The organism is Phenylobacterium sp., assembly GCF_046463815.1.
In the GTDB taxonomy this organism is placed as follows: Bacteria; Pseudomonadota; Alphaproteobacteria; order Caulobacterales; family Caulobacteraceae; genus Phenylobacterium.
On the sequence record NZ_JBKBRO010000010.1, the window covers coordinates 54,515 to 107,014 of the forward strand.

General features: G+C 71.8%; 57 protein-coding genes and 1 riboswitch (1 of these 58 running past the window's edge). Of the genes, 21 read left to right on the forward strand and 36 right to left on the reverse strand.

The features are described 5' to 3' along the window. The first annotated feature begins 121 nt into the window (after window positions 1-121). Window positions 122-985: a dienelactone hydrolase family protein gene (locus ACK4TT_RS08450; RefSeq protein WP_410212817.1), complete on the forward strand. Its 864-nt coding sequence runs from the start codon at window positions 122-124 to the stop codon at window positions 983-985. A 360-nt stretch (window positions 986-1,345) separates the two neighbouring features. Here ACK4TT_RS08450 and ACK4TT_RS08455 read toward each other — a convergent pair whose 3' ends face one another. Beyond that, window positions 1,346-2,716 carry a M20/M25/M40 family metallo-hydrolase gene (locus tag ACK4TT_RS08455; RefSeq protein ID WP_409638269.1) on the reverse strand — a complete coding sequence of 457 codons (1,371 nt, stop codon included), beginning with the start codon at window positions 2,714-2,716 and terminating at the stop codon, window positions 1,346-1,348. A gap of 21 nt (window positions 2,717-2,737) precedes the next feature. After that, window positions 2,738-2,948: riboswitch (cobalamin riboswitch) on the forward strand. Between the two features lie 88 nt (window positions 2,949-3,036). Between ACK4TT_RS08455 and ACK4TT_RS08460 the strand changes: the two genes are divergently transcribed. Then, window positions 3,037-4,818: a TonB-dependent receptor plug domain-containing protein gene (locus ACK4TT_RS08460; protein ID WP_410212818.1), complete on the forward strand. Its 1,782-nt coding sequence runs from the start codon at window positions 3,037-3,039 to the stop codon at window positions 4,816-4,818. Here ACK4TT_RS08460 and ACK4TT_RS08465 read toward each other — a convergent pair. Continuing rightward, window positions 4,815-5,678: a bifunctional regulator KidO gene (locus tag ACK4TT_RS08465; protein ID WP_409638275.1), complete on the reverse strand. Its 864-nt coding sequence runs from the start codon at window positions 5,676-5,678 to the stop codon at window positions 4,815-4,817. The genes ACK4TT_RS08460 and ACK4TT_RS08465 overlap by 4 nt on opposite strands. 93 nt (window positions 5,679-5,771) lie before the next feature. Here ACK4TT_RS08465 and ACK4TT_RS08470 point away from each other — a divergent pair, with 93 nt between their 5' ends. Beyond that, the gene (locus ACK4TT_RS08470) at window positions 5,772-6,788 is read left to right on the forward strand and encodes an XdhC family protein (protein ID WP_410212819.1); all 1,017 of its coding nucleotides are present in this window, start codon (window positions 5,772-5,774) and stop codon (window positions 6,786-6,788) included. Here the strand turns inward: ACK4TT_RS08470 and glp are convergent. From glp to moaA, 6 genes are read right to left on the reverse strand one after another with little or no spacing between them, the layout of a single operon-like run. Then, window positions 6,716-7,918: a gephyrin-like molybdotransferase Glp gene (gene glp, locus ACK4TT_RS08475; protein ID WP_410212820.1), complete on the reverse strand. Its 1,203-nt coding sequence runs from the start codon at window positions 7,916-7,918 to the stop codon at window positions 6,716-6,718. The genes ACK4TT_RS08470 and glp overlap by 73 nt on opposite strands. Next, window positions 7,915-8,382 carry a cyclic pyranopterin monophosphate synthase MoaC gene (gene moaC / locus ACK4TT_RS08480; protein ID WP_409638284.1) on the reverse strand — a complete coding sequence of 156 codons (468 nt, stop codon included), beginning with the start codon at window positions 8,380-8,382 and terminating at the stop codon, window positions 7,915-7,917. The genes glp and moaC overlap by 4 nt, the downstream gene beginning before the upstream one ends. Continuing rightward, a complete protein-coding gene (gene moaB / locus ACK4TT_RS08485; RefSeq protein ID WP_409638287.1) occupies window positions 8,379-8,930 on the reverse strand; it encodes a molybdenum cofactor biosynthesis protein B in 552 nt (183 codons plus the stop codon). The genes moaC and moaB overlap by 4 nt, the downstream gene beginning before the upstream one ends. Next, window positions 8,927-9,382, reverse strand: a complete 456-nt coding sequence (locus ACK4TT_RS08490; RefSeq protein ID WP_409638289.1) for a molybdenum cofactor biosynthesis protein MoaE — start codon at window positions 9,380-9,382, stop codon at window positions 8,927-8,929. Before ACK4TT_RS08490 ends, moaB begins: the two co-directional genes overlap by 4 nt. Further along, window positions 9,379-9,618: a MoaD/ThiS family protein gene (locus ACK4TT_RS08495; RefSeq protein WP_409638292.1), complete on the reverse strand. Its 240-nt coding sequence runs from the start codon at window positions 9,616-9,618 to the stop codon at window positions 9,379-9,381. Before ACK4TT_RS08495 ends, ACK4TT_RS08490 begins: the two co-directional genes overlap by 4 nt. 2 nt (window positions 9,619-9,620) lie before the next feature. Then, complete coding sequence (moaA, locus tag ACK4TT_RS08500; RefSeq protein WP_409638295.1) at window positions 9,621-10,646, reverse strand: GTP 3',8-cyclase MoaA; 1,026 nt, start codon at window positions 10,644-10,646, stop codon at window positions 9,621-9,623. A 29-nt stretch (window positions 10,647-10,675) separates the two neighbouring features. Between moaA and ACK4TT_RS08505 the strand changes: the two genes are divergently transcribed. Then, window positions 10,676-11,251: an NTP transferase domain-containing protein gene (locus ACK4TT_RS08505; protein ID WP_409638298.1), complete on the forward strand. Its 576-nt coding sequence runs from the start codon at window positions 10,676-10,678 to the stop codon at window positions 11,249-11,251. On the opposite strand, the gene ACK4TT_RS08510 is transcribed toward ACK4TT_RS08505, so the two are convergent. From ACK4TT_RS08510 to ACK4TT_RS08530, 5 genes are all read right to left on the reverse strand, one after another. Next, entirely contained in the window at window positions 11,248-12,045 is a 798-nt protein-coding gene (locus tag ACK4TT_RS08510) for an enoyl-CoA hydratase/isomerase family protein (RefSeq protein WP_409638301.1), read from the reverse strand. The genes ACK4TT_RS08505 and ACK4TT_RS08510 overlap by 4 nt on opposite strands. Before the next feature lie 11 nt (window positions 12,046-12,056). Then, entirely contained in the window at window positions 12,057-12,848 is a 792-nt protein-coding gene (locus ACK4TT_RS08515; protein ID WP_409638304.1) for an SDR family oxidoreductase, read from the reverse strand. A 34-nt stretch (window positions 12,849-12,882) separates the two neighbouring features. Beyond that, window positions 12,883-13,656 carry an SDR family NAD(P)-dependent oxidoreductase gene (locus ACK4TT_RS08520; RefSeq protein ID WP_410212821.1) on the reverse strand — a complete coding sequence of 258 codons (774 nt, stop codon included), beginning with the start codon at window positions 13,654-13,656 and terminating at the stop codon, window positions 12,883-12,885. Between the two features lie 84 nt (window positions 13,657-13,740). Continuing rightward, on the reverse strand, window positions 13,741-15,915 hold the full coding sequence (locus ACK4TT_RS08525; protein WP_410212822.1) for a molybdopterin cofactor-binding domain-containing protein: 2,175 nt from the start codon (window positions 15,913-15,915) through the stop codon (window positions 13,741-13,743). Window positions 15,916-15,929: 14 nt separating this feature from the next. After that, entirely contained in the window at window positions 15,930-16,427 is a 498-nt protein-coding gene (locus ACK4TT_RS08530; RefSeq protein ID WP_410212823.1) for a (2Fe-2S)-binding protein, read from the reverse strand. A 127-nt stretch (window positions 16,428-16,554) separates the two neighbouring features. Between ACK4TT_RS08530 and ACK4TT_RS08535 the strand changes: the two genes are divergently transcribed. Together ACK4TT_RS08535 and ACK4TT_RS08540 are read left to right on the forward strand one after the other, a co-directional pair. Next, window positions 16,555-16,899: a c-type cytochrome gene (locus ACK4TT_RS08535; protein WP_409638316.1), complete on the forward strand. Its 345-nt coding sequence runs from the start codon at window positions 16,555-16,557 to the stop codon at window positions 16,897-16,899. Between the two features lie 11 nt (window positions 16,900-16,910). Beyond that, window positions 16,911-17,795 (forward strand): bifunctional precorrin-2 dehydrogenase/sirohydrochlorin ferrochelatase, encoded by an 885-nt coding sequence (locus tag ACK4TT_RS08540; RefSeq protein WP_409638320.1) that lies wholly within the window; start codon window positions 16,911-16,913, stop codon window positions 17,793-17,795. A gap of 127 nt (window positions 17,796-17,922) precedes the next feature. On the opposite strand, the gene ACK4TT_RS08545 is transcribed toward ACK4TT_RS08540, so the two are convergent. The 6 genes from ACK4TT_RS08545 to ACK4TT_RS08570 form a co-directional block, all read right to left on the reverse strand. Next, entirely contained in the window at window positions 17,923-19,599 is a 1,677-nt protein-coding gene (locus ACK4TT_RS08545; protein WP_409638323.1) for an MFS transporter, read from the reverse strand. An 84-nt stretch (window positions 19,600-19,683) separates the two neighbouring features. After that, window positions 19,684-22,044, reverse strand: coding sequence for a PAS domain-containing protein (locus ACK4TT_RS08550; protein WP_409638326.1), 2,361 nt, complete (start codon window positions 22,042-22,044; stop codon window positions 19,684-19,686). An 81-nt stretch (window positions 22,045-22,125) separates the two neighbouring features. Next, on the reverse strand, window positions 22,126-23,313 hold the full coding sequence (locus tag ACK4TT_RS08555; protein WP_409638329.1) for an acyl-CoA dehydrogenase: 1,188 nt from the start codon (window positions 23,311-23,313) through the stop codon (window positions 22,126-22,128). A gap of 64 nt (window positions 23,314-23,377) precedes the next feature. Beyond that, complete coding sequence (locus ACK4TT_RS08560) at window positions 23,378-24,061, reverse strand: Fe2+-dependent dioxygenase (RefSeq protein WP_410212824.1); 684 nt, start codon at window positions 24,059-24,061, stop codon at window positions 23,378-23,380. Window positions 24,062-24,066: 5 nt separating this feature from the next. Next, window positions 24,067-26,340 (reverse strand): TonB-dependent receptor, encoded by a 2,274-nt coding sequence (locus tag ACK4TT_RS08565; protein ID WP_410212825.1) that lies wholly within the window; start codon window positions 26,338-26,340, stop codon window positions 24,067-24,069. A 91-nt stretch (window positions 26,341-26,431) separates the two neighbouring features. Further along, window positions 26,432-27,613, reverse strand: coding sequence for a PepSY-associated TM helix domain-containing protein (locus tag ACK4TT_RS08570; protein ID WP_410212826.1), 1,182 nt, complete (start codon window positions 27,611-27,613; stop codon window positions 26,432-26,434). A gap of 112 nt (window positions 27,614-27,725) precedes the next feature. Between ACK4TT_RS08570 and ACK4TT_RS08575 the strand changes: the two genes are divergently transcribed. Beyond that, window positions 27,726-27,911 (forward strand): hypothetical protein, encoded by a 186-nt coding sequence (locus tag ACK4TT_RS08575; RefSeq protein WP_409638341.1) that lies wholly within the window; start codon window positions 27,726-27,728, stop codon window positions 27,909-27,911. 7 nt (window positions 27,912-27,918) lie between these two features. Here ACK4TT_RS08575 and cysQ read toward each other — a convergent pair whose 3' ends face one another. Together cysQ and ACK4TT_RS08585 are read right to left on the reverse strand one after the other, a co-directional pair. Continuing rightward, window positions 27,919-28,689, reverse strand: coding sequence for a 3'(2'),5'-bisphosphate nucleotidase CysQ (cysQ, locus tag ACK4TT_RS08580; protein ID WP_409638344.1), 771 nt, complete (start codon window positions 28,687-28,689; stop codon window positions 27,919-27,921). Between the two features lie 7 nt (window positions 28,690-28,696). Beyond that, window positions 28,697-28,894: a DUF3553 domain-containing protein gene (locus ACK4TT_RS08585; protein ID WP_409638347.1), complete on the reverse strand. Its 198-nt coding sequence runs from the start codon at window positions 28,892-28,894 to the stop codon at window positions 28,697-28,699. Between the two features lie 64 nt (window positions 28,895-28,958). Here ACK4TT_RS08585 and chpT point away from each other — a divergent pair, with 64 nt between their 5' ends. The 3 genes from chpT (at window position 28,959) to ACK4TT_RS08600 (ending at window position 30,923) form a co-directional block, all read left to right on the forward strand. Further along, on the forward strand, window positions 28,959-29,618 hold the full coding sequence (gene chpT / locus ACK4TT_RS08590) for a histidine phosphotransferase ChpT (RefSeq protein ID WP_409638350.1): 660 nt from the start codon (window positions 28,959-28,961) through the stop codon (window positions 29,616-29,618). An 88-nt stretch (window positions 29,619-29,706) separates the two neighbouring features. Then, the gene (locus tag ACK4TT_RS08595) at window positions 29,707-30,093 is read left to right on the forward strand and encodes a PleD family two-component system response regulator (RefSeq protein WP_410212827.1); all 387 of its coding nucleotides are present in this window, start codon (window positions 29,707-29,709) and stop codon (window positions 30,091-30,093) included. Then, the gene (locus ACK4TT_RS08600) at window positions 30,090-30,923 is read left to right on the forward strand and encodes a CheR family methyltransferase (protein WP_410212828.1); all 834 of its coding nucleotides are present in this window, start codon (window positions 30,090-30,092) and stop codon (window positions 30,921-30,923) included. The genes ACK4TT_RS08595 and ACK4TT_RS08600 overlap by 4 nt, the downstream gene beginning before the upstream one ends. Window positions 30,924-30,986: 63 nt before the next feature. Here the strand turns inward: ACK4TT_RS08600 and ACK4TT_RS08605 are convergent, their stop codons facing one another. The 4 genes from ACK4TT_RS08605 to ACK4TT_RS08620 form a co-directional block, all read right to left on the reverse strand. Continuing rightward, complete coding sequence (locus ACK4TT_RS08605) at window positions 30,987-31,124, reverse strand: entericidin A/B family lipoprotein (protein ID WP_409638358.1); 138 nt, start codon at window positions 31,122-31,124, stop codon at window positions 30,987-30,989. Between the two features lie 44 nt (window positions 31,125-31,168). After that, window positions 31,169-32,833, reverse strand: a complete 1,665-nt coding sequence (locus tag ACK4TT_RS08610) for a sensor histidine kinase (RefSeq protein ID WP_409638479.1) — start codon at window positions 32,831-32,833, stop codon at window positions 31,169-31,171. A 103-nt stretch (window positions 32,834-32,936) separates the two neighbouring features. Continuing rightward, a complete protein-coding gene (locus tag ACK4TT_RS08615; protein WP_409638361.1) occupies window positions 32,937-33,530 on the reverse strand; it encodes a sigma-70 family RNA polymerase sigma factor in 594 nt (197 codons plus the stop codon). Further along, window positions 33,530-33,718: a NepR family anti-sigma factor gene (locus tag ACK4TT_RS08620; protein ID WP_409638364.1), complete on the reverse strand. Its 189-nt coding sequence runs from the start codon at window positions 33,716-33,718 to the stop codon at window positions 33,530-33,532. The genes ACK4TT_RS08615 and ACK4TT_RS08620 overlap by 1 nt, the downstream gene beginning before the upstream one ends. Window positions 33,719-33,953: 235 nt before the next feature. On the opposite strand from ACK4TT_RS08620, the gene ACK4TT_RS08625 reads away from it, so the two are divergent. After that, complete coding sequence (locus tag ACK4TT_RS08625; RefSeq protein WP_409638367.1) at window positions 33,954-34,754, forward strand: response regulator; 801 nt, start codon at window positions 33,954-33,956, stop codon at window positions 34,752-34,754. Between the two features lie 95 nt (window positions 34,755-34,849). On the opposite strand, the gene ACK4TT_RS08630 is transcribed toward ACK4TT_RS08625, so the two are convergent. The 3 genes from ACK4TT_RS08630 to ACK4TT_RS08640 form a co-directional block, all read right to left on the reverse strand. Continuing rightward, entirely contained in the window at window positions 34,850-35,176 is a 327-nt protein-coding gene (locus ACK4TT_RS08630) for a hypothetical protein (RefSeq protein ID WP_409638370.1), read from the reverse strand. 10 nt (window positions 35,177-35,186) lie between these two features. Continuing rightward, window positions 35,187-35,393, reverse strand: coding sequence for a hypothetical protein (locus ACK4TT_RS08635; RefSeq protein WP_409638372.1), 207 nt, complete (start codon window positions 35,391-35,393; stop codon window positions 35,187-35,189). A gap of 444 nt (window positions 35,394-35,837) precedes the next feature. After that, a complete protein-coding gene (locus ACK4TT_RS08640; protein ID WP_409638375.1) occupies window positions 35,838-36,179 on the reverse strand; it encodes a YMGG-like glycine zipper-containing protein in 342 nt (113 codons plus the stop codon). 275 nt (window positions 36,180-36,454) lie between these two features. Here ACK4TT_RS08640 and ACK4TT_RS08645 point away from each other — a divergent pair, with 275 nt between their 5' ends. Beyond that, the gene (locus ACK4TT_RS08645) at window positions 36,455-37,372 is read left to right on the forward strand and encodes a diacylglycerol/lipid kinase family protein (RefSeq protein ID WP_409638482.1); all 918 of its coding nucleotides are present in this window, start codon (window positions 36,455-36,457) and stop codon (window positions 37,370-37,372) included. A gap of 2 nt (window positions 37,373-37,374) precedes the next feature. After that, window positions 37,375-38,166, forward strand: a complete 792-nt coding sequence (locus ACK4TT_RS08650; RefSeq protein ID WP_409638378.1) for a metallophosphoesterase family protein — start codon at window positions 37,375-37,377, stop codon at window positions 38,164-38,166. A 122-nt stretch (window positions 38,167-38,288) separates the two neighbouring features. Here the strand turns inward: ACK4TT_RS08650 and ACK4TT_RS08655 are convergent, their stop codons facing one another. From ACK4TT_RS08655 to ACK4TT_RS08665, 3 genes are all read right to left on the reverse strand, one after another. After that, the gene (locus ACK4TT_RS08655; RefSeq protein ID WP_409638381.1) at window positions 38,289-38,471 is read right to left on the reverse strand and encodes a DUF1328 domain-containing protein; all 183 of its coding nucleotides are present in this window, start codon (window positions 38,469-38,471) and stop codon (window positions 38,289-38,291) included. Between the two features lie 66 nt (window positions 38,472-38,537). Further along, window positions 38,538-38,927 (reverse strand): hypothetical protein, encoded by a 390-nt coding sequence (locus ACK4TT_RS08660; protein ID WP_409638384.1) that lies wholly within the window; start codon window positions 38,925-38,927, stop codon window positions 38,538-38,540. Continuing rightward, a complete protein-coding gene (locus ACK4TT_RS08665) occupies window positions 38,924-39,238 on the reverse strand; it encodes a glycine zipper domain-containing protein (protein ID WP_409638387.1) in 315 nt (104 codons plus the stop codon). The genes ACK4TT_RS08660 and ACK4TT_RS08665 overlap by 4 nt, the downstream gene beginning before the upstream one ends. 143 nt (window positions 39,239-39,381) lie before the next feature. Between ACK4TT_RS08665 and ACK4TT_RS08670 the strand changes: the two genes are divergently transcribed. Then, window positions 39,382-40,806 carry an HWE histidine kinase domain-containing protein gene (locus ACK4TT_RS08670; protein ID WP_409638390.1) on the forward strand — a complete coding sequence of 475 codons (1,425 nt, stop codon included), beginning with the start codon at window positions 39,382-39,384 and terminating at the stop codon, window positions 40,804-40,806. Between the two features lie 167 nt (window positions 40,807-40,973). On the opposite strand, the gene ACK4TT_RS08675 is transcribed toward ACK4TT_RS08670, so the two are convergent. Beyond that, the gene (locus ACK4TT_RS08675) at window positions 40,974-42,197 is read right to left on the reverse strand and encodes a CaiB/BaiF CoA transferase family protein (protein WP_409638393.1); all 1,224 of its coding nucleotides are present in this window, start codon (window positions 42,195-42,197) and stop codon (window positions 40,974-40,976) included. 89 nt (window positions 42,198-42,286) lie between these two features. Between ACK4TT_RS08675 and ACK4TT_RS08680 the strand changes: the two genes are divergently transcribed. From ACK4TT_RS08680 to ACK4TT_RS08695, 4 genes are all read left to right on the forward strand, one after another. Further along, on the forward strand, window positions 42,287-42,967 hold the full coding sequence (locus ACK4TT_RS08680) for a fumarylacetoacetate hydrolase family protein (RefSeq protein WP_409638396.1): 681 nt from the start codon (window positions 42,287-42,289) through the stop codon (window positions 42,965-42,967). Continuing rightward, window positions 42,967-43,605, forward strand: coding sequence for a maleylacetoacetate isomerase (gene maiA / locus ACK4TT_RS08685; RefSeq protein ID WP_409638399.1), 639 nt, complete (start codon window positions 42,967-42,969; stop codon window positions 43,603-43,605). Before ACK4TT_RS08680 ends, maiA begins: the two co-directional genes overlap by 1 nt. Further along, the gene (locus ACK4TT_RS08690) at window positions 43,605-44,222 is read left to right on the forward strand and encodes a carbonic anhydrase (RefSeq protein ID WP_409638402.1); all 618 of its coding nucleotides are present in this window, start codon (window positions 43,605-43,607) and stop codon (window positions 44,220-44,222) included. Before maiA ends, ACK4TT_RS08690 begins: the two co-directional genes overlap by 1 nt. 140 nt (window positions 44,223-44,362) lie before the next feature. Beyond that, window positions 44,363-46,180 (forward strand): M2 family metallopeptidase, encoded by a 1,818-nt coding sequence (locus ACK4TT_RS08695; protein ID WP_409638405.1) that lies wholly within the window; start codon window positions 44,363-44,365, stop codon window positions 46,178-46,180. A gap of 47 nt (window positions 46,181-46,227) precedes the next feature. Here ACK4TT_RS08695 and ACK4TT_RS08700 read toward each other — a convergent pair whose 3' ends face one another. Both ACK4TT_RS08700 and ACK4TT_RS08705 read right to left on the reverse strand, forming a co-directional pair. Further along, the gene (locus ACK4TT_RS08700) at window positions 46,228-47,181 is read right to left on the reverse strand and encodes an isopenicillin N synthase family dioxygenase (protein ID WP_409638408.1); all 954 of its coding nucleotides are present in this window, start codon (window positions 47,179-47,181) and stop codon (window positions 46,228-46,230) included. Between the two features lie 10 nt (window positions 47,182-47,191). Further along, complete coding sequence (locus tag ACK4TT_RS08705) at window positions 47,192-49,117, reverse strand: monovalent cation:proton antiporter-2 (CPA2) family protein (RefSeq protein ID WP_409638411.1); 1,926 nt, start codon at window positions 49,115-49,117, stop codon at window positions 47,192-47,194. A gap of 114 nt (window positions 49,118-49,231) precedes the next feature. Between ACK4TT_RS08705 and ACK4TT_RS08710 the strand changes: the two genes are divergently transcribed. From ACK4TT_RS08710 to ACK4TT_RS08720, 3 genes are read left to right on the forward strand one after another with little or no spacing between them, the layout of a single operon-like run. Continuing rightward, window positions 49,232-49,975: a CoA transferase subunit A gene (locus tag ACK4TT_RS08710; RefSeq protein ID WP_409638414.1), complete on the forward strand. Its 744-nt coding sequence runs from the start codon at window positions 49,232-49,234 to the stop codon at window positions 49,973-49,975. After that, window positions 49,975-50,643, forward strand: a complete 669-nt coding sequence (locus tag ACK4TT_RS08715; RefSeq protein WP_409638417.1) for a 3-oxoacid CoA-transferase subunit B — start codon at window positions 49,975-49,977, stop codon at window positions 50,641-50,643. Before ACK4TT_RS08710 ends, ACK4TT_RS08715 begins: the two co-directional genes overlap by 1 nt. 36 nt (window positions 50,644-50,679) lie before the next feature. Then, complete coding sequence (locus tag ACK4TT_RS08720; RefSeq protein WP_409638420.1) at window positions 50,680-51,219, forward strand: hypothetical protein; 540 nt, start codon at window positions 50,680-50,682, stop codon at window positions 51,217-51,219. A 116-nt stretch (window positions 51,220-51,335) separates the two neighbouring features. On the opposite strand, the gene ACK4TT_RS08725 is transcribed toward ACK4TT_RS08720, so the two are convergent. Beyond that, window positions 51,336-51,980 (reverse strand): NrsF family protein, encoded by a 645-nt coding sequence (locus ACK4TT_RS08725; protein WP_409638423.1) that lies wholly within the window; start codon window positions 51,978-51,980, stop codon window positions 51,336-51,338. Then, window positions 51,970-52,500, reverse strand: partial view of a sigma-70 family RNA polymerase sigma factor gene (locus tag ACK4TT_RS08730; protein WP_410212829.1) — the 3' portion only. Its footprint extends 18 nt past the window's final position; only the last 531 of its 549 coding nucleotides appear in the window; its start codon lies beyond the right edge, outside the window — the gene reads right to left on this strand; its stop codon occupies window positions 51,970-51,972. The genes ACK4TT_RS08725 and ACK4TT_RS08730 overlap by 11 nt, the downstream gene beginning before the upstream one ends.

Sequence of the window (52,500 nt, forward strand, 5' to 3'; positions counted from 1 at the left end):
CTGCGTTTTCCGTGGTTGAACCCAATCCGCTGACGCTTCGCGGCGGCTGGGCTTCCCTCCGCGGAAATACCGTCGCAACAATCCTCCCCACGCTTGAGCCCATCAGCGAGGGAGCCCCGCCATGTGCGACGACGACATCAATCCGTGGCTGCCGGCCGACCCGGCCGTTTCGCGCCGCGCCTTCGGCCTGGGCGCGGCGGCGGCCGCCGCCCTGACCGCCGCCGAGGCCCGCGCCCAGGCTCAGGTCGTGGAGAAGGACGTCACGGTGAAGACGCCCGACGGGACGGCCGAGGCGGTGCTCCTCCATCCGGCCGGCAAGGGGACCTGGCCGGCGGTGCTCATCTGGACCGACATCGGCGGCCTGCGCCCGGTGTTCCGCCAGATGGGCCGCAGGCTGGCCGCCCAGGGCTATGTCGTCCTCGTCCCCAACCCCTTCTACCGCTCGGCCGACCAGGCCCAGACCCAGGCGCTCAGCTTCGCCACGCCCTCCGGCCGCCAGACCCTGATGGCCTACCGCGCCGCCATCGCCGCCGGCGCCGGGCCGGCGGGCGACGCCCAGGCCTTCCTCGCCTTCCTGGACGCGCAAGCCCAGACGAACACGAAGAGGCCGGCCGGGGTGCAGGGCTACTGCATGGGCGGGCCGCTGGCCTTCCAGACGGCGGGCGCCCTGCCGGCCCGGATCGGGGCGGTGGCCTCCTTCCACGGCGCGGGCCTGACCACCGACGGGCCGGCCAGTCCCCACCTGCTGATCCCGAAGACCAGGGCGTCCTACTTCGTCGCCATCGCGAAGAACGACGACGCCCGCGATCCGAAATCCAAGGACATCCTGAAGGCGGCCTTCGCCGAGGCGAAGCGCCCGGCGACCGTCGAGGTCTATCAGGGCGACCACGGCTGGTGCGTCCCCGGAAGCCAGGTCTACGACCAGGCCGAAGCCGAACGCGCCTGGGCCGAACTGACCAAGCTCTACAAGGCGGCGCTGGGGTAGCTACCTCCCCCATCGCGGCAGCGATGTCGGGAGGGGGACCGCGCGCCGCGGCCTGCGGCCTCCAGCTCGTCATGGCCGGCCTTCGTGCCGGCCACCCATAGACGCAGGCCTTCGCCGGACTGGAGGGCGATCGGCGCATATGGGTCCCCGGGACAAGCCCGGCGATGACGGGGGAAGTTGTCCCGAGACGCCGCTTAGCGGCGGCTCAGCGTTGAAACCACGGATTGCACGGATGGTCCGTCGCGAAATCCGTGAAATCGGTGAAATCCGTGGTTCAAGCCTGGGTCCCCGCTTTCGCGGGGATGAGCGGTGTGGTTTCCGGCCCCCCCGCCCCTCCCGTGTTTTCCGTGGTTTATTCCCCTACTTGCCCGTCTCCGGCGGCCGGCGCTCGAAGGTCCCGGCAGCCCCCGGGAACACCACCGGGCTCTCCCAGCCGTCGGGCGAGATGGCGCTGACCCCGAAGAACCAGTCGTCGATGTTGACGCCCTTCAGCACCGTGCTCGCCGCGCCGTCGGCCAGGCGCGACTGGCGCCACTGCGGCTCGGTCGTGCCGCGCCACCACACCCGGTAGGCCGCCGCCCCTTGCGACGGCGTCCACTTCACCGTCGTGTCGGCGCTGACCGCGCCGGAAATCTCCACCCCCTCGGGCGGCTTCGGCGCGCTGGCGAGCGCGGCCATGGTCGCCACGTTCAGCCGGGTCACCTGGGCCAGGTACTCGAAGTCCACCCCGTCCACCGTGTCGCCGTACTTGATCCCGTTCTCGGTGCGCAGGTCCTGGTGCTGGCGGCGATAGTTCTCCACCGCCTCGGTGACGCGCACGGCCGGGAAGCCGGCCTTCAGCATCTCCACCTGGTCGCCGCCGCGGCCGAAGCGGTCGGTGCGATAGACCATCACCACGTCGAAGTTGGTCAGGTAGCGGTCGGCGATGACGTCCATGAACCGGGCGAGGTTGCGCGAGGGACTGTCCACCTCGCCGCCGTTGTAGCGCCGGCGGTTGGCCTCCTCGGCGCTCTCGGTGGTGCGGGTGCCCTCCGAGAAGACGCGGACGTGGGTGTTGTCGCGCACGCCGCTCAGGCCTTCCGAATTGCCGACGATGTCGTTGTTGAGGTTGGCCTCCACGCGCCAGCCCTGCTGCACGGCGTAGTCGGCCAGCACCTTGCCGCCCAGGAGGCCCTGCTCCTCGCCGGACAGGGCCGCGAACACCAGGGTGGCGGGGAACTTGTGCTTCGACAGCACGCGGGCGGCCTCGATCACGGCGGCCACGCCCGAGGCGTCGTCGTTGGCGCCCGGCGCGTCGGCCTTGAAGTTCATCACGTCGGTGACGCGCGAATCCAGGTGGCCCGAGATCACGATCACCCGGTCGGGATCGGTGGTCCCCTTCTGGATGGCCAGCACGTCCATCACCTCGGTGGGCGTCGGCACGCGGTTGTTGGTGAAGGTCTGGGACGGCGTGGCGATCGTCAGGCAGCCGCCGCAGTCCTTGGAGATCGCCGCGAACTCGGACGCCACCCAGCGGCGGGCGGCGCCGATGCCGCGCTTGTCGCTCTTGGTGTCCGACAGCGTGTGGCGGGTGCCGAAAGAGACCATCTTCTCGATGTCGGCCCGCTGGCGGGCCGGCTGCACCTGGCTGGTCAGCTCGCGGAGCAGGGGCTGTTCGCCGCCTAAGGGTTGGGCGTTGACGGCGAGCGGGGCGAGGAGGGCGGCGGCTGCCGCAAGGTGAAGCATGCGCATGGCCGGACCTTGCCCATCCGACCGAAGGGGGGCAATACCGGACCCGCGTACCGGTCAAGGGAACGGGGTGGAAAGCCCCGGCTGTGCCCGCAACTGTAGGCGGCGAGGGCCGCGTCCGATCCTCCGAAGTCCTTGGACGAAGGAGGGCGCCACTGGAGTGACATCCGGGAAGGCGGGGACGAGGTCCGGCGACCCGTGAGCCAGGAGACCTGCCGGCGCGCTTTGTCGCTCTCCGTGGCCCGGGACCAGGCCGTGGACCGGCAGGGTCCCTCAAAAGGCTCTTCCGTCGCAGCGACTCCTTCACTGGAGGTCGTTCGACCATGCGTGTTCTGCTGCTTTCCACCGCCGCCCTCGCGGCTCTTCCCTTCTGCGCCCATGCCGAGGACGCCGCCGTCGACACGGTGATCGTCACCGCCACCCGCCTGCCCGCCGCGCCCCATGAGGTGACCGGCGCGCGCGTGGTGGACGAGCCCGAGCTCCGCGCCCGGGCCATGCCCTTCGCCGCCGACGTGCTGGCCACCGTCCCGGGCGTGGCCATCGCCCGCAACGGCGCCTTCGGCGGCGTCTCGGCCATCCGCATCCGCGGCGCCTCGCCCGACAAGACCCTGGTGCTGGTGGACGGTGCGCCCGTGGGCGACGCGGCCGACCCCAACGGGGCCTTCGACCCCGCCTCCCTCCAGACCGCCGACCTTGCCCGCATCGAGGTGCTGTCGGGACCCCAGGGCTCGCTCTGGGGCTCGGAGGCCATCGGCGGCGTGGTGGCCTTCACCACCCGCGAGCTCTCTGGCTGGCGCCTGGAGGCCGAGGGCGGCTCCCTCGACACCGCCCGCCTGTTCGCCGGCGCCGGCCTCTCCCATGACGACCGGGCGCTCTCGGCCAGCGTGGCCGCCTTCCGCACGGACGGCGTGTCCAAGGCCGACACGGGGACCGAGAAGGACGGCTTCAAGACCGTGACCGCCAACCTCGCCGGCCGGGTCCAGCTCGGGGCCGTGAAGCTGGACGGCCGCGTCCGCTACACCGACAGCGACATCGACATCGACGGCTTCCCGGCCCCCGCCTACGAGCTCGGCGACACCCCCGACCGCAACACCAGCCGCGCCTGGCTGGGCCAGCTCCGCGCCCAGGCCGACGCCTTCGGCCTGAAACACGCCGTGGGCTACAGCCTCTACGACCTGCACAGGAAGAACGTCTCGGACTTCCCCGCCGCCTTCGACGCCCGCCGCCAGGTGCTGCGCTGGACCGGCGAGACCGACCGTCTCGCCGTCGGCGCCGAGCGCCAGGAGACCCGCGCCGAACTCTCCGACGGGACAGCCCTCGACCTCTCCAACACCGCCGTGTTCGGCGTCATTCGTCATCAATTTCAACGGCTTACGCTGACCGCCAGCGCCCGCCACGACGACCCAGAGGCCTTCAAGGCCAGGACCACCGGCCGCCTCGCCGCCGCCCTCGACGCCGGCCATGGCTTCACCCTGACCGCCTCGGCCGGCACGGGCTTCAAGACCCCCACCATCAGCCAGGCCGTCTGCGCCTTCTGCTTCGCCCCGCCGGTCCCGCTGGTCCCTGAGAAGGCCGAGGGCTACGACCTGCGCCTCGGCTGGCGCAACGACCGCCTCTCCGCCGCCCTCACGGCCTACCGCCTCTCGGTCCGCGACCAGATCGCCTACCAGGGCCTGCGCTACGTCAACATCGCCCGCACCCGCTCCGAGGGCCTGGAAGGCGAGCTCGACGCCCGCCTCACCGCCGCCCTGCGCCTGAAGCTGGCCGCCGCCTGGACCGACGCCGTCGACCGCACGACGGGCCAGAGCCTGCTGCGCGTCCCCGACCGCTCGGGGGCGGCGGCGCTGTTCTGGGAGGACGGCCCCTGGACGGCGGCCTTCACGGTCCGCGCCGAGTCCAGCCAGTCCGACACCGCCCGCGACGGCTTCAGCCGCATCGTGCGCAGGGGCTTCGCCACCGCGGACCTCGCGGGCTCATACGCCGTGACCGAGCAGGTGACCCTGACCGCCAGGGTCGAGAACCTCGCCGACCGCGGCTTCCAGGAAACCTTCGGCTACAACGAGCCCGGACGGGCCGTGTACATCGGGGTCAGGCTTCGGAACTAGGCGGCGGCCCAGGCGAGCGCCTCGGGATCGTCGAGGGCCATCTCGTCCCAGTCGAGGTCCGGCGGCGGGCTCATGGCGGCGGCCACGACCGCGCTCATCTCGGCGGCCGAGCTGACGCCCACCAGCACGGCGGACGCCTCGGGGCGCGACAGCGCGAAGCCGAGCGCCGCCTGCAGCGGGTCGGACCGGCCCTCGGCGATCAGCCGGCGCGCCCGGCTGATGCGGCCGGCGGCGGCCTTCAGGTGGCTCGGCGCCCGGTCGGGCGGCAGGAAGAGCACGCCGTTCAGGAAGATCGAGCGCAGGTGCACCTCGATGCCCATGCCGGCGAGCTCGGCCAGGGTGCCGTCGATCAGCAGGCGCTGGTCCAGCAGCGAGGCCGGCGCCTGCACCACGTCGGGCTTGAAGCGCTTGGCGAGGCCGATCGGATCGTCCGAGGCGTAGACCGACACGCCGATGCGGCGGCATAGCCCCTGGTCCTTCAGCGTCCGCAGGCGTTCCCACAGGTGCGGGCCTAGCGGCGAGAAGAGGTCGGTGGCGGACGGCGCCAGCACCGTGTCCACCTGGTCGACGCCCAGGCGGCGCATCTGCGCGCGCAGCTCGGCTTCCACCAGGTCCGGGCCACGGTCGGGACGGACGGTCGTGAGCGTGACGCGGAACGGGCAGGGGCGCGGCAGGGCCTGGCCCAGCATGCCGTCGCCCGTGTGGCTGTGGCGGCCCACTTCCAGCACGCCCAGGCCGGATCGCGCCGCGATCGCCAGGATGTCGCGGGCCTCGGCCTCGCGCGGCCGGCCGCGAAGCGCCGGCTGGTCGAAGCCGAATTGCCCGGACCCGAGGCCGAGCTTGCTGAGGGGAGAGTTCATGGGGTCGAAGGCTTGGTGAAGTCCTCTTGAGGTCCCATCATCACCTGGAACACCTAAGAACCGGTGACCGAGACCTTTCGTGAGTCTTAAGGCGTGACAGATCCCCTGCCCGAGCCGCCCTTGGCGGAGTGGCCGCTCTTCGGCCTTGCCGACGACGTTCGTCCCGCCCTGCGCCAGGCGCGCGACGCCGGCCAGGCCTGCGTGCTGGCCACCCTGATCGCCGTGGAGGGCGGTGGACCCCGGCCTGAGGGGACCCAGATGGTCTTCGCGCCGGGAATCGTCAGCGGCTACTTCTCGGGCGGTTGCGTGGAAGGCGACGTGGCCGGCCACGCCTGGGCTTGCCTCGCGGACGGCGAGCCGCGCACCCTGGTCTATGGCGAGGGCAGTCCCTGGCCCGACATCCGGCTGCTTTGCGGGGCTCGCATCGAGATCGTGCTGGAGCGCGTGCCGGCCGAGGACCCGGCGCTCTCTGAACTGCTGGCGGCCGAGGACGAGCGGCGGCCCGTCACCTGGGTCAGCGACGGCTGGGCGCGCGTCTGCGCCGCCGAGGTTTCGCCCTGGGCCGAGGCGACCGTGCTGCGCCGCTACGAACCCCGGCCGCGCCTGGTGATCGTGGGCGGCGATCCCACGGCGCTGGCCATCGCCGAACTGGGGGTCCGCTCGGGCTTCGAGACGACCCTGGTGCGGCCCAAGGGCCCGGTCACCCCGCCGCCGGTGGCGGGCGTCGCCTATCGCCGTGACGAGCCGGCCGAGGCCCTGGCGGTCGTCGGCCTCGATCCGTGGACGGCGGTGGCGGTGGCCACCCACGACCTCGACACCGACCGCGAGGCGCTGCGTGCGGCCCTGCCGTCCGACGCGGGCTACGTGGGCCTGCTGGGTGCGCGGCGCAGGCTGGAGGGGCGGCTGGAGGAACTGCGGGCCGAGGGCATGCCGGAAGCCGCCATCGCCCGGCTGCACGCGCCCATCGGCCTCGACATCGGCGGCAAGGCGCCCTTCGAGGTGGCGGTCTCGGTGATCGGGGAGCTCGTCGCCCTGCGCTATGCGCCCGAGGGCAGTCGCGACAACGGCAGCACGTCCACGACCGACCCGGCCTCGGCCGCCGGGGCCTGAGCGGGCCTGCGCAGCAGAGCGTCGGCCAAGGCGAACACGCTGACCAGCGAGGAGTCCTGGTCCCGGTAGGGGCGGACCGTGACGCCGCCGCCCTCGAAGGCGAGCCTGGCGCGCATCCAGTGCTCGCGGGGCCCGTTGGCCGGCAGGGCCTCCTCCAGGCGCGCGGAGATCGCGCGGGGCTCGGCGGGCGCGCCCTGCCAGGCCATCAGCAGGGGCCGCAGGAACATCTCGGCGCAGACGAAGGCCGAGGCCGGATTGCCCGGCAGGCCCAGCATCCGGCGGCCGTCGCCCAGCACGCCGAAGAAGGTGGGTTTGCCCGGCCGCACGGCCACGCTGGCGACCTTCAGCTCCAGCCCCAGCGCCTCGCCGGCCTTGCGGACGAGGTCGTGGTCGCCCACCGAGGCTCCGCCCAGGGTGACCACGAGGTCGCCTTCGGCCGCGCGGAGCGCCTCGATGGTGGCCTCCAGGTCGTCGCGCACGGGCCGCGCCCGTCGGACCTCCCCGCCCCAGCCTCGGATCAGGGCGGCCAGGGCCGGCGAGCCGGAGTCGTAGATCTGGAACGGCCCGGGCGTCGCGGGCGCCTCGACGATCTCCTCGCCGGTGGAGAACAGCGCCACGCGCGGGCGCCTCGCCACCGTCAGCTCCGCGCGTCCCGCCGCGGCGGCCAGCGACAGCCGCCAGGGATCGATGGTCGTCCCGCGCGCCAGCAGGGCCTGGCCGGCCCGGAAGTCGCCGCCCGCCGGCCGGACATGGCGCCCGGCCTCGACGGCGGGCACGGTCGCCGTGTCGCCGTCGCGCTGGACGTCCTCCTGGATGACCACGGCGTCGCAGCCCTGGGGTATCGCCGCCCCGGTGAAGATGCGCACGGCCTCGCCTGGCCGGACCTCGCCCGCATATCCGTGGCCGGCCGCGCTCTCGCCCACAACCTTGAGCGTTCCCGGCGCGTCGGCGCTGCGCACCGCATAGCCGTCCATGGCCGAGGCGTCGAAGGGCGGCTGGTCGCGCACGGCGGCCACGTCCTCGGCCAGCACACGGCCGACGGACTCCGCCACGGGAACCCGTTCCGTCACGGGCGCCGGAACCTCGGCCAACATCCGCGCCCGGGCCTCGTCGACCGGGAGCAGCGTCACGCCCGCCAGTCTCCGCTCTTGCCGCCGGTCTTGCTGACCAGCCGCACGGCCTCGATGACCATGCCCTTCTCGACGGCCTTGAGCATGTCGTACAGCGTGAGCAGCGCCACCGAAGCCGCCGTCAGGGCCTCCATCTCCACGCCCGTCTGGCCGGTGGTCTTCACCCGGGCGATGACGGACAGCCCGCCCTCGGCCGGTTCCACCCGCACCTCGGCCTTGGCGATCGGCAGGGGGTGGCACATGGGGATCAGGTCGGAGGTCTTCTTGGCGGCCATCACGCCGGCGATCTCGGCGGCGGCGCGCACGTCGCCCTTCTTTCCCTCGCCCGACACGGCAAGCCGCAGCGTCTCCGGGCTCATCCGCAGGAAGCCCTCAGCCACCGCCTCGCGGGTCGTCACGGCCTTGTCCGAGACATCGACCATGCGGGCCCGGCCGGTCTCGTCGATGTGGGTGAGCCTCCTCACGCCTCCATCAGCCTCGGCATCAGCTCGACCATGTTGCAGGGGCCGTGGCGGCTGTCGAGCTGAGCCGAGATCACCTTGTCCCAGCCGTCCTTCACCGCCCCGTTCGAGCCGGGCAGGCAGAAGACGAAGCAGCCCTTGACGATGCCGGCCAGCGCCCGCGACTGGAGGGTGGACAGCCCCACCGACTGGTAGCTCACCAGGTGGAAGATCACCGAGAAGCCGTCGATCTCCTTGTCGAACAGCGGGCGGATGGCCTCGGGCGTCACGTCGCGGCCGGTGATGCCGGTGCCGCCCGTCGTCACGATGGCCTCCACGCCCTCCCCGACCCAGGCCAGCACCTGCCTGCGGATCTCGTCCACGTCGTCGCGGACGATGGCCTTCCCGGCCAGCTCGTGGCCGGCGCCCGTCACCCGCTCGGCCAGCAGATGACCGGAGGTGTCGCTCTCCTCGTCCCGGGTGTCGGAGATGGTCAGCACCGCGACCTTCACCGGCTTGAACGGGCGGGCCTCGTCGATCCGGCCGCCGGGCTTCAGGGCTGGGGCGTTCATGGGGCTTGCTCCTTCTCCCACCGGGCGCGGTCCTTCAGGTCCTGGGGCGTGGGCTCGATCCAGCGGGCGCCCGCCGGGCCGTGTTCCTTCTTCCAGAACGGGGCGGCGGACTTCAAGTAGTCCATCAGGAAGTCGCAGGCCTCGAAGGCGGCGCGGCGATGGCCGGCCGCCGTGGCCACGAAGACGATCGGTTCGCCCGGCGCGATCCTCCCCACCCGGTGCAGGATCATCAGGTCGTCGAGCGCGAAGCGGCTCCGCGCCTGCTCGGCGATCCTGCCGATCTCGCCCTCGGTGAAGCCGGGGTAGGCCTCCAGCTCGAGGATCTTGGTCTCGCCCCCTTCGGCCCGGGCTATGCCGGTGAAGGTCGCCACGGCGCCGGTCTCGGTGCGCCCGCGCGAGAAGGCGCTCAGCAGGGCGCCGGGGTCGAAGGGCTGGTCGACGAGCCGGATCATCCGCCGCTCATGGGTGGCAGGAAGGCGACCTCGGCGTGGGGCGCGAGCGCGGGGTCGCCCCGCACGATGGCCCGGTCGACGGCCACCTGCACGCCAGGGGCCGCCAGCGCCGCCGCGAGCGCCGCGTCTCCGGCCGAGAGCGCGGCCTTCAGCGCCGACAGCGAGGCGCCGTCCACGACCTTCTCCCGCCAGCCGGCGACGTCGCGCAAGGGGCCGAACAGGAGGACGCGGGCCACCCTCAGCCTCCCGTCGTCGACATGTGGCGGGCGACGGCCGGCCCGGCGGCCCGGGCGATCCGGAAGTCGTGGCCCTTGGGCTTGGCGTCCACCGCCAGGCGGATGGCCTCGATAAGGTCCGCATCCGAGGCCCCGGCCCGCAGGACGGCGCGCAGGTCGGCGGAGTCCTCCTGGCCCAGGCAGGTGTGCAGGGTCCCGGTGCAGGTCAGCCGCACGCGGTTGCAGGCCTCGCAGAAGTTGTGCGTCAGCGGCGTGATGAAGCCCAGGCGCCCGCCGGTCTCGGCGACGCGGACGTAGCGGGCCGGGCCGCCGGTGTTCAGCGGGATGTCCTCCAGCGTCCAGAAACCTTCCAGCTCTCGCCGGACGTCCTTCAGCGACAGGAACTGGTCCGTCCGGTCGGCCTCGACCTCGCCCATCGGCATGGTCTCGATCAGGGTCGCGTCCAGGCCCCGGCCGTGAGCCCAGGCGATCAGGCCGGGCAGCTCGGAGGCGTTGTCGTCCTTGAGCGCCACGGCGTTGATCTTGACCTTCAGGCCCGCCGCCTGGGCGGCGTCGATCCCGGCCAGCACCTTGGCGAGGTCGCCGCCCCGGGTGAGCGCGCGGAACAGGTCCGGCCTCAGGGTGTCGAGCGAGACGTTGATCCGCTTCACGCCGGCGCCCGCCAGCCGGTCGGCGAATTCCGCCAGCCGCGTGCCGTTGGTGGTGAGGGTGAGCTCCGAGAGGTCGCCGGTCGCGAGGTGACGCGACAGGCTCTCCACCAGCTCCATCACGCCCTTGCGCACCAGGGGCTCGCCGCCGGTGAGGCGCAGCTTGCGCACGCCAAGAGCGACGAAGGCCGAGGCGATGCGGTCCAGCTCCTCCAGCGTCAGCACCTGCGCCTTCGGCAGGAAGGTCATGTGCTCGGCCATGCAGTAGGTGCAGCGCAGGTCGCAGCGGTCGGTGACCGACAGCCGCAGGTACGTGACCGTCCGGCCGAAGCCGTCGATCAGCGGGGGGCCTTGCGGCGGGAAGGCAGGCGTGCGCGTCATGGAATTGCGAAGATAGAGGCGATGAGGCCGTGGCGACAGAGGCGGTTGTTCTGGCGGCGGGGGCCGGGTCCCGGTTCGGCGGCGGCAAGCTGCTGACGGCCTATGGGCACGGCGTGCTGCTGGACGGCGCGCTGGCGGCGGCCTTCGCCGCGCCCGTGCGCCGGGTCACGGTGGTGACGGGCGCCGAGGGATCGCGCATCGCCGAGGCGGCGCTGGCCCACGACCCGTCCGTCCAGATCGTCGACTGCCACGACTGGGAGGAAGGCATGGCCGCCTCCCTGCGGGCCGGGATCGCCAGCCTGCCGCCCGACGCCGAGGCCTGCATGGTTTTCCTGGGGGACATGCCGCGCGTGCCGCACGCGGTCCTGAAACCCCTGTGCGAGGCGGTGCGGGCCGGCGCGCCCGCCGCCGCCCCCCGGTTCGGCGCGCGCCGGGGCAATCCGGTGGTGCTGTCGCGCGACCTCTTCCCGGAGGTGATGGCGCTCCGGGGCGACGTGGGCGCGCGGATCATCCTCGACGCCCTGGGCGAACGCCTGGCCCTGATCGACGCCCCCGACGACGGCGTGCTCTACGACGTCGACGCGCCCGAGGATGTTGAGGATTAGCTGTCGGTGTAGACCGGCCTGCGCTTCTCGATGAACGCCCGGCGGCCCTCGGCGAAGTCCTTCGTCCGGGCGCAGAGCACCTGGTTGCGGTTCTCGATGGCCATGGCGGCCTCCAGGCTGGGCGCATCCACCGCCAGGCTCAGCCCTTCCTTGGTGAGCCGCAGGCCCATGGGCGAGGCCATCAGCATCTCGTCCAGATAGGGCTGGGCGGCGGCCTCCAGCGCATCGTCGGGCGCGACCTCCGAGACGAGACCGGCGGCCAGCGCCCGCTGGGCGCCGATGAACCGGCCGGTCAGCATCAGTTCCGAGGCCACCGAGGTCCCCACCAGCCTCGGCAGGAAGTAGCTGACCCCCATGTCGCAGGCCGACAGGCCCAGGCGGATGAAGGCGGCGTTCATGCGCGCGCTCTCGCCGGCGATCCGGATGTCGGCCGCCAGGGCGAAGGCGAAGCCCCCGCCGCAGGCCGCCCCATGAACCAGGGCGACGATCGGTTGCGGGCAGCGCCGCATGCGGACGTAGACGTCCGCCAGGTGTCCCTGGAAGCCGAAGCCGCCGCCGAACGGCGCGGCCTGGCTCCCGTCGGCCTCCTTGATGTCGAGGCCGGCGCAGAACGCCCGGCCCGCGCCCCGCATCACCACGATCCGCACCGAGCCGTCGTCGTGGAGCCGTCCGAAGTAGTCGCGCAGCTCGTCCACCATCCTCAGCGAGATGGCGTTCAGCGCGTCCGGGCGGTTCAGCGTCAGCCAGTCGACCGGCCCGCGCTTCTCGACCTCGATCGTTTCGTAGGTCGCCATGGCGTCCTCCCTCAGGCCAGGCCCTTGCCGATGTCGCGGCGGGTGGCGTCCCCGAGCTGCGAGCCGCCGTCGCAGTCGAGGATGGTCCCGGTGATGTACTGGGCCGACGGGCTGCACAGGAAGACGGCGCTCTCGGCCACCTCGGAGATGCGACCCCAGCGGCGCATCGGGATGCGCTCGTGGTGCTTGGCCCGCGTCGAGGGATCGGGCGCGAGCCGGGCCATGCCCTCGGTGTCCTCGATGGGGCCCGGCGAGATGCCGTTCACCCGCACCTCCGGACCCCATTCCATGGCCAGAACCCGGATCACCTGGTTGACGCCCGCCTTGGCGGCGCAGGCGTGGATCTGCAGCGGCATGGCGTTCACCGCCTGGCCCGCCGTGATGGCGATCAGCGAGGCGCCCGGCTTGTTCAAGAGGTCGTAGGAGCCGCGGAAGACGTTGAAGGTGCCGAGGAGGTCGATGTCCACCACGGTCTTGAAGGCGTTGGCCGACATGGCCGCCGCCGGGGCCAGGAAGTTGCCCGCCGCGCCCGACACCACGATGTCCATGGCCCCGAAGGCCTCGACGACCTGCTCCATGGCCGCGCGGATGGCGGCGTAGTCGCGCACGTCGGCCGACAGGCCCAGGGCGTCGGGTCCGATGGACTCGGCCGCGCGCCTGGCCTTGTCCGGGTCGCGTCCGGCCACCGCCACCTTGGCGCCCAGCTCGGCGAAGCGCTTGGCGATGCCCAGGTTGATGCCGCTGGTGCCGCCGGCGACGAAGGCGGTCTTGCCGGCCAGCAGGCCGTCCTTGAAGGCGCTCATGGGGTGTTCCTCCTGGTGTTGTGCTTGTCGGGGCTCAGCGGCGGCCCTGGCCGTCGTCCACCTTGATGCAGGTTCCGGTGACCGCCTCAGAGGCGGGCGAAACCAGATAGAGCAGGGTGCTGTCGAGCTGGGCCTGGTCGCCCAGCCGCTTGCGCGGGAAGTGCTGCGAGATGTCGCCCACCCGGGCCAGCATGCCGTCCATCATCTCCGAGGCGAAGGCCCCGGGCGCGATGGCGTTGACGTTGATGTTGAAGGCGGACCACTCCACCGCCAGGGCCTCGGTCATGCGCACCACGGCGGCCTTGCTGACGGAATAGAGCGCCGCCCCGCCGCCCGAATAGTCGAAGGCCGCGATCGAGGCGATGTTGACGATCCGGCCCGGCCGCTTGGCCGCGATCAGCCGGCGCGCCGCCTCGCACGACAGAACGAAGGGCGCGCGGACGTTGACGTCCAGCACGCGGTTGATCAGCTCGGGCGGCATCTTCACGGCCCGCTGGGCGTCGGGGACGCCGGCGTTGTTCACCAGGACCGTGACGAGGCCCAGGGCTTCCTCCGCCCTGGCGATGGCGCCCGGGAGCCGGGCGTCGTCCGAGACGTCCACCTCGATGGGGAAGGCCTCGCCGCCGGCCGCGCGGATCTCCCCGGCCAGGGCTTCCAGCCTGTCCATCCGCCGCGCCGCGATGGCGACCTTGGCGCCGGCCGCCGCCAGCACCCGGGCGAAGCGCTTCCCCAGGCCCGACGAGGCGCCGGTCACGAAGGCGACCTGGCCGGTCAGGTCGGTCGAGGCGTTCGGCAGCGGATAGGTCATGGGCAGGCTCCAGCAGGCGTCGGCGCCATGCTGGACCGGCTGACGCCGCGTCTGGCCAGCCCGGATTGGCCAGCCCGGCGTTTCCTACGCCTTCACGAACGGCTGGGCGTAGGTCGGCTGTCCGGTCAGGGTCAGGAGCGCGTTGGCCACGGCCGGGCCGATCACCGGGGTCCCCGGCTCGCCCACGCCGCTGGGCGGATTGGCCGAGGGGACGATGTAGGTCTCGACGGTCGGCGCTTCGGAGTTCCGCAGCACGCGGTAGGTGTCGAAGTTGGCCTGGTCCACCTGGCCGTCGGTGAGGGTGATCTCGCCGAACAGCGCCGCCGACAGGCCGTAGCAGGTCCCGCCCTCCATCTGGGCGGCGATCTGGTCCGGGGCGATGGCGATGCCGCAGTCGATGGCGGTGACCACCCGGCCCACCCTGGGGACCCCGTTCTCCAGCTTCACCTCCGCGACCTGGGCCACGACGGAGCCGAAGCTCTCATGGACCGCGACGCCGCGCGTCCAGCCGGCCGGCGTGGGCGAACCCCAGCCGGCCTTCTCGGCGGCGAGGTCCAGGACGGCCAGGTGCCGGTTCGCGCCCGCCTTGCGGTAGAGCGCCCGGCGGTACTCCACCGGGTCCTTGCCGGCCCGGCGCGCGAGCTGGTCGATGGTGTGCTCCATGACATAGGCCGTGTGGGTCGCGCCCACCGAGCGCCACCACAGCACCGGCACGCCGGCGTCCGGCGTAAGGAGCTGGGCGTCCACCACGGGGGTGGCCTTCAGGTACGGAGAACCCGCCGCGCCCTCGACCGCCGTCATGTCGATCTTGCCGCCCGGCGCTCCGGGAGGCGCGCCCTTCATGATCGACTGGGTGACGATGCGGTGGCGCCAGGTCGCCGGATAGCCGTCGGCGTCCACCGTCACCCGCACCGTGTGGTGGACGAGCGGCCGGTAGTAGCCGGCGCGCATGTCGTCCTCGCGGGTCCAGACCAGCTTCACCGGCCGGCCCTTGCCCACCTTCTTGGCGATGTGGACGCACTCGGCCACGTAGTCGGACTGGAAGTTCGCCCGCCGCCCGAACGAGCCCCCGGCCGGCAGGGTCTCGATCTGGATGGCGCCCGGCAGGTTGCCGACGATCTTGGCGGTGTTGAGCTGGTCCAGGGTCTGGGTCTGGGAGCCGAAGATCAGCCGCGCCTGGTTGCCCTTCACGATGGCCACGCAGTCCATCGGCTCCATGGTGGCGTGGGCCAGGTAGGGGAAGTCGTAGGCCGCCTCCAGGGCCGCCGTCCCGCCTGCGGCCGCGCCGGCGTCGCCCCGGCTCTCGAAGGCCTGCCACTTGACCTTGCCTTCGGGCTGGGCCTTGCCGGACGCGAGGTCCTTGAACTGCTGGAGAAGCGCCGCCGAGCCGCGTTTCTCGGCCTTGGCCTCGTCCCACTCGACCTTCAGCGCGTCGCGGCCCTGCTTGGCGGCCCAGGTGGAATTGGCCACGACCGCCACGCCGGTCGGAATCTTGTAGACCTCGACCACGCCGGGGACCTTGCGGGCCGCCGCGGCGTCGAAGGACTTCACCGTGGCCCCGAACCGCGGCGGATGGGCGACCATCGCCGTCAGCATGTCGGGCAGGCGGACGTCCTGGGTGTAGCGCGCGGTCCCGGTGCTCTTGGCCAGGCTGTCCTTGCGGCGCACGCGCGGCGTGCCGATCAGGGTGAAGGCCTTGGTGTCCTTCAGCTTCGGCGCCTGGGGCGGCGCGATCTTCGCGGCGTCTTCCACGAGTTCGCCGAAGCTCGCCTGCTTTCCGGAGGCGTGCGCCACGACGCCGTTCGCCACGGTCACCTCGCCGGCCGGCACGCCCCACCGCTTGGCCGCGGCCTCGACGAACATGGCCCGGGCCGCCGCGCCCGCCTGGCGCAGCTGGTCCCACGAGGAGGGGATGGCCGAAGAGCCGCCGGTGCCCTGCGTCCCGCCCATCAGCTTGTTGCCGTAGAGCTTGGCGTTGGCCGGCGCCTGCTCGACGCGCACCTTGTCCCAGTCGGCGTCCAGCTCCTCGGCCACGATGGCGGCGAGGCCCGCGTGGTTCCCCTGACCGAACTCGATGTGCTTGGAGATCACCGTGACGGCGCCGTCGGGGGCGATCCGGATGAAGGGGCCGAAGGCGCCGACCTTGGTGCTGGCGCCGACGCTCAGCATGTCCGCGGGCGAGCAGCCGATCAGCAGGGCGCCGCCGGCGAGCGTCGCGCCGATGGCCAGGGTCTCGCGGCGGGTGACGGGCTTGTTCATCGCAGGCCTCCCCCTCAGGCCTTGGGCGCCGGGACCGGCAGGGCCGGTTCGGCGACGGTCGCGGCCGACATGCCCGCGGCCTCCTTGATGGCCGCCCGGATGCGCTGGTAGGCGCCGCAGCGGCAGATGTGGCCGTCCATGGCCGCCGAGATCGCCGCGTCGTCCGGCCTGGGTGTCTGGGCCAGCAGGGCCGCCGCCCCCATGATCTGCCCCGACTGGCAGTAGCCGCACTGGGGCACGTCGTTTTTCACCCAGGCCTGCTGCAGCGGGTGGGTCCCCCCCAGGCCCTCGATGGTGGTGATCTTCGCAGCCCCCACGGCCCCCGCCGGGGTCTGGCACGACCGCATGGCCTGGCCGTCGATCAGCACCGTGCAGGCGCCGCAGGCGGCGATGCCGCAGCCATACTTCGTGCCGGTCAGCCCCAGTTCGTCCCGAAGGACCCAGAGTAGGGGCGTGTCGGGCGCCGCATTGACGTTGCGGGCCTGCCCGTTCACATCGAGCGTAAGAGCCATGACTGCGATCCCCGAGGCTAAGACAGCCGCACCCTAACGCCGTCCGGACGAGGCGGTAAATCCGCCCTGGCCGAACACCGGTCCGGCGGCTATTCCGTACCGCCTTTACGAATCCCGAGGAGAGCCCATGTTCCGCATCGCCGCCGCCGTCCCGGTCCTGGTCTTCTCACTGGCCGCCGCGCCGGCGCTGGCCGCCGATGGCCAGCAGCTCTTCAACATGCAGTGCAAGCTGTGCCACACGGGCGGGCCGATGGGGCCGAGCCTGTCGGGCGTGGCCGGCGCCAGGATCGCGTCCAAGGACTTCGCCTATTCCCCGGCCCTCAAGGCCAAGGAAGGAACCTGGACCGACGCCAACCTCGACGCCTTCCTCAAGGCGCCGTCGACCTTCGCGCCGGGGACCAGGATGATGCTGAACGTGCCCTCGGACGAGAACCGCGAGGCGATCGTCGCCTTCCTGAAGACCCTGAAGTAGCCTCTCGGCCCATGGACGCCTTCCCCGCCTTCTTCCCGCTCGCCGGCCGCACGGTGGTCATCGCGGGGGAGGGCGAGGGGGCCGAGGCCAAGGCCCGGCTGTTCCAGGGCTCGCCCGCCGCCGTGGTCCGGCTATCGGGGGCCGAGGCCCTGGACCCGAAGGCCTACGCCGCCGCGACCCTGGCCTTCGTGGCCGCCGAGGACGACGCCTTCGCCCGCGACGCGGCCGAGGCCGCGCGGGCGGCCGGCGTGCCGGTCAACGTGGTGGACCGCCCGGCGCTCTGCGACTTCACCACCCCGGCGGTGATCGACCGGGGCGAGGTGGTGGCCGCCATCGGCACCGGCGGCGCCTCGCCCATGCTGGCCACCCTGCTGCGGCATGACCTGGAGGCCCGGGTGCCCGAGGGGGCGGGCCGGGTCGCGGCCCTGTTCCGCACCCTGCAGGACGAGGTGCGCCAGGCGCTCCCCGAGCCGCACCGCCGGCGGGCCTTCCTGCGCGCGGCGCTCGCCGGCCCCGCCGCCGAGGCGGCCATGCGGAACGAGATGGAGCGCGCGCGGGACCTGCTGCGCCAGGCCCTGGCCCAGGACGCGCCGCTGCCCGCCGCCATCCAGTACGTGGACGCCCGCGGTCCCGCCGACCTGCTCACCCTGCGCGCCGCCCGGGCGCTGGCCGCCGCCGACGTGCTGGCCTGCGACGCGGACGCCCACGCGGATGTCATGATGCTGGCCCGCCGCGACGCCGAGCGCCTGGAGGGCGTGCCGGTGGAGGCGCTGATCGATCTGGCCCGCGACGGCCGCCGGGTGGCCCGCCTGGTCACCGGGACGGCCTGGCGCACCGAGCAGGCGGCGCTCGACGCCGCCGGCGTCGACACCGAGGTCCTGCCGATCGCCGGCTAGCGCCGCCCGCGAAGCGGCCGTTTGTCAAACCACGGATTCCACGGATCGGAGCGCGGACCTCATCCGTGCAATCCGTGAAATCCGTGGCTCCAACCCTCCTGGCTCCCGCTGGCGCGAAGGCCCGGACTTAGGCGTCGAGCGGACGTCCCTTCGTCTCGCGCAGGAAGAACAGGCAGCAGATCACCGACAGCGCCGTGAAGGCGAAGGGGAACCACAGGCCTGAATAGATGTTGCCCACCGCCGTCACGATGGCGAAGGCGCTGAAGGGCACGAAGCCGCCGATCCAGCCCGTGCCGATGTGGTAGGGCAGGGACAGCGCCGTGTAGCGCACCCGCGTGGGGAACAGCTCCACCAGGCAGGCGGCCATGGGGCCGTAGAGCGCCGTGGCGGCGATCACGAACACCAGCAGGACGCCGAACGCCCCCCAGAAGTTCAGCCGCTCGGGATCGGCCGAGGCGGGATAGCCGGCCTGGGCCAGGCCCTGCTTGATGCGCGCCTCGACGCTGGCCTTCACGGCCTTGGCGGCCTCGGGCGACAGGCCCCGGGCGTCGGCCGAGGTGATGGTCGTCTGGCCCACGCGGACCATGGCCGGCTGGCCGGGGGCTGCGGCCTCGTTGCGGTACGAGACGCCGGCGTTGGCCAGCACGCCCTTGGCGATGTCGCACGACGACACGAAGCTCGCCTTGCCCACCGGGTCGAACTGAAGCGAGCACTCGGCCGGGTCGGCGATCACCACCACGGGCGTGGCGGCCTCGGCCTCGGCCAGCGCCGGGTTCAGCGTCTTCGACAGCATGTGGAAGCCGGGGAAGTAGGCCACGAGCATCAGGGTCATGCCGAACAGCATCACCGGCTTGCGGCCGATGCGGTCCGAGAGCCAGCCGAAGAGGACGTAGCCCACGGCGCTGGCCGCCGTGGCCGACAGCATCAGCGCGGTGATCGTCTCGGGCGGCGCCTTCAGGAACCGCTCCATGAAGGTCTGGACGTAGAAGAAGGCCGTGTACCAGACCGCCCCTTGCGCCGACATGATGGCGAACAGCGCCAGCAGCACGAGCTTCAGGTTCTCCCAGCGGCCGAAGGCCTCGGCGTAGGGCGCCTTGGAATGCTGGCCCTCCTCCTTGAGCTTGGCGAAGGCGGGGCTCTCCGAGAGCTTCAGCCGCATCCAGACCGAGATGGCCAGGAGGCCCGCGGAGAACAGGAAGGGGATGCGCCAGCCCCAGGCGTCGAAAGCCTCGGCGCCTGCGAATTCGCCCAGGATGAGCCGCGTGGCGAGGATCACCATCAGCGCGCCGAACAGGCCCAGCGCCGCCGAGGTCTGCACCCAGCTCGTGGCCCAGCCGCGCTGGTCGGCGGGCGCGTGCTCGGCGACATAGATCGCCGCCCCGCCGTATTCGCCGCCCAGGGCGAAACCCTGGATGATGCGCATGAGGATGAGCAGGGCGGGGCCCACCATCCCCGCCTGCTGGTAGCTGGGCAGCAGGCCGATGGCGAAGGTGGCGCCGCCCATCATCAGCACGGTGATGAGGAACGCGCCCTTGCGGCCGGCGCGGTCGCCGATGCGGCCGAACACCAGCGCGCCCAGCGGCCGGAACAGGAAGCCCGCGCCGAACAGCGCCAGCGCCGCGGCCAGGCCCGCCGTCTCGGAAAGGCCCGTGAAGAAGGTCTTGGAGATGACCCCGGCCAGGCTGCCGAAGACGAAGAAATCGTACCATTCGAAGGCGGTGCCCGCGGACGACGCGGCCACCACGGTGCGAAGCGGCGTCTCCTTCGCGGGCGCGTCGGCCCGGCCTGCGGCCGTCTCGGCCATCCGAATTCCTCCCCCAAGGTCTTGTGGCCCTGCTCTATCACCGGTTCGGCGACCCGTGAAAGGCTCCGGCTGACCGCCGTGCGGTCAGGCCACGGCTATGTCGGCCGGCGGGGCCGCAGCCTCGCTCGCGCCGCCGCTCAGGCGGGCGATCTCGGTGAGCAGGACCGCGGGCGAGATCGGCTTGCCCACGACGCCGTCCATGCCGGCGTCCAGGTAGGACTGCCGCTGGTGGGCGAGCACGTTGGCGGTCAGCGCCACGATGGGGGTGGCGGCCACCGCCCCGCCCAGGCCGCGGATCCGGCGGGCGGCCTCCAGCCCGTCGATGCCGGGCATCTGCACGTCCATCAGGATCAGGTCGAAGCCGCCGCGCGCCGCGGCCTCGACGCCGAGGTAGCCGTCGGCCGCCGTCTCCACCGAGGCGCCCAGGTTCTCGAGCAGCTTGGTGGCGATCAGCCGGTTGGTGGCGTTGTCCTCGACCACCAGCATCCGCAGGCCCTCGAGCACGGTCTGGTGCGTCTCCGCCGGCGCGACCTCGGCCTCGGCCGGCTCGGCGGCGACCTGGAGCCAGAAGGTGGAACCCCGGCCCTCGGTCGAGCGGAAGCCGACCTCGCCGTTCATCATCTCGGCCAGCCGCTTGGTGATGGCGAGCCCCAGGCCCGAGCCGCCGAACTTCCGCGTCGTCGAGGCGTCGGCCTGGTTGAACCGCTGGAAGAGGCGCGCCTGGGCGGCCTCTGGAATGCCGATGCCGGTGTCCTCCACCTCGAAGCGCAGCACGCCCGCGTCCGCCGTCCGGCAACGCACGACCACATGGCCCTTCTCGGTGAACTTCACCGCATTGCCCACGAGGTTGAACAGCGCCTGGCGCAGGCGCACGGGGTCGGAACGCACCCAGGAGAATTCGGGCGAGACGTCGACGATGAGCTGCAGGCCCTTGGCCTGGGCCTGGGGTTTCAGCAGCCGGGCCACGCCCTCGACCAGGGCCTTCACGTCCACCGGCTCGCAGGCCAGCTCCAGGCGCCCGGCCTCGATCTTGGAGAAGTCGATGACGTCGTTCAGCAGTTCGGCCAGCATCTGGCCGCACGACAGCGCCTCCTCCAGCAGCGCCTGGCCCTCGTCGGTCAGGCGTTCGGTCTTCAGGAGGTGCAGCACGCCCATCACCCCGTTCAGCGGCGTGCGGATCTCGTGGCTCATGTTGGCGAGGAACGCGCCCTTGGCCTCGCCGGCCGCCTCGGCGGCGCGCTGGGCCTCCATGAGGGCCAGTTCCTGGCGCTTGTGGGCGTCGCAGTCCTGCACCAGGCCGACGGCCTTCAGCCAGCGCCCGTTCCGGCCGACCTTCAGGTGGTGGTAGACGCGCACCCAGCGCTCGGTCCCGTCGGCGCGCACGATGCGGGCCTCGAAGGATTCCCCCGACTTCTTGCGGCCCCGGTGGAGGGCGCGGAACGACTCCCGCACGTGCGGAAGGTCCTCGGGGTGGAAGCCCGGATAGCTGAGCTGGACCGCCTCCTCGTAGCTCGACCCGCGTCGGCCGGTGATGCGTTCGAACTCGGGGGAGGCCCAGAAGCTGCGGGCGACGTGGTCGATCTCGTAGACCCCGGCCTCGGCCGCCTCCAGCGCCATCTTCAGGCGCCGGGCGTTGACCTGCACCTCGCGGCGGGCCTTGCGCATCTGCTGTTCGCCGTGGCGGGCGGCGTCGCGGGCCGCGGCGAGTTCCGTGATGTTCTCGGAGATGCCCTTCAGCGCGAAGGCGCCGCCGGGGCGCGCCTCGGTGGCCACCGTCGCACGGACCACCATCCAGTGGTCGCGCGCCCAGATGCGATGCTCGAGCTGCAGCGGCGCGCCCGTCTTCACGGCCTGGGTGAAGGCCCGCAGCGTGCGCCGCCGGTCCTGCGGGTGGATGATGGCGCGGAACTGCTCGGGGGTCTGAACCGCCTCGGGATCGAGGCCCACCAGGTTGACGATCTCGTCGGACCACCAGATGCGGCCCTCGGCGGGATCGTAGGTCCAGATGCCGATGCCGGCCGAGGCGCCCAGCAGCTTCCGGGTGCGTCTCGCCTGCTCCAGCTCCTGGCGATGGATCCGCTCGTCGGTGGCGTCGCGCATGGACACGATGTGCGAGCCGTCGGCCATCACCTGGCGCCGCGCGGCGAACCAGCGCCACTCGCCGTCCTTGCGCCGCACGCGCGCCTCGGATTCATAGACGACGCCGGTCACCGACTGGGCCACCCGGGCCCGCACGCCGGCCTGGTCGTCGGGGTGGTAGAGTTCGATGACCCGGCGGCCGATCAGCTCGGCCTCGGGGATGCCCGTGAACGCCGCCCAGGCCGGATTGACCAGCCGCAGGCGGCCGTCCGGGCCCACGACATGCATCAGGTCGCGGCTGCTCTCGAACAGCCACGTGATCATCTCAGCCCTGTCGGCGGCGCCTACTGCGCTCTTGCGGGCCATCAGGTTTCCCCCAACGAAGGGCGCGAGGCTTACACTTCGGGGGTAAACGCAAAGTTGTGGGGCGGCTGCTCCGGGTGCGGATCAGAACGCGCTTTCGCCGGTGATGGCGCGACCGAGGATGAGGGCGTGGACGTCGTGGGCGCCCTCGTAGGTGTTGACGGTCTCGAGGTTCGAGGCGTGGCGCATGACGTGGTACTCGCCGGAGATGCCGTTGCCGCCGTGCATGTCGCGGGCGGTTCGGGCGATGTCGAGGGCCTTGCCGCAGTTGTTGCGCTTGAGCATGGAGATGGCCTCGGGGACCCAGGCGCCCTCGTCGATGAGGCGTCCGAGGGCGAGCGCGCCCTCGAAGCCGAGGGCGATCTCGGTCTGCATGTCGGCGAGCTTCTTCTGGACGAGCTGGCGGGAGGCCAGCGTGCGGCCGAAGAGGGACCGACTCGACACGTAGTCGCGGCTGGCGTGCAGGCAGAACTCGGCGGCGCCCATGGCCCCCCAGGCGATGCCGTAGCGGGCCTTGTTGAGGCAGGAGAAGGGTCCGCGCAGGCCCTCGACGCCGGGCAGCATCATGTCCTCGGGCACGAAGGCGTCGGCGAGCGCGATCTCGCCGGTGATCGAGGCGCGCAGGGAGAGCTTGTTCTTGATCTGGGGGGTCTCGAAGCCCTCGGTCCCACGCTCGACCAGGAAGCCGCGGATCTTGCCGTCCAGCTTGGCCCAGACCAGGGCCACGTCGCTGATCGGGGAGTTGGTGATCCACATCTTGGCGCCGGAGAGCACATAGCCGCCGTCGACCTTCTTGGCGACGGTGCGCATGGAGGCGGGGTCCGAGCCGCCGTCGGGCTCGGTGAGGCCGAAGCAGCCGACGATCTTGCCGGCCGCCATGCCGGGCAGGAACCGGCGCTTCTGCTCCTCGGAGCCGAAGGCGTGGATGGGGTACATGACCAGCGAGGACTGCACGCTCATGGCCGAGCGGTAGCCGCTGTCGATGGCCTCGATCTCGCGGGCGATCAGGCCATAGGCCACGTGGTTGACCCCGGCGCAGCCGTACTCCTCGGGCAGCGTCGGGCCCAGGAAGCCAAGCTCGCCCATCTCGGTCATGATCTCGCGGTCGAAGCGCTCCTCGGCGTAGGCGCTGACCACCCGGGGCAGCAGCTTCTCGCGGGCGTAGGCGCGGGCCGCCTCCCACACCATCCGCTCCTCCTCCGAGAGCCTGGAGGACAGGTCCAGCGGATCGTCCCAGCGGAAGGTCTTCTGGGGATGCGCGTCGAGCGGCATGGCGGGCTCCTTCGAGATCGGTCGCGCGGGGGCATACCGGTTTTGCGGGCCGCCGGGTAGGGGCTCAGGTCTCGGCCCACATCCTAAGGAGGTTGTGGTAGGCGCCGGTGAGCGAGACCAGCTCCGGGGCGCCGGCCCCCACCTTGCCGGCGAGCTGCTGGATGGCCAGGTCCATCTGGAACAGCAGCTCGCGCCGGGCGTCCTCGCGCACCAGGCTCTGGATCCAGAAGAAGCTCGAAACCCGCGCGCCGCGCGACACCGGCATGACCTGATGCAGGCTGGAGGCCGGATAGAGGATCATGTCGCCGGCCGGCAGCTTGACCTCGTGCGTCCCGAAGGTGTCCTCCACCACCAGTTCGCCGCCGTCGTAGTCCCCGGGCTCGGTGAGGAAGAGGGTCGCCGACAGGTCGCTGCGGATGCGGGTGCGCCCGTCGCGGCTCTGGCGGATCGAGTTGTCCACGTGCAGGCCGAACGCCTCGCCGCCGGCGTAGCGGTTGAACAGCGGCGGGAAGACCACCTGCGGCAGGGCGGCGGCCACGAACAGCGGGTTGCGCTCCAGGGCGTCCAGGATCGCCTCCCCGGCCTGTGCGGCGGCCGGGGAGCCCTCGGGAAGCTGGGCGTTGCGCTTGGCCAGCGCCGACTGCGTCCCCGAGGTCTCGTTGCCATCCACCCAGGGCGCCGCGTCGATCAGGGCGCGCAGCTCGGCGACCTCAGCCTTGGTCAGCACCTCGGGGATGTGCAGCATCATGGCGGTCAGTACCGGACGTTGAGGGTCAGGATCGCCTGCCGCGCGGGGCCGTAGTCGGCGTGGTGCACGCCGTTGGTGCGCACGATGTAGTCCTTGTCCGTCACGTTCTGGATGTTGAGCTGCAGGTCGACGTTGTCGGTGACCTGGTAGGCCGCGAAGAGGTCGAAGCGCCAGTAGGCCGGCGCATAGACGCGATAGGTCCCGCCGCCGGCGCCGCCCTGGTTGCCGCCGAAGCTCTTCGAGACGTGGTAGGCGCCGCCGCCCAGGCTCAGCGCGTCCGTCACCTCGTAGGTCGTGAACAGGCTGACGCTGTGCTTGGGCGTGTTGGCCAGGGGGTCGCCGACGCCCACGACGTTGTAGGCGCCGCGGACGAGCTCGCTGTCCTGGTAGGTGTAGCCGCCGAACACCTCCCAGCGCTGGGTCACCCGACCGCTGACGCCGATCTCGACCCCCTTCACCGTGGCCTCGCCCGCCTGAGCGTAGACCCCGGGTTCGATCTGGATCTGGGCGTTCTTTCGCGTGAGGTCGAAGTAGGCGATCGAGGTCGAGAGGCGTTCGCCCAGCAGGCTCGCCTTCGCGCCCACCTCGAAGCTCTCCACTTCCTCGGGGTCCAGCAGGACGTTGGCGAGGTTGCCGGTCCCGGTTCCCGTCCCGGTGTTCTGGTCGCCCGCCGCGATCGTCGGCGGCGTCGAGGTCGTGCCGTACGAGACGTAAAGGCTCGACTGCTCGGTGGGCTTGTAGACGAGCCCGAGCTGGTAATTGGTGAAGTCCCAGTCGCCGCTCCGGGGCGTGAGCGTCTCGCCGGTTATCGCGCCGTTGGCGCTGGTCACGCCGACGTCCGTGCCATCGACCTTGTAGCTGTCGTGGCGGACGCCCAGGTTCAGCAGCCACTTCTCCCCGAACGAGAGGGTGTCGAAGGCGTACACGCCGACGGTCTTGGTGATGTTCCGCGACGGCGTGGGCCGGGTGATCGTCCCTTGCCAAGGATCGTCGGGATTGGGCGCGAAGAGGCGGGTGCAGTCGCCGACGCCGGTGCTGTTGCTGGCGCCCGAAAAGCCGGCCGGGCAGGCGGCGCCGGCGGTCGTGTAGACCACATAGGCCGCGTTCCTGTTCTGCTCGCGCGACAGCTCCAGGCCCACGTCGTAGCTGTGGCCGATGAAGCCGGTGTCGAACTTGCCGTAGGCGTCGAGGAGGTTGGCGACGGTGCGGGTCGGGTTCCAGCGCGACTTGGTCCCCCGCTTCATCCACCATTCGCCGCCGACGAGCTGGGCCGCGCCGCCGTCGCCCGGATTGGTGACGATGTAGTCGTTGAGGGTCTTGGACGCGCGGAACACGTTGCGCAGCTTGAGCGCCTCGGACACGTCGTGCTCGGCGACCAACGTCACGGCGTCGGCGTGGGTCTCCTGGTAGTCGCGCGCCTTCAGGCCGTAGAAGCTGTCGCGCGGCACGGGCAGAACGCCGCTCGCGGTGCGCGGAATGGCCTCGGCCTTGCGGGTCAGCGGCACGCCGTAATCGGGCAGGTCGTCGGTGCGCAGGCGGTAGTAGAGCAGGGTGGCCCGCGTCGGGGTTCCGATGCCCGTGGCGATCCCCGCCAGGACGCCGTAGCGGCTGAACTCGGCGGCGTCGCGGCCAGGGCTGTCGTTCTCCATGCCCATGAGGTTCAGACGGACCGCGGAAGTCTCGCCAAGCTGGTGGTTGGCGTCCACCACGCCGCGGTAGTAGCTGTCCGTCCCGACGCTGGCCTGGACGTTCACGAAGTCGTCCAGGCGCGGGCGCTTGCTGGTCAGGTTGATGCTGCCCCCGCCCGAGCCGCGGCCCGAATAGGCGCTGTCGGCGCCCTTGATGACCTCGACCTGCTCCAGGGCGAAGACCTCGCGGGTCTGGCCGCCGGTGTCGCGCACGCCGTCCACGAAGATGTTGTTGCCCGAGGACTGGCCGCGGATGAACGGCCGGTCGGCCAGCGGCTGGCCGCCCTCGCCGGCCCCGAAGGTGATGCCCGGCGAGGTGCGCAGGATGTCCGTCAGCGAGGTAGCCGCGGTCTTCTCGATGACGTCGCGCGGGATCACCGTCACGCTGCGCGGGGTGTCCACCAGGGCGGCGGTGAACTTCGGCGAGTCCGGCCCGCGGGCATGGGCGCCGGTGACGTCCACGCCGGCCACTTCCGGGGCGGCGGCGGCGTCCTCGGCGCGGGCCGCCGCGCCGAGGGACAATCCCGCCACGCCCGCCACGAACGCCAGCGCGTGCTTCTTGCGGGCCACGATTCCCCGGCGTGTCGACATCTCCAAACCCCCGTTACTGCGACTAATAATGCGAGGCGTTCTTATCTACGACGCAACGGCGTTGCAATGAGAATCATTCGCAAGAAGCCGATCAGGCTTCGGCGATGCGCCGCTGCATGGCGATCCGGCGGGCGCGTCGGCGCAGCCACATCACCACGCCGGTGACGCCCAGGACCGCCGGCGCGATCCCGCCGACGAAGATGATCGTCTGCCAGACGATCCCCATGCCCGCGCCGTCGTGAATCTTGCGCATCCAGCGCGACAGCGGGTCGGGGCCGCCCTCGGGGCTTCCGCCGGGGCCGCCCCGGGCGGCCTTTACCCGGCCCGTGGCGTCGACCACCTGCACCGTGCGCGGTTCCTTCGCGCCTGGCGCCTTCACCTGGACGCGCCAGGCCGGCTCCTTCCCCTTGGTGGGCGTGCTGACGCTGATCACGGGCGCGCCGGGCGCCTCGGCCCGGGCCGCGGCCACCGCCTGGGCCAGGGTGAGGTTCGGCGCCTCGATCGGCGGGGCGAAACGGCCCCCCGGTCCCGCCGGGCCGCCGGGACGGGGCGCGGGCTGCTCGATCCCGAACAGCGCCCGGCTGGTCTGCGGGAACGAGATGTAGACGCCGGTCAGCGACAGCACCGCGAGCGGCAGGCAGATCCAGAAGCCCAGCATGTGGTGCAGGTTGAACATCGTCGATGGGCCGCGGCGCCAGCGCAGCGCCTTCAGGAAGGCCCCGTTCCTCGGCCACCACAGCCAAAGGCCGGTGGCGCAGCTCACGAACATGGCCCAGCCCAGCCAGCCCACCACCTTGCGGCCCACCTCGGGGATGAACAGCGTGCCGTGGGCCCGGTGCATGATCTGGGTGAAGCCCTTGGCGGTCTCGCCGGTCGCCAGCACCCTGGCCGTTGGCGGGTCGATCCAGGCGTTCAGCGTGCGCGGCCGCCCGCCCGGCCCCATCATGCGGCCGACGGCCACCACGGGGTCGCCGCGCTCCTGCGGCAGGCGCACCTGGGTCAGCATCGCCCGCCCCGCGAAGGCGGTCTCGGCGGCCCTGGCGTAGGCCTCGACGGGCAGGGCGGCGTCCGGCCCGCTCACCGCGTAGCGTTCGGCATAGAGCAGCCGGTCCACCTGGTCGTGCCAGACGAGGACCGATCCCGTCACGCTGAGCGGGATGAGCAGGACCATGAGGCCCACGCCGATCCAGAGGTGGACGTCCAGCCAGAGGCGGCGCAGCCGCGCCATGGGCGTCTGGGTCATGAGGTCGATCATCCCGCCAAGCTCGGCCACGCGGCCGCGCCACTGTGCTAATGCGACCTATTCGCAAAAATCAAGGGAAAGACTGCGCAACCGGTCCGCCGTCGAGACAGTTGTCCTCTCAGAAGCAACCGGGACCACGTCCATGACCGGCGCCGCAGACGCATTCAGGCCCTTCCTCTGGCTCGCCGCCATCGGCTTCCTGGTGGGCTTCCTGAGCTATCTCGCCCTCGGCCGACCGGCCGCTGCGGCGCCCGAGGCGCGGACGCAGGCCTGGGACGCCGCCTCGGCGCCAGTATCGGCCGAGTGGAACACGCCCAAGTACATCTAGCGGGAGCCTATCCGCCGCGGGCGACGAAGTGGCCGTTGCGGAATCCCTTGTCGGCCTTGCCATAGAGGAACGGCTCGCCGTCCGGCGTGGTCAGCCGCCCGCCCGCGCGCAGGAGCACCGCGTGGCCGGCGGCGATGTCCCATTCCATGGTGGGGCCGTGGCGCGGATAGATGTCGGCGGCGCCCTCGGCGATCCGGCAGAGCTTGATGGACGAATCCATCCCCTCGGCGCGCGCGAAGCCGTAGCGGTCGCGCAGGTAGCCGACCTCGTCGGCCTTGGCGGTCAGGCTGGTGAGCGCCAGGGCGTCGCCCTCGGGCCAGGGCCGCACATGGACGGGCGCGGCCTCTCCACCACCCGTCCGCTTCAGGGTCGCCTCGCCCTTGGTGAACCAGGTCTCGCCGGTGGGCGGGCAGCAGACGGCGCCGGCCACGGGACGACCGTCCTCGATCAGGCCGATGTTGACGGTGAAGTGGGCGTCGCCGCGCACGAAGGCCTTGGTGCCGTCCAGGGGGTCCACCAGGAAGAACACCGGGCCGATGGCGTCGGGCGTCCCGAACTCGCTCGCGTCCTCTTCCGAGACCACGGGGATTCCGGGGAACCGCTCGGCCAGCCGCGCCAGGATCAGGGCCTCGCCCCGCCGGTCGGCCTCCGTCACCGGGCTCTCGTCCGACTTGCGGTCGACCGCCAGTCCCGAACGCCACAGGGGCAGGATGAGCGCGGCCGCGGCCTCGCAGATCTCGGCGAGCGCCTCGCCCACGTCGGTGTCGGTCAGTCTCAAATCGCCCTCAGATTCCTCGGGGGTCGTCGCCCACGAACACCAGCCGGACCACGGTGGCGTCGATCACCTGCTTGCCGGCGTTCTCGAAGTTGACGGTGACCTTGCGGCCCGCCACCGACTGCACCTGGCCCAGCCCCCAGTCCGCCTCGGTCGGGTGGCGGACGAGGACGCCGGGTTCCAGGAAAGGGTCCGAGAACGGCTCCATCGGGGCTCTCATAGATAGCCCGCCCGGTTTTCCAAAGGCTCAAATCACGCCAAGGTCGCGCGCCATGACCGATAGTTCCGAGGCTGTCCCGGCCGCCGTCCGCCCGGCGGAGCTCGCCGCCTTCCTGGCCGCGCGGATGTGCCATGACTTCATCAGCCCGGCGAGCGCCATCGTCTCGGGCCTCGATCTGCTCGACGATCCGTCCGCCCAGGACATGCGCGACGAGGCCATGGGCCTGATCGCCACCTCGGCCCGCAAGCTCGCCGACCTGCTGGCCTTCTGCCGCGTGGCGTTCGGCGCCTCGGCCTCGGCCGAGACCTTCGACGTGCGCGACCTGGAGAAGCTGGCCCGGGGCGTCTTCGGCCACATGCGCGCCGAACTGGAATGGACGGTCGAGACGCCCTCGGTGAACAAGCCCGCCGCGCGCGCCCTGCTCAACCTCGCCCAGATGGCCGGCGCGGCGCTGCCAACCGGCGGGACCGCACGCGTGCGCGCCGTGCAGGAAGGCGCCTCCATCGCGCTCGCCGTGGACGCCACGGGCCCGCGCGCCCGCCTGCGGCCCGAGGTGCTGAGCGGGCTGCAGGGCCAGCCGCTCGGCGAGGGGCTGCATGGCCATTGGGTCCAGGCCTACTACGTGCACCTGTTCGTCGCCGACGCCGGCGGGCGGGTGTTCGCCGACGTCAACGAAGACCGCATTGTCTTCGCCGCCACGCTGCCGGCCTGAATGCGGGATCGGGGCCAACCCGCCGTTAACCGTCTCACGCGACAAGTCGGCCAAGAACCCGCCGCGTGAGCAAGGAGGCCCCGCGCCCGTGAAGACCTGCCTGGTCGTCGACGACAGCCGCGTGATCCGCAAGGTCGCGCGCCGGATCCTGGAGGATCTCGGGTTCGACGTGGCCGAGGCGGGCGACGGCCTGGAGGCGCTGGCCTGGTGCGGCGCGATCATGCCCGACGCCGTGCTGCTCGACTGGCGGATGCCGGTGATGGACGGCCTGGAGTTCGTGCGACGCCTGCGCGCCGAGCCCGGCGGGGCGGCGCCCCGCGTCATCTTCTGTTCGGTGGAGAACGACCTCGACCGCATCCGAGAGGCGCTGGACGCCGGGGCCGACGAGTACATCATGAAGCCGTTCGACGGCGAGATCGTCGCCGGCAAGCTCGCCCATCTGGACCTTCACCCGAGCGCGGGCCTCGCCCTATGATCGCCCTGGAGCACCGCGAGTTCGTCGCCGCCCTCTGCGCCGCCCGCGCGGGCTTGCGGGTCGACCCCGACAGGGACTACCTCATCGAAAGCCGGCTCGGGCCGGTCGCGCGCCGGGAAGGCTTCGGCTCCCTGACCGAATTCCTGGACACCGTGCGCCGTCTCGACGAGCCGCGCCTCATCCAGGCCGCCGTCGAGGCCATGGCGCCATCCGAAAGCACCTTCTTCCGCGACCCGGCGGTGTTCGAGACGCTGGTGGGCGAGGTGCTGCCCGACCTCGTCCGGGCGTCGGGCGGCGCCGGCGTCCGGGCGTGGTGCGCCGCCTGCGGGACCGGGCAGGAAGTCTATTCCCTGGCCATGCGGCTGGCGGACGAGCCGGCGCTGGCCGGGCGCGTGGAACTGTTCGCCTCGGACCTCTCCGAGCGCAGCCTGGAGAAGGCCCAGGCCGGCCTCTATTCGCAGTTCGAGGTCCAACGGGGCCTGCCGGCCCGCCGGCTGGTCGACGGCTTCGAGAAGCAGGGGGAGCTGTTCGCGATCTCGCCCCGCATCCGCCAGATGATTCGCTGGCGCCGCGTGAACCTGATGGAGGACTTCAGCGTCCTCGGCCGCTTCGACCTGATCCTGTGCCGCAACGTGCTGGGCACCATGACCGGCGAGGCGCGCGAGCGGGCGATGGCCGGGCTGACCGGCGCGCTGACGCCGCGCGGCCGGCTCGTGCTGGGCCTTTCGGAGTCCGCCCAGGCCTGGCTCGACCCGGTCGATCCGGCCGCCGGGGTCCACGCGGCCCGGATCTCGGGAGCCGGGGGCTCGGCGGCCCGCTCCGCCGCCTGATCCCGGACATGCGGAAGCCCCGCCGCGGGTGCGACGGGGCTTCCGGGACGATCGCCGACGGGGCTAGTTCTTCGCGTCCTGGGCGGTCTCGGTCACGGCCTCGCCGGCCGACTTCATGTCCTGGCCGGCGCCGGCGACGGTGTTGCAGGCGGCGACCGCCATGCTGGCGGCGAGCGCCGCCATCAGAACAACCTTGCGCATATGGGGGTCTCCCGGGGTGATGAGATCAGGCGTCGCCGCAACGCCTAGGCCGCGGCCTGGTTCCCCCCCGCCTTGTTTCCGCGGCCTGGTCCCCCCCGGGCGGGCGTCGGAGGCCCGTCGGCGGCCGGGGTCGGGAAGACCAGCCGGGCGGTGACGCCGCCCGCCGGATTGCGCACCAGTTCCGCCCGTCCGCGAAGCTGACGCGCGAAGGCCGTCATCAGCGTGCGTCCGACGCCGGCGGCGGCCAGGGCGTTGTCAGGCGCGGAACCGTCGTCCGAAATCTCCAGTTCGGCCTCCTCGCCCCGCACGGTGAAGGCGACGGTCAGCACGCCGCCCCGTCCAAGGAACGCGTGCTTCTGGGCGTTGGTGATCGCCTCGACCGCGAACAGGGCCAGCGGCGCCAGCCGGTCGGGATCGATGACCAGCGGATCGACGGCGAGCTCCGTGCGGACGGCCGGCCCGTGGATCAGCTCGCCCGAGACGAGCTGGGCGGTCAGCTCCTCCAGGAACGGCCGCAGGTCCACCCGCTTCAGGTCGGGGCCCTGGTAGAGCGCGCGGTAGATGAGGGCCAGCGCCGTGATCCGCTGACGGGTGTCGCTCATGGCCGAGCGGGCGGCGGGATCGGCCAGCGACCGCTGCTGCATGTTGAGCAGGGACGAGATGACCTGCAGGTTGTTCTTCACCCGGTGGTGGATCTCGCGCATCAGCGCGTCCTTCTGGGCCAGGCTGTCGCGCAGGGAGGCGTCGCGGCCCACGATGGCGTCGGCCATGTCCTCCATGGTCTCGGCCAGCTCGCGGATCTCGGGCGGCATCCGTTCGGCCTGCACGGGACGCACGCTGAGCCGACCGCGGGCGTAGAGCGCGGCGATGCGCTGGAGGTAGGTGATCCAGCGCACCACCACCCGATCGGCGGCCACCGAGACGGCCGCGAGCGCCAGCGCGAAGGTGAGCAGCGGGAAGAGGAGACCGGTCAGCGGATTCAGCCAGGCCCACGAGAGGATGCCCGGCGACTGGGCCGAGAGCACCACATAGACCTCATCGCCCACCACCGGCGCGGCGGAATAGACCCGGCGGCGGCCCTCGGCGTCGCGGCCGTACCAGACGAGCGAGCCCTCGGCCTGCACCCTGGCCCGCCAGTCGCGGGGGAGGTTGGGGAAGGCGCCAGGCGCCGTGACGGTGATGTAGCGGCCGGTCTTCTCGACCAGGCCTACCTCGGCGCCCTTTGGCAGGGAGGGATCGCCCACCGAGGGCTGCAGGCTGGAGAGCGCGATGACCGCCACGAAGGCGCCGTCGAACCGGCCGTCGGCCGCCGTGGCGCGCGCCGCCGTCAGAACCGCGGGCTCGGGGGCGTAGGGCGAGCCGGGGTCGCGGGTGATGACGAGGGCGTCTCCCGCCCGGAGCCGGCTGAACCAGGGCCTAAGGGCCCGTTGCGGGTCGGCCGGGACCGAGCCCGCCGCGCAGACCACCCGCCCCTGACGGTCGAAGCGGATCAGGTTCAGGTAGCCGGGGATGCGGCTGGCCGCCTGCCCCAGGCGCTGGGCGCACTGGAACCCCACGGCCCCCGGCGCCAGCGTCTGCAGCAGGACGTCGGCGCTTTCCATCCGCGCGCGGGCGGTCGCCGCGCTGCGCTCGGCCGCGAAACCGAGGTTCTCGCGCAGCACGCGGCCTTCGCGCTGGAAGCCGATCACGGACTGCAGGGCGCCGAGCATCAGGACCGGCAGCAGCGCCGCCGCCAGGGCCGCCGTCAGGCGGACCCGGATGGTGCTCAACGACCCCCAGGGCAGGCTGGTCTTCAACGGCCCGGTTCCGTCCCTACCGGACGGTGCTTAGCCGTTCCGCATCCGCCAGGATAGAGCGCATGGCGTCGCCCGCGGCCGCGCCGTCGCGGTCGTACGCGCCCTCGTCCAGGATCGCGTGCAGCGCGCGCCGGGCCCGGCTCACCCGGCTCTTCACGGTGCCCACCGCGCAGCCGCAGATCTCGGCCGCCTCCTCGTAGGCGAAGCCCCCGGCGCCCACCAGGATCAGCGCTTCGCGCTGTTCCGGCGGCAGCATGGAAAGGCCCTGGCGCAACTCGTCGAGGGCGACCGGAGCCTCCGGATCGTCCACCGCCACCAGGGTCCGTTCGGCGGCCTCCTGGTCGAGCTGGCTCTGGCGCCACGACCGGCGCTTCTCGGAATAGAACTGGTTGCGAAGGATCATGAAGGTCCAGGCCTTCATGTTGGTGCCCATCTGGAAACTCTGGCGGGCGTCCCAGGCCTTCATCATGGCGTCCTGCGCCAGGTCGTCGGCCGCGGCGGGATCGCCGCAAAGCGTGCGGGCGAAGGCGCGCAGGTGCGGGATGAGCTGCACGAGCTCGCGCTTGAAGGCCTCGTCGTTGGCCGGAGAGGTTTCGGCGCGGACTCCCATCAGCCCTTCTCCGAGCTGCGCTCGTCGGCCCGCCGCAGGATCTCCAGGAACTCGTCCGGGACCTTCTCGTTGACCACTTCGTCGAACAACTGGCGCAGGCGGACGCCGATCGCCTGCTGGCGCAGGCGGGCTTCGTCCAGGGCCGCGGACGGCCGGCCACGATCCGGTGTGGGACGCTCTTCTATCATGTCGTCGGCGCTCCGCTCGTGCGGCGGCCGCCCCCTCTCTGGTTCCTTGTCGCCGTCCAACGTTTCAAATCCGCGTCAGGTTCCCGATCCGGAACCACAAGATGCGGAAAGCCGGTCCACAATGGAACCGGTTCCCAACGGACACGTTTCCGGAGCATCATGGCGCCAGGGCGGGGGCGAAGGCTCCTGCGCGGGGCTGCCGCTTTCCGATCCTTGAAAACGGGAGGGGTCACCTTTGAGTCTTCTAGCCCGACTGGCGCCGCATCTTCCCTATGTGCGCCGTTACGCCCGCGCACTGACGGGCGACCAGGCGACCGGCGATCATTACGTCCGCGTGGCGCTCGAGGCGCTGGCCGCGGGCGAGCGCGTGCTGGAAGCCGACATGACCCCGCGCGTGGCGCTCTACCATGTGTTCCACGCCATCTGGTGCACCTCGGGCGCCCAGCTCGAGGGGCCGCAGGAGGACGACGCCGTCGCCGACGACACCACTCGCCGGCTGATGCGCATCGCGCCGCGGTCGCGCCAGGCCTTCCTGCTCACCGCCCTTGAAGGCTTCACCCCGTCCGAGGCCGCCCAGATCCTGGACGCCGACTTCGCCGAGGTGGAGCGGCTGATCGCCGAGGCCCAGGCCGAGATCGACGCCGAGCTGGCCACCGACGTCCTCATCATCGAGGACGAGCCGGTCATCGCCGCCGACATCGAGGCGCTGGTGAAGGAGCTGGGCCATACGGTGGTCGACATCGCCGCCACCCGCACCGAGGCCGTGGACGCGGTCGCCCGCAAGACCCCCGGCCTCGTGCTGGCCGACATCCAGCTCGCTGACGGCTCGTCGGGCATCGACGCGGTGAAGGACATCCTCGCCCGCTACGACGTGCCGGTGATCTTCATCACGGCCTTCCCCGAACGCCTGCTCACCGGCGAGCGGCCCGAGCCCACGTTCCTGATCACCAAGCCCTTCCAGCCCGAGACGGTGAAGGCCGCCATCGGCCAGGCGCTGTTCTTCCATCCCCGGAAGGCGAGCAAGCGCGCCGCCTGACGCCCGGGCTGGGGTCGAACGACGGATCGAACGAAGAGGGCGCCGCTCCCGGCCGGAGCGGCGCCCTTTTTCCTGCCCGCGGGGGGATGGAGCGCCTAGGGCGTGGGCGAGGAGCCGCCGCCGGAAGGGGTCTTGCCGGCCGGCGCGATATGGTCGGGTGTGTCGTTCACCTGGCCCTCGACAGCCGACTGGATCGGGGCGGGCTCGGGCGCGCGGAACGCTTCGGCGGCGCTGGAGGGCCCGTTGTTCGAATTGGTGGAGGCCAGGTCGCCTGACCGCCAGGTCCAGGCCGCGAACAGGCCCAGGGCGGCCAGCAGCGTCCCGAACAGCAGCACCCAGAACACATGGCGGCCGAAGCGGCCCTGCCGGGCCCGGGTGGCTCCGAGGATCGGCCGCGTGGTCTCGCGCGTCGAGGACGCCATCGACATCTCCTTACTGGTGCGGGAAGTAGCTGAAGGGGCCAGTCTCTGGGCTCCGGGGGTCTTGTCCGCCGGCGGTGAGCGAGCCGATCAGGCCGCTGGCGAGCGCCAGCGCGAGCACGCCGCAGACCGCCGCGAGCCGGCGTCGCCCCGCCCGCCGGCGTGGGCTCGGCGTCTTCAGGAGCCGGGCGCCCTCGCGGGCCGCGAAGGAATTGCGCATGACGGGCCCTTTCCTCGCGGGCGCCTCGCGCGGCGTCCCGCCAGGGGCTCAAACGCCCGGCGCCTTGACCATGTTCCTCCGCGGGTGCGGCGCGGCGGGCCCGAAAAAAGTTGATCGCGCCTGGAACGCATCCAGGGCCCGTGTGTTTTAGGCCATGCGGAGGCGGCGACGCCCCCCCCCCGACTTGAGACTGGCGAGCATGCCAGTCTGCCGTCTCCGCACCCCTTTTCTCGATGATGCACCCCTGGGCGGGTCCGACAGGACCCGCCCCTTCTTTTCGGTTTTCGGGAGCGGGTCCGACAGGACCCGCCCATTCTTTTCGGTTTTCGGGACCACGCCCGTTTTCATCCCCATCGGCCCCTCCTGTCGGTCTTCGTCCGAACGGAAAAGGGCGGCCGGAGACCTCCGACCGCCCTCTGCGTCCTCACGGGGTGCGTGCGCCCGTCAGCGGGGCGTGCCATTCTCCCAGTAGTACCGGCCCGTGCCCGGGTCGTAGTAGTAGTACCGGCCGGCGCGCTCGTCGTAGTACTGGCGACGGTTGGCGGGCGCCGCGCCGCAGCCGCCGTCGTCGCGGCAGCCCTTCACCGCACCGGCCACGGCGCCGACGCCGGCGCCGACCGCCGCGCCGGTGCCCACGCCGACATCGCCGGACACCGCGCCGATGGCGGCGCCCGTCAAGGCGCCCAGCGCAGCTCCGCCGACGGCGTTGCGTTCCGTGTTCCCGGTGGCGGTGCAGGCCGCGGCCAGCAGGCCGGCGCCCGCCAGGGCGATCATAGGCTTGAGCATTCCTTGGCTCTCCTTCCGTGTCCCCCGCACACAAACGCATCTCAAGCTTGGCAGTTCCGCCCGAAACATGGCCGAAAACATGGCCGGAGCACGACCGGAACCAAGCGTGGGCGTGGTCGTTGCATCGCCGGATCGTTCCCGCGATCGCCCAAGGAGGGCTTGGCGATGGTTGCATATCCCGACGAAACGGACCTCGCGCGCCGAGACGCGACGCCAGCCGTGCGATCGACGAGGCATGATTTCGACAGCCACTCCAAACGACGGGACCGACGCGACTGACCGGCTCCGCTGACGCGCCTGCGAGGGGGACGAGGCCGCGCTTCCGGCGGGTCGAGGTCGTCGCCAATGTCGCATCCGGGAGCGTCGACGCCGACGCTCCGCAGGCGGCGAAGAAGATCTTCGCCGACTTCGGCGTGCCCGCGAACGTCTGCGCGCCGGCCACGGAAGAGCTGGGCGAGTGCCTGCGTCGCGCCGTGGACGCCGCGCCCGACCTGCTGGTCGTGCTGGCCGGGGACGGCACGGCCCGCGCCGCCGCCGAGATGTGCGGCCCCGACGGCCCGGTGGTGGCCCCGCTGCCCGGCGGCACCATGAACATGCTCCCCCACGCCATCTACGGCGCCCGGCCCTGGCAGGACGCCTTGACCATCGCGCTGGACCAGGGCGAGGAGCGGCTGATCGGCGGCGGCGAGGTCGAGGGCCACAAGTTCATGGTGGCCGCCATCCTGGGGTCGCCCGCCCTCTGGGCGCCGGCGCGGGAGGCCGCGCGCTACGGGCGGCGGCGGCTCGCCTGGGTGCGGGCCCGGCGGGCGCTCCGGCGCGCCTTCACCGGCCGCCTGCGCTACATCCTGGACAGCGCCCCGCGCGAGAAGGCCGAGGCGCTGGTCTTCATGTGCCCGGTGACGTCCCGGGCGCTGGCCGACGAGGAGCGGGCCCTCGAGGCCGCGGCCCTCAACGTCCGAGGGGCCGCCGACGCCTTCCGGCTGGGGATCAACGCCCTGGTCCGCGACTGGCGCGACGATCCGGCCGTGGAGAGCCGCCGCTGCCAGCTCGCCCGCGTCTGGTCGGCCCGGTCGATCCCGGCGGTGCTGGACGGCGAGTCGGTGCGCCTGAAGTCTCTCACCGAGGTCCGCTACGACCCGGCGGTGGCCCGCATCCTGTCGATCCCCCCAGACGTCCGCGCAGGGGACATGTGACCGTGACCATCCGCCTGGCGCACCTCTCCGACATCCACTTCGGGGGCGAGAACGAGGCCGCCGTGGCCGCCGCCGCCGAGCACCTGGCCGCCGGCCGCTTCGACCTCGTGGTCGTCTCGGGCGACCTCACCCGCTATGGCGAGGTCCGGGAGTTCGAGAAGGCCCGCGCCTGGCTCGACGCCCTGCCCGGGCAGCGCCTGGTCACGCCCGGCAACCACGACGCCCCCTATCTCGCCTGGGCCGAACGCCTCTTCGCCCCCTTCCGCCGCTTCGAGCGCTGGATCGGTCCGGCCCCGGCCCAGAGCTGGCTGGGCGGCGGCTTCGCGGTGCGCGGCGTCAACACCGCCCGGGGCGCCCAGCCCCGGCTCAACTGGTCCAAGGGCCAGATCTCGGGCGCCCAGGCCCGGGAGGCGGCCGCCTGGCTGGCCGGTCAGGCGGCGGACTGCGTGCGGATCGTGGTCGTCCACCACCCGCTGATCGAGATGCTGGGCGGGCCGATGACGGCCCGGGTCTGGGGCGGGGAGGCGGCGGCGGCGGCCTTCGCCGGGGCGCGCGTGGACCTGGTGCTCTCCGGGCACATCCACGCGCCCTTCGCCTGGCCCTACCCTTACGGCGACGGGCGCACCTATGCGGTGGGGGCGGGCACGCTGTCGGTGCGCGAGCGCGGCGCGCCGCCGGGCTTCAACGTGGTCGAGATCGAGGACGCCTGCTTCCGCGTCACCGCGCTGGCCTGGAAGGGCTCGCGCTACGAGCCCTTCCGGACCTGGTCGCTGGACCGCAGAACGCCGTCCTAGAGCACGATGGGTTCAGGCGGGATCGCCTGAACGCTGAATCGTGCTCTAGATTCAAAGGTGTAGAGCGCGTTCAAGCGGCGAAACCGCTTACACTTTCGCCTAACGCGCTCTAGCGCCTCGGCCTAGGGCATGGGCCCCACGCCCCGGCCGCGCACGACGTGCATGACGATCGAGACCAGGAACAGCACCAGGAAGACGAAGAACAGGATCTTGGCGATCGAGATCGCGGCGCCGGCCACCGTCGTGAAGCCGAGCACGCCCGCGATCAGCGCGACCACCAGGAAGGTGAGGGCCCAACCGAGCATGGGATGTCTCCAGCGCAGGCCGAAGCGCCTGCGGCAAGGCAACGCTCGATGGGGGCGGCCGTTCCGCTACTTGCCGTCGGGCTTGGCGGCCTGGCCGGCCAGGAACGCCGAGAGCACCGCCGTCAGGACGCCCGGATTGCGCACGACGATCGTCAGGATGGCGGCCGCCGCGCCGGCGGCGATCAGCGGACGCTCCTTGGCCATCTGCATCAGGCGGTCCACCAGCGAGACGTCCTCGGCGGCCTGCTCGGGTGCGACCTTGCGGGTGGCGAGGACGGCGATCCCCACCGCGACCACGGCGAAGACGGCGGCGGTCACCGCCGCGCCGCCCGCCGGGCCCAGCCAGACGCGCGCCGTCGCATAGACGGCGAAGGCGGCGGCGATGACGCACGCCACGGCCGCCGCCGCGACCGCCGCGAAGGCGGCCGCCAGGTTCAGCAGGCGCCTGGCGTTCAACGGCGGCCCGCCTGGGCCAGCAGGAGGCCGATGGCGACGCCCACGCCCAGCGCCAGGCCGGTGGCGGCGAGCGGGCGGGCGCGGACCTGGTCGCTGACGTATTCGCCCGCGTCTTCCAGGTGCTGGCCGGCGGCGTCGGCATAGACCCGCGACTGGGCGCGGAGCTGCTCCAGCCCTTCCTGCACGGCCGCCTCGATGCGCGTGGCGGCTTCGCCGATCACCCGCTGGGCCTCGGCCGAGAGCCGGGCGACGTCGTTGGCCGCGGCGGCGGTGACCTCTTCGGGCGTGGACTCGGTGGTCTTGGGGGGCATGGGGGCCTCCGGCTGGACTGGGCTTCAGGGGGCTCCAGCATAGGCGGCTTCCGATGACGCCGCAAAGACAGCCCTCCCGGTGAGCGGGCCGTTCACGGAGAAACGTGGTCGCGCCGGCCGCCGCCATTGCCTATGTATGGGCGATGACGCGCCGAACGGTGGGCCCAGGTCAGACCGAAGGTCAGGAACGGCGCCTGGAGCTGGCCCTCCAGGCCGCCGGTCTGGGCGAGTTCGAATGGGATTTCGCCCGCGACGTCTTCGTGGTCAGCCCGCGCATGGCCGCCATCATCGGCATAGAGCCGGGCGAGACGCCCGCCGAGGGCGGCCGCGGCCTCGACCGGCTGGTCCATCCCGACGATCGCGAGCGGCTCGCCCGCACCCGCGAGGCCGACCTCGCCGAGCGCGACGCCTTCGACAGCGAGTTCCGCCACATCCGGCCCGACGACGGCCGCGTGATCTGGGTGCGGGTGGCCGGGATCATCGTCCGCGGCCCCGACGGCGAGCCCGCCAGCATCACCGGCATCGTCGAGGACGTCACCGGCCGCCGCCTGGAGGAGGAGCGGCGCCAGCAGCTCATGGCCGAGCTTGACCATCGGGTGAAGAACGTGCTGGCCACGGTCCAGGCCCTGGCGGTCCAGACGGCCAAGCGAACCACGTCGCTGCCCGCCTTCCTGCAGAACTTCGCCGGCCGGCTGAAGGCGCTGGCCTCGGCCAACGAACTGCTGACCGCCGCCCGCTGGCGGGGCGCGGCGGTGGACCACCTGGCCGCCGCCGAACTGTCGGCGCTGGCGCCCGGCCAGACCAGCCTGGAAGGTCCCGAACTCTTCCTGACGCCTCGCGCCGCCAACGCCTTGTCGCTGGCCCTGCATGAGCTGGCGGTGAACGCCGTGAAATACGGCGCGCTCTCGGTCGAGTCCGGCCACGTGGACGTCCGCTGGGGCCTGCTCCCCGACGGAGGCTTCGAGCTCACCTGGACCGAAACCGGCGGGCCGCGGGTCAGCCCGCCCGGGCGCAAGGGCTTCGGGACCACGCTCCTGCAGCAGGTGACCGGCCGCGAGCTGAACGGCGCGGTCGAGATCGACTATCAGCCGGGCGGCGTGCGCGCCCGCCTGCGGGCCGGCGCCCAGGCCGTCGCGCCCCGGCCCGAAACGGTCCCCGAGGCGCCGGCGCCCCGGCCTCCCGAGACCGTGGCCGCCGCCAACGGCGCCGCCAGCCTGAAGGGCTCGCGCGTCCTCATCGTCGAGGACGCGGTGCTGCTGGCCCTGGAGCTGGAAACCGGCCTTTCGGAGGCGGGGGCCGAGGTGGTGGGCCCCGCCTACGAGCTGGAGGAGGCGATGGCCCTCCTGGACCGGCCCATCGACGCCGCCGTCCTCGACGCCAACCTCAACGGCCGTTCGGTCACCCCGGTGGCCGAGGCGCTGTCCAAGCGCAAGGTGCCCTTCGTCTTCGCCACCGGCTATGGCGAGGCCGGCGGCGCGCCCGGCGGCTTCGACGCCCCGGTGATCCGCAAGCCCTACGACATCACCCAGGTGGCGGCGGCCGTGGCCGGGCTGCTCGCGACGTCCTGACGCGCGTCAGGACGACCTGAGACAAGGCGTCGCCTCGCCTTCCCCCAGCCATGCCTTACACCTTGGCGACGAGGATCCGCGGCCAGCCGCGGGGGCCGGACCGGCGGCCACGGGACATCGCCCGGATCAAGCGACCCGACCTCTCTTCGGCGCGCACGTCCGCGCGCTCAGAGGACGCCCTTGGCGCGCAGCTCGGCCAGAGCCGCGTCCGTGAGCCCCGCCCGCGCCTTCAGCACCTCGTCGGTGTGCTGGCCCAGGGCCGGTCCCGGCCAGCGCACGCGGCCCGGCGTCTCCGAGAGCTTCGGGAAGGCGTTCTGCATCTTCACCGGCCCGAACACCGGGTGCTCGGTGGTGACGATCGCCTCGCGGGCGGCGTACTGCGGGTCCTCCAGCATGTCCGGCGCGCGGAACACGCGGCTCGCCGGCACGCCCTTGGCCTCCAGCAGGGTCAGCAGTTCGGCGAGAGGCCGGGCGCTCGTCCACTCGGCGATGATCCCGTCGAGCTCGGCCTGGTTCGCGCCGCGATTGGCATGGTCCACGAACCTGGGATCGGTCTTCAGGTCCGGGCGCTCCATGGCCTCGGTCAGCCGGGCGAACACCGTGTCGCCGTTGCCGCCGATCAGGATCAGCTCGCCGTTCGCGCATGGATAGGCGTTGGACGGCGCGATGCCGGGCAGGATCGAGCCCGACCGCTCGCGGACATAGCCGGTCAGGTCGTACTCGGTGACCAGGTTCTCCATCACCGCCAGCACGCTCTCGTAGAGGGCCGCGTCGATCACCTGGCCCCGGCCGGTCCGCTCGCGGTGGTGCAGGGCCATGAGGATTCCCATGACCGCGTGCATGGCCGCCAGGCTGTCGCCGATGGAGATGCCGGCCCGGGCCGGCGGTCGGTCGGGCTCGCCGGTGACGTAGCGCAGGCCGCCCATGGCCTCGCCGATCAGGCCGTAGCCCGCCCGCTGCGAGTAGGGCCCGGTCTGGCCGAAGCCCGACACCCGGGCCATGATCAGCTTCGGATTGAGCTTCGACAGCGCCTCGTAGCCCAGGCCCCACTTCTCCATCGCGCCCGGGCGGAAGTTCTCGATGACGATGTCCGCCTTCGCGATCAGCGTGCGGGCGATCTCCTGGCCCTCGGGGGTGCGCAGGTCCAGGCCCACCGACTTCTTGTTGCGCCCGATCACCGGCCACCAGGGAGACAGGCCCTTGGGCAGGCTGCGGCCCCACTGGCGCATGGGGTCGCCCTTGCGCGGGTCCTCGATCTTGATCACGCAGGCGCCGAAGTCGCCCAGGATCTGGCCGCAGAAGGGTCCCGCGATCAGGGTGCCCATCTCGACGACGACGAGGTCGGCCAGGGGACCCGTCGGGAGGCTTTGCGCATTGGGGGGCTCGCTCATGGCTCCGCCATACCGCCGCGGGCGCCGCTGGGCGAGATTGACGTTGCGTAGGGTTCCCTTGCGCGCCCGCCCGGCCTAAATGCCCGCCCATGGCCGACTTCGCGATCGCACCCGCCCCCGTCCCCACGGTCCCGGTCGAAGGGGAGGCGGCGGCCTTTCCCGTGCGCCGGATCCTCTGCGTGGGCCAGAACTACGCCGCCCACCGCCGCGAGATGGGCGGCGACGACCGCAAGCCGCCGTTCTTCTTCACCAAGCCGGCCGACGCCGTGGTCCCCCCTGGCCGCGACCCGGCCTATCCGTCCCGGACCGCCAACCTGCACCATGAGATCGAGCTGGTGGTGGCCGTCGGCCGGCCGGGCCGCGACGTGGCGCCCGAGCAGGCGCTCGACCTCGTGTTCGGCTACGCGGTCGGCGTCGACCTGACCCGCCGCGACCTGCAGGCCGCCGCCAAGGAGGCCGGCAGGCCCTGGGACGCCGCCAAGGGCTTCGACGATTCCGCCCCCGTCTCGGCCATCCGCCGCTGGAGCGGCGCCCCGCCGCAGGGCCGCATCGCGCTGTCGGTGAACGGCCAGACGCGGCAGGACGGCCAGCTTTCCGACATGATCTGGAACGTGGCCGAGATCGTCGCCGAGGCCTCCAGGCTGTGGGCGCTGGCGCCCGGCGACCTGATCTTCACCGGCACGCCCGAGGGCGTCGGCCCGCTGGTCCGCGGCGACCGCGTGGAGGGCGAGGTCGAGGGCGTGGGCAAGCTTTCCTTCACGGTGGCCTGATGGCGCTGGCGCTGCACAGCTACTGGCGGGCCGGCGCGCCCTACCGCGTCCGCATCGGGCTGCACCTCAAGGGGCTCCCTTACGACTACGTCCCGGTGAACCTGCTCGCCGGCGACCAGCACGGCGCGGCCTACAAGGGGCTCAATCCCCAGGGCCTGACGCCCGCCCTCGTGGTGGACGACGGCCTCGTGCTGACCCAGAGCCTGGCCATCCTGGAGTGGCTGGAGGAGACCCATCCCGAACCGCCGCTGCTGCCTCGGAGCGCGGCCGACCGGGCGGTGGTCCGCGCCATGGCCGGGATCGTGGCCTGCGACATCCATCCCCTGAACAACCAGCGGGTGCTCAAAGCGCTCGCCGGCCTGGGCGTGGACGAGGCCGGCCGCAATGCCTGGGCGGCGCGCTGGATCGCGGCCGGGTTCGAGGCGTTGGAGCCGATGATCGCCCGCCACGGCGCCGGCTTCGCCTTCGGGGAGAGTCCCACCCTGGCCGACTGCTGCCTGGTCCCGCAGGTCTATTCCGCCGGCCGTTTCGGCGTCGACCTTTCGGCCTATCCCGCCATCCGCGCCGCAGCCGAGCGGGCCGCCGCCCACCCGGCCTTCGCCGCCGCCCACCCCGAGCGACAACCGGACGCCGCCTGATGCTTGACGATCTGAAGGACAACAACCGCAACTGGGCCGCCGGCAAGGTCGCCGTCGACCCCGGCTTCTTCAAGCGCCTCGAGGGCCAGCAGGCGCCCAAGTACCTGTGGATCGGCTGCGCCGACAGCCGCGTGCCGGCCAACGAGATCGTGGGTCTCGATCCGGGCGAGCTGTTCGTCCACCGCAACGTGGCCAACCTCGCCCCGCCCCAGGACGCCAACTACCTCTCGGTGCTCCAGTTCGCCGTGGACGTGCTGAAGGTCGAGCACATCCTGGTCGTGGGCCACTACGGCTGCGGCGGCGTGGCCGCCGCCGTGGACGGCCAGCGCCGGGGCCTCGTGGACCACTGGCTGCATCCGATCCGCGAGGTTCACCACGACCACCGCCACGAGCTGGAGGAGATCGGCGACGACCGCGCCCGCTGGGACCGCCTGGTCGAGCTGAACGTGATCCGCCAGGTGCGCAACGTGGCCTCGGACGTCTTCGTCCAGGACGCCTGGGCCCGGGGCCAGAAGCTGGCCGTCCACGGCTGGGTCTATTCCCTGTCGAACGGTCTGGTGAACGACCTGGGCGTGACGGTCCACGGCCACGCGGAGCTCGACCGCCTCAACCCCTGAGCGGGCCCCGAGGCCTTCCCGGGCGGAGAGCGGGTTCGTCGTAAACCGGCCGGCGCGAGCTTGACGCCGCGTCCGGCTGCCGCTTGTGTCGCGCCACGCGGCGGCCCTTGGGCCGTCAGAAGAAACGCTCAGGAATCGCAATGAAATCCATGTTCATGGCCGCTGCGGCGGTCACGGCCCTGCTGGCCGTGGGCCCGGCCGTGGCCCAGGCTCCCCAAGCGGGGTCCGCCAAGCCCACCCCCGCCGAGGCCAAGGCCTTCGTCGAGAACGCCGAGGCCCAGCTGGAGAAGGCCAACGCCTTCGCCGCCCGCGCCGCCTGGGTGCGGGCCAACTTCATCACCGTCGACACCCAGTGGCTCGAAGCCAAGGCCGGCGCCGAGCAGAACGAGCTCGCCACCCGGCTGGCCAAGGAGGCCGCCCGCTTCGACGGCGTGGCGGTCGATCCCGTCACCGCCCGCAAGCTGAAGCTGCTCAAGCTCTACATCGTCTCGCCGGCGCCCGACCGTCCGGGCGCGGCCGACGAGCTGGCCAACCTGCTGACCAAGCTCGACAGCACCTATTCCACCGGCAAGTTCACCTACAAGGGCAAGCAGATCACCCTGAACGACGCCGAGGACGTGCTCGCCGAGAGCCGCGACCCGGCCGAGCTGAAGGCGGTCTGGGAGGGCTGGCACTCGGTCGCCTCGGCCATGCGGCCCGACTACGCCCAGTTCGTGACGCTCTCCAACGAGGGGGCCCGCAGCCTGGGCTACAAGGACACCGGCGCGCTCTGGCGCTCCAACTACGACATGGAGCCCGACGCCTTCGCCGCCGAGACCGACCGGCTGTGGAAGCAGGTGGAGCCGTTCTACAGGAACCTGCACTGCTACGTGCGCGCCCGCCTGAACGACAGGTACGGCGACGCCGTGCAGCCGCGCACCGGCCCGATCCGCGCCGACCTTCTGGGCAACATGTGGGCCCAGCAGTGGGGCAACATCTACGACGTCGTCGAGCCGAAGGGCTTCTCGTCCAGCTACAGCCTCGACAAGCTGCTGGTCGACAAGGGCTACGACCCGGTCAAGATGGTGAAGACCGGCGAGAACTTCTATTCCTCGCTGGGCTACGCGCCGCTCCCCGAAACCTTCTGGGAGCGCTCGCTGATCACCCGTCCACGAGACCGCGAGGTGGTCTGCCACGCCTCGGCCTGGGACGTGGACGACAAGGACGACATCCGCATCAAGATGTGCACCAAGGTGAACGCGGACGACTTCCGCACGGTGCACCACGAGCTGGGCCACAACTACTACCAGCGGGCCTACAAGGGCCAGCCGGTGCTGTTCCGCGGCTCGGCCAACGACGGCTTCCACGAGGCCATCGGCGACTTCGCCGCCCTGTCGGCCTCGACGCCGACCTACCTCAACCAGATCGGCCTGCTCGACAAGGTGCCGGGCACGGAGGAGGACATCCCCTTCCTGCTGAAGATGGCCCTCGACAAGATCGCCTTCCTGCCGTTCGGCCTCTTGGTCGATCGCTGGCGCTGGGAGGTGTTCTCGGGCGAGGTGACGCCGGACCAGTACAACGCCGAATGGTGGAAGCTGCGGCTGAAGTACCAGGGCCTGGCGCCGCCGGCGGAGCGCCCCGCCGACGCCTTCGATCCGGGCGCCAAGTACCACGTGCCGGGCAATACGCCGTACACGCGCTACTTCCTGGCTCACGTCTACCAGTTCCAGTTCCACCGCGCCGCCTGCCAGCAGGCCGGCTGGAAGGGCCCGCTGCACCGCTGCTCCGTGTACGGACAGAAGGCGGTCGGCGAGAGGTTCAACCGCATGATGGAGCTGGGCCAGTCGCAGCCCTGGCCCCAGACCCTGCAGGTGTTCACCGGCGAGACCCGCACCGACGCCAGCGCCGTGGCCGACTACTTCAAGCCGCTGAACACCTGGCTCGTGCAGCAGAACAAGGGCGAACGCTGCGGGTGGTAGGCCCCATCTCCTCTCCCCTCGGGCTTCGCCTCGGGGGAGAGGACTTGTCAGGCCAGCTTGATCTCGCGCAGCCGTTCCTGGAGGTAGTCGTCGGCGGTGATCGGGGTCGGGTAGCGGTTCGGGTGTTCGGCGTCGACGCAGCCCGGCAGGGTCTCGATCAGGTAGTCCGAGTTGAAGTGCAGGAAGAACGGCGTGGAGTAGCGGGGAAAGCCGCGCCGGTCCGGCGCCGGGTTGACCACCCGGTGGGTCGTCGACGGCAGGCGGTGGTTGCACAGCCGCTGCAGCATGTCGCCGATGTTGCACACCAGCGCGCCGGGCGGCGGGTTGACCGCGATCCAGCTCCCGTCGTGGGCCTTCACCTCCAGCCCCGCCTCCTCGGCGCCGAGCAGCAGGGTGATGACGTTGATGTCCTCGTGGGCGCCTGCCCGGATGTGCGGCCCGTCCTTCGGCACCGGCGGATAGTGCAGCAGGCGAAGGATCGAATTGCCGACGTTCACCTTGTCGGCGAAGAAATGGCGCGGCAGGTCCAGGTAGGCGGCGATCGCCTCCAGCACCTTCAGGCCCATGGCGTCCAGGGCCTTGTAGAGCCACTGCACCTTCTCGCGGAAGCCGGGCAGCTCGGCGTCGGGCCAGACGTTGTCGGGCATGTGGTCGCGGAACGGGTGGCCCGGGGGCAGGTCGCGGCCCACGTGCCAGAATTCCTTGAGGTCGTAGTGCTGGTGGCCCTTGGCGGTCTCGACGCCGAAGGGCGTGTAGCCGCGCTGGCCGGCGACCGGCAGCTTGTACCTGAGCTTGGTTTCCTCGGGCAGGGCGAAGAACGCCTTGGCCTGGTCCAGGGCCGCGTCGATGCGGTCCTGCGGGATGCCGTGGTCGCCGATCACCGCGAAGCCGCAGTGGACATAGCTGTCGCACAGCCGCCGGGAGAAGCCGTCGAAGTCGCTCTCGAACAGCCTGAAGGAGACGGGCTGGAGGGAGTCCTGGATGGTGAGGGCTTGGCTCATGCCGCTTCCTCTACACCCGCTCGCCGCCCGTCTCCAGCGGGGGCGGGGCGACGGGCCGCCCGTCGCCAGCCCGCCCCTCCTCGGCGCGCTCGGGCCCGCCGTCCTCGGCCTCGTCCTCGCGGGCCAGCATCTCCATCTCGGCGCGGACCAGCCGCTCCCACGTCTCCCGCGACGCGCGGGTGGCCATGACGTAGCGCTCCTCCTCGCCGTAGGTCGGCTGCAGCTCCTTGAACAGCCGCTGGTCGTGCTCGCGGAACACCACGGCGGCCTTCAGCGCCCGGCGCTCGCTGACGCCCAGGGCCACCAGGGCGCGCCGGCCGAAGTTGAGCGCGCTCTCGTACATCTCGCGTTCGACCACGTCGGCGCCGGCCGCCAGCAGCTCATAGGCGTGGCGGCGGTCCCAGGCCCGCGCGATCACGCGCAGGTGCGGGAAGGACTGCTTGGCGAGCTCGACGATCTCGCGGGCCTTGTCGCGGTCGTCGATGGCCACCACCAGGATGCGGGCCTTGTCGGCGCCCGCCGTGCGCAGCAGGTCGAGGCGGCTGGCGTCGCCGTAGTGCACGGGCCAGCCGAAGCGGCGGATCAGCTCGATCTGCTCGATGCTGGAATCCAGCAGCACCACCTTGAAGCCGTTGGCCATCAGCAGGCGCGTGGCGATCTGGCCGAAGCGGCCGAACCCCGCGATCACCGCGTCGGGCGGGCCCTCGTCGAAGGGCAGGCGCTCGGGCTCGGGCCGGGGCGCCGCACGGCTCAGAACCAGCCTCTCGAAGAGGGCGAAGACCAGCGGCGTCGCCGCCATCGACAGCGCCACCACGGCGGTCAGCAGCCGCACGGTCTCGGCGTCCAGCACCCGCGCGCCCTGGGTGAAGCCCAGGAGGACGAAGGCGAACTCCCCGCCCTGGGCCAGGGCGACCGCCGTCGTCGCCGACGTGCGCCGGTCCCGGCGGAACAGGCGGGCGACCGCGTACATGGCGGCGGCCTTGGCGAGGATCAGCCCCGCGACGAGCGCGGCCAGCGTCGCCGGCCGTTCGGCCGCCAGCCCAAGGTCCAGGCCCGCGCCCACGGTGATGAAGAAGAGGCCGAGCAGCAGGCCCCGGAACGGCTCGATGTCGGTCTCCAGCTCGCGCCGGAACTCGCTCTCGGCCAGCACCACCCCCGCCAGGAAGGCGCCGAGCGCCGGCGAAAGGCCCACGAGCTCCATCAGCACCGCCACGGCCACCACCAGCAGCAGGGCCGAGGCGGTGAAGATCTCGCGCAGCCGGGCCGCCGCGATGAACCGGAACAGCGGCCGGGTCAGGTAGCGCCCGGCGATCACGACCGCCGCCACCGCGCCGATCACGGCCAGCGGCCGGACCCAGCTCGGCAGGCCCTGCAGCAGCACGCCCGCGTGGTCCTCCACGGCCCCGGGCGGGGGCCCGCCCAGCGCCAGGAAGGGCAGCAGCGCGAACATGGGGATCACCGCCAGGTCCTGGAACAGCAGGACGCCGAAGCTGGCCTCGCCGACCGCGCCCTGGCGCAGGCCCTTCTCCTCAAGGCTGGCCAGCACGATGGCGGTGGACGACATGGCCAGGATCAGCCCGGCGGCCAGGGCCGTGCGCCAGTCGAGGCCCAGGGCCACGCCCGCCGCGCCCAACAGGGCCGCCGTCGCCGCCATCTGGCCCGCGCCCGCCCCGAAGATGGCCGTCCGCATCCGCCAGAGCAGGGCCGGGCGCACCTCCAGCCCGATCAGGAACAGCAGGATGACCACGCCGAACTCGGCGAAGCGCATCACGTCCTCGGGCGCGCCGACCAGGTTCAGCGCGAACGGCCCGACCACGGCCCCCGCCACGAGGTAGCCGAGCACCGAACTCAACCCCAGCCGCTTGGCGATCGGGGCCGAGATCACGCCGGCGGTCAGGTAGACCAGAGCCTGCAGCAGGAGGGATTCGGCGGTCATCGGGGCTCCGGAGGGTTCGTCGGGATCGAGGATCGCCCGGCGCTCTTCATCAATCGATGAATTTTTTGGGCGACCCCGGTTCTCAACCGCACGTTTGCGTCGTATTGGCGGTCCATGGCTGACAAGGTTCGCAAGGACGCGGTCGAGGCGCTGAGCGGTCTGCTCTTCGACGGCATGACGATCATGGCGGGGGGCTTCGGCCTCTGCGGCATCCCCGAAAACCTGATCGCGGCGATCCGCGCCTCGGGGGTGAAGGACCTGACGGTCGTCTCCAACAACTGCGGAGTGGACGACTTCGGCCTGGGCGTGCTGCTGGCCGGGGGGCAGATCCGCAAGATGATCAGCTCCTACGTCGGCGAGAACAAGCTGTTCGCCGAGCTCTACCTCTCGGGCAGGCTGGAGCTGGAGTTCAACCCGCAGGGTACGCTGGCCGAGCGCATCCGGGCCGGCGGCGCGGGCATCCCCGCCTTCTACACCAAGACCGGCGTCGGGACCCTGGTGGCCGAGGGCAAGGAGGTCCGCGAGTTCGACGGCGAACTCTACGTCATGGAGCGGGGCCTCACCGCCGACCTTTCCATCGTCAAGGCGTGGAAGGCCGACCGCGAGGGCAACCTCGTCTATCGGAAGACCGCGCGGAACTTCAATCCGATGATGGCCACCGCCGGCAAGGCGACCGTCGTCGAGGTCGAGCACCTGGTCGAGACCGGCGAGATCGATCCCGACCACATCCACACGCCGGGCATCTACGTCGACCGCATCGTCCAGGGGACGTTCGAGAAGCGCATCGAGCAGCGCACGGTCCGCGCCCGGGAGACCGAGGGCGCCCCAAATACCGCCGGCGCCGGGGAGGAAGTCTGATGGCCCAGGAATCCAAGGGCTGGACCCGCGACCAGATCGCCGCCCGCGCCGCGCGGGAGCTGCGGGACGGCTTCTATGTGAACCTCGGCATCGGCATCCCGACCCTGGTGGCCAACTACATCCCGCAGGGCATGTCGGTGACCCTGCAATCCGAGAACGGCATGCTGGGCATGGGGCCGTTCCCCTACGAGGACGAGATCGACGCCGACCTGATCAACGCCGGCAAGCAGACGATCACCGCCCTGCCGATGAGCTCGTTCTTCAGCTCGGCGGACAGCTTCGCCATGATCCGCGGCGGCCACATCGACCTTTCCATCCTGGGGGCCATGCAGGTGGCCGCCAATGGCGACCTGGCCAACTGGATGGTGCCGGGCAAGATGGTGAAGGGCATGGGCGGGGCCATGGATCTGGTGGCCGGCGTCAAGCGCGTGGTCGTGGTCATGGAGCATGTCGAGAAGTCCGGCGCGCCCAAGTTGGTGAAGGCCTGCACCCTGCCGCTGACCGGCCAGGGCGTCGTGGACCTGGTGATCACCGACCTCGCCGTCTTCGACGTCAGCCGGGGGAAGAAGCCCCTGACGCTGCTCGAAACCGCCCCGGGCGTCACGGTGGACGAGGTGCGCGCCAAGACCGAGGCCGAGTTCCAGGTGGCGGCGGGGCTGCCTGCGTGATTGCATTTGGGGTGAGATTGCGTGAGATGGGGCCCGATGAACCCTGACCCGCGCCCCGTCATCTCCGAAGACTACCGCCATCTCCAGCAAGCGCTGCACAAGAGTTCCAACTACGGCACGGCGTCGCTGCAGTATGGGGCCGAGGTGCGCCGGTTGCTCCTGGAAGACGCCGCGCGGTCGCTGTCGGACTATGGGGCCGGCAGGCAGAACCTCCGCCGCGCCCTGTCGGTCTTCCCGGACCTGTCGGTCGATTACTACCCCTACGACCCAGCCTTTCCGGAGTACGGCCCGCCGCGCCCCGCCGATCTGGTGTGCTGCATCGACGTGCTGGAGCACATCGAGCCGGACTTCCTCGACAACGTCCTGGACGAGCTGAAGGCGATCACCGTCCGGCGGGGCTTCTTCACGATCCATACCGGCCCGGCGGTCAAACACCTGGCCGACGGCCGCAACGCCCACCTCATCCAGAAGCCCTCTTCGTGGTGGCTGCCGCGGCTCTGCGAGCGTTTCGAGATCGAGGCCCTGCGCAAGACGCCTGGCGGCTTCCTGGTGATCGTGACGCCGCGCCTGACCTAGAGCGCGATCCGCGAACATGGGCGCCGGTTCTGCGATCAGATCGCGCTCAAGGCTTTGATTTGGAGCCTTTTTGTCCCGTTCAAACGATTCCATCTGAACGGGAAAGGCTCTAGGCGCTATCGCCAGCGCAGGACCCAGGGGCCGAGCAGCGCCCCGGCGGCGGTGCTCAGCGCCACGCCAAGCGAATACCAGGTCGCCACGAAGGCCGGTTCCGTCTCGGGGCAGTGCAGGCCGTAGGCGAGCGCGGCGACCCCGCCGGCCATCAGCCCGGCGCCGGCTCCGGCCGCCGTCAGCCGCGTGGGCGCCAGGCGGCGCACGATCGCCAGGGCGAGGGCGAGGGCCGGGACCGACAGCGCCAGGATGTTGAACGGGCAGCGCCGCCAGGACTGGCCCAGCCACAGCGCCATCCTGTCCTCGGCCGGCGCCAGGACCAGTTCGCCGATCCCGAGCGCGCCCAGGACGCCGAAAGCCGCCAGCGCCAGGACCAGGCCGCCCCGCCCCGAGCCCGCCGGCCGCGCCAGCCGCTCGGCGCACCAGAAGCCCGCCGCGCCCAGGACGGCCGCATAGCCCGCCTTCATCCAGAAGGCGGCGCCGCCCATCGCCTCGGCCAGGTCGGGCCGGACCTTGAGCCAGATCGCCACCAGCAGCGCCGCCAGCGCCAGGCCGGCCGTCGCGCCCACCGCCAGCCGACGGCCGGGCGCCCGGGGGGAGACCGGAGTCAGCTCGCCGGCCAGGCTCTCGATCAGGTCGTCAGTCTTCACGCGGTCGCATCCTCGCGGTCAGGGCGGCCATGGCCCGGTGCAGCGACACCTTCGCCGCGCCTTCGCTGATCCCGGCCCGGGCGCCGGCCTCGGCGAGGCTCAGGCCCTCCACCTTCACGTCCCGCACCAGGGTCCGCTGGCGCTCGGGCAGGCCGCCCAGCACCCGGTCCAGGTCCATGCGGGCCTCGGCGCTCTCGTCGGGCGCGGACCACAGCGCCTCGGCCATCTCGTCCAGCGGCACGTGAACCCGCAGGCGCCGCCGCCGCCAGAAGTCGATCAGCTTGTAGCGGGCCAGCGCGTGGGCCCAGGCGGTGAACGGCTGCGCCGGGTCGTAGGTCTCGCGACGGCGATGGATGGCGAGCAGGGTCTCCTGCACCAGGTCCTCCAGGTCCGCGGCCTGCGCCGCGCTGAGCCGCCGGCCGAAATAGACCGTCAGCCGCCCGGACAATACGCCCAGCAGTTCGCGCCACGCGGCCGCCTCGCCGGCCTGCGCGCGTCGCATCAGGGCGTTCAACCGCGG

Excerpts from the sequence above, each read along its gene's own strand:
- ACK4TT_RS08535 (WP_409638316.1), top strand. The coding sequence starts at position 16,555 with ATGTTCCGCATCGCCGCCGCCGTCCCGGTCCTGGTCTTCTCACTGGCC.
- ACK4TT_RS08465 (WP_409638275.1), bottom strand. The coding sequence starts at position 5,678 with ATGAACTCTCCCCTCAGCAAGCTCGGCCTCGGGTCCGGGCAATTCGGC.
- ACK4TT_RS08585 (WP_409638347.1), bottom strand. The coding sequence starts at position 28,894 with ATGGAGCCGTTCTCGGACCCTTTCCTGGAACCCGGCGTCCTCGTCCGC.
- ACK4TT_RS08715 (WP_409638417.1), top strand. The coding sequence starts at position 49,975 with ATGGCCCAGGAATCCAAGGGCTGGACCCGCGACCAGATCGCCGCCCGC.
- ACK4TT_RS08455 (WP_409638269.1), bottom strand. The coding sequence starts at position 2,716 with ATGCGCATGCTTCACCTTGCGGCAGCCGCCGCCCTCCTCGCCCCGCTC.
- ACK4TT_RS08700 (WP_409638408.1), bottom strand. The coding sequence starts at position 47,181 with ATGAGCCAAGCCCTCACCATCCAGGACTCCCTCCAGCCCGTCTCCTTC.
- ACK4TT_RS08605 (WP_409638358.1), bottom strand. The coding sequence starts at position 31,124 with ATGCGCAAGGTTGTTCTGATGGCGGCGCTCGCCGCCAGCATGGCGGTC.
- ACK4TT_RS08600 (WP_410212828.1), top strand. The coding sequence starts at position 30,090 with ATGATCGCCCTGGAGCACCGCGAGTTCGTCGCCGCCCTCTGCGCCGCC.
- ACK4TT_RS08675 (WP_409638393.1), bottom strand. The coding sequence starts at position 42,197 with ATGAGCGAGCCCCCCAATGCGCAAAGCCTCCCGACGGGTCCCCTGGCC.
- ACK4TT_RS08450 (WP_410212817.1), top strand. The coding sequence starts at position 122 with ATGTGCGACGACGACATCAATCCGTGGCTGCCGGCCGACCCGGCCGTT.
- ACK4TT_RS08695 (WP_409638405.1), top strand. The coding sequence starts at position 44,363 with ATGAAATCCATGTTCATGGCCGCTGCGGCGGTCACGGCCCTGCTGGCC.
- moaB (WP_409638287.1), bottom strand. The coding sequence starts at position 8,930 with ATGAACGCCCCAGCCCTGAAGCCCGGCGGCCGGATCGACGAGGCCCGC.
- ACK4TT_RS08705 (WP_409638411.1), bottom strand. The coding sequence starts at position 49,117 with ATGACCGCCGAATCCCTCCTGCTGCAGGCTCTGGTCTACCTGACCGCC.
- moaA (WP_409638295.1), bottom strand. The coding sequence starts at position 10,646 with ATGACGCGCACGCCTGCCTTCCCGCCGCAAGGCCCCCCGCTGATCGAC.
- ACK4TT_RS08630 (WP_409638370.1), bottom strand. The coding sequence starts at position 35,176 with ATGGCGTCCTCGACGCGCGAGACCACGCGGCCGATCCTCGGAGCCACC.
- maiA (WP_409638399.1), top strand. The coding sequence starts at position 42,967 with ATGGCGCTGGCGCTGCACAGCTACTGGCGGGCCGGCGCGCCCTACCGC.
- ACK4TT_RS08575 (WP_409638341.1), top strand. The coding sequence starts at position 27,726 with ATGACCGGCGCCGCAGACGCATTCAGGCCCTTCCTCTGGCTCGCCGCC.
- ACK4TT_RS08525 (WP_410212822.1), bottom strand. The coding sequence starts at position 15,915 with ATGAACAAGCCCGTCACCCGCCGCGAGACCCTGGCCATCGGCGCGACG.
- ACK4TT_RS08515 (WP_409638304.1), bottom strand. The coding sequence starts at position 12,848 with ATGAGCGCCTTCAAGGACGGCCTGCTGGCCGGCAAGACCGCCTTCGTC.
- ACK4TT_RS08635 (WP_409638372.1), bottom strand. The coding sequence starts at position 35,393 with ATGCGCAATTCCTTCGCGGCCCGCGAGGGCGCCCGGCTCCTGAAGACG.
- ACK4TT_RS08620 (WP_409638364.1), bottom strand. The coding sequence starts at position 33,718 with ATGATAGAAGAGCGTCCCACACCGGATCGTGGCCGGCCGTCCGCGGCC.
- ACK4TT_RS08540 (WP_409638320.1), top strand. The coding sequence starts at position 16,911 with ATGGACGCCTTCCCCGCCTTCTTCCCGCTCGCCGGCCGCACGGTGGTC.
- chpT (WP_409638350.1), top strand. The coding sequence starts at position 28,959 with ATGACCGATAGTTCCGAGGCTGTCCCGGCCGCCGTCCGCCCGGCGGAG.
- ACK4TT_RS08690 (WP_409638402.1), top strand. The coding sequence starts at position 43,605 with ATGCTTGACGATCTGAAGGACAACAACCGCAACTGGGCCGCCGGCAAG.
- ACK4TT_RS08655 (WP_409638381.1), bottom strand. The coding sequence starts at position 38,471 with ATGCTCGGTTGGGCCCTCACCTTCCTGGTGGTCGCGCTGATCGCGGGC.
- ACK4TT_RS08680 (WP_409638396.1), top strand. The coding sequence starts at position 42,287 with ATGGCCGACTTCGCGATCGCACCCGCCCCCGTCCCCACGGTCCCGGTC.
- ACK4TT_RS08510 (WP_409638301.1), bottom strand. The coding sequence starts at position 12,045 with ATGGCGACCTACGAAACGATCGAGGTCGAGAAGCGCGGGCCGGTCGAC.
- ACK4TT_RS08560 (WP_410212824.1), bottom strand. The coding sequence starts at position 24,061 with ATGATGCTGCACATCCCCGAGGTGCTGACCAAGGCTGAGGTCGCCGAG.
- ACK4TT_RS08610 (WP_409638479.1), bottom strand. The coding sequence starts at position 32,833 with ATGCTCGGCGCCCTGCAGTCCGTGATCGGCTTCCAGCGCGAAGGCCGC.
- ACK4TT_RS08460 (WP_410212818.1), top strand. The coding sequence starts at position 3,037 with ATGCGTGTTCTGCTGCTTTCCACCGCCGCCCTCGCGGCTCTTCCCTTC.
- ACK4TT_RS08490 (WP_409638289.1), bottom strand. The coding sequence starts at position 9,382 with ATGATCCGGCTCGTCGACCAGCCCTTCGACCCCGGCGCCCTGCTGAGC.
- ACK4TT_RS08550 (WP_409638326.1), bottom strand. The coding sequence starts at position 22,044 with ATGGCCCGCAAGAGCGCAGTAGGCGCCGCCGACAGGGCTGAGATGATC.
- ACK4TT_RS08665 (WP_409638387.1), bottom strand. The coding sequence starts at position 39,238 with ATGCCCCCCAAGACCACCGAGTCCACGCCCGAAGAGGTCACCGCCGCC.
- ACK4TT_RS08555 (WP_409638329.1), bottom strand. The coding sequence starts at position 23,313 with ATGCCGCTCGACGCGCATCCCCAGAAGACCTTCCGCTGGGACGATCCG.
- ACK4TT_RS08545 (WP_409638323.1), bottom strand. The coding sequence starts at position 19,599 with ATGGCCGAGACGGCCGCAGGCCGGGCCGACGCGCCCGCGAAGGAGACG.
- ACK4TT_RS08615 (WP_409638361.1), bottom strand. The coding sequence starts at position 33,530 with ATGGGAGTCCGCGCCGAAACCTCTCCGGCCAACGACGAGGCCTTCAAG.
- ACK4TT_RS08710 (WP_409638414.1), top strand. The coding sequence starts at position 49,232 with ATGGCTGACAAGGTTCGCAAGGACGCGGTCGAGGCGCTGAGCGGTCTG.
- ACK4TT_RS08640 (WP_409638375.1), bottom strand. The coding sequence starts at position 36,179 with ATGCTCAAGCCTATGATCGCCCTGGCGGGCGCCGGCCTGCTGGCCGCG.
- ACK4TT_RS08520 (WP_410212821.1), bottom strand. The coding sequence starts at position 13,656 with ATGACCTATCCGCTGCCGAACGCCTCGACCGACCTGACCGGCCAGGTC.
- ACK4TT_RS08530 (WP_410212823.1), bottom strand. The coding sequence starts at position 16,427 with ATGGCTCTTACGCTCGATGTGAACGGGCAGGCCCGCAACGTCAATGCG.
- ACK4TT_RS08670 (WP_409638390.1), top strand. The coding sequence starts at position 39,382 with ATGACGCGCCGAACGGTGGGCCCAGGTCAGACCGAAGGTCAGGAACGG.
- ACK4TT_RS08565 (WP_410212825.1), bottom strand. The coding sequence starts at position 26,340 with ATGTCGACACGCCGGGGAATCGTGGCCCGCAAGAAGCACGCGCTGGCG.
- ACK4TT_RS08720 (WP_409638420.1), top strand. The coding sequence starts at position 50,680 with ATGAACCCTGACCCGCGCCCCGTCATCTCCGAAGACTACCGCCATCTC.